General features: G+C 67.2%; 54 protein-coding genes and 1 pseudogene (1 of these 55 cut by a window edge). 32 read left to right on the forward strand and 23 right to left on the reverse strand.

Annotated elements, in window-relative coordinates; genetic code table 11:
* Positions 1–176: 176 nt before the first annotated feature.
* Entirely contained in the window at positions 177–515 is a 339-nt protein-coding gene (locus AC1DQJ_RS18655; protein ID WP_477606055.1) for a P-II family nitrogen regulator, read from the reverse strand.
* 349 nt (positions 516–864) lie between these two features.
* Between AC1DQJ_RS18655 and AC1DQJ_RS18660 the strand changes: the two genes are divergently transcribed.
* The 5 genes from AC1DQJ_RS18660 (at position 865) to ppdK (ending at position 7,763) form a co-directional block, all read left to right on the forward strand.
* Positions 865–1,266: a hypothetical protein gene (locus tag AC1DQJ_RS18660; protein WP_477606057.1), complete on the forward strand. Its 402-nt coding sequence runs from the start codon at positions 865–867 to the stop codon at positions 1,264–1,266.
* Positions 1,267–1,347: 81 nt separating this feature from the next.
* Complete coding sequence (locus AC1DQJ_RS18665) at positions 1,348–2,250, forward strand: glycine--tRNA ligase subunit alpha (RefSeq protein ID WP_477606059.1); 903 nt, start codon at positions 1,348–1,350, stop codon at positions 2,248–2,250.
* On the forward strand, positions 2,247–2,771 hold the full coding sequence (locus tag AC1DQJ_RS18670; RefSeq protein WP_477606061.1) for a DUF2314 domain-containing protein: 525 nt from the start codon (positions 2,247–2,249) through the stop codon (positions 2,769–2,771). The genes AC1DQJ_RS18665 and AC1DQJ_RS18670 overlap by 4 nt, the downstream gene beginning before the upstream one ends.
* Complete coding sequence (glyS, locus tag AC1DQJ_RS18675; protein WP_477606063.1) at positions 2,771–5,053, forward strand: glycine--tRNA ligase subunit beta; 2,283 nt, start codon at positions 2,771–2,773, stop codon at positions 5,051–5,053. Before AC1DQJ_RS18670 ends, glyS begins: the two co-directional genes overlap by 1 nt.
* A 13-nt stretch (positions 5,054–5,066) precedes the next feature.
* On the forward strand, positions 5,067–7,763 hold the full coding sequence (gene ppdK, locus AC1DQJ_RS18680; protein ID WP_477606065.1) for a pyruvate, phosphate dikinase: 2,697 nt from the start codon (positions 5,067–5,069) through the stop codon (positions 7,761–7,763).
* A gap of 72 nt (positions 7,764–7,835) precedes the next feature.
* Here the strand turns inward: ppdK and AC1DQJ_RS18685 are convergent, their stop codons facing one another.
* The 3 genes from AC1DQJ_RS18685 to AC1DQJ_RS18695 all read right to left on the reverse strand — a co-directional run bounded on the left by AC1DQJ_RS18685 (position 7,836) and on the right by AC1DQJ_RS18695 (position 12,153).
* The gene (locus tag AC1DQJ_RS18685; RefSeq protein WP_477606067.1) at positions 7,836–9,506 is read right to left on the reverse strand and encodes a SulP family inorganic anion transporter; all 1,671 of its coding nucleotides are present in this window, start codon (positions 9,504–9,506) and stop codon (positions 7,836–7,838) included.
* 102 nt (positions 9,507–9,608) lie between these two features.
* Positions 9,609–10,757 (reverse strand): hypothetical protein, encoded by a 1,149-nt coding sequence (locus tag AC1DQJ_RS18690; RefSeq protein WP_477606069.1) that lies wholly within the window; start codon positions 10,755–10,757, stop codon positions 9,609–9,611.
* Positions 10,732–12,153, reverse strand: a complete 1,422-nt coding sequence (locus tag AC1DQJ_RS18695) for an MBOAT family O-acyltransferase (protein ID WP_477606071.1) — start codon at positions 12,151–12,153, stop codon at positions 10,732–10,734. Before AC1DQJ_RS18695 ends, AC1DQJ_RS18690 begins: the two co-directional genes overlap by 26 nt.
* A 165-nt stretch (positions 12,154–12,318) precedes the next feature.
* On the opposite strand from AC1DQJ_RS18695, the gene AC1DQJ_RS18700 reads away from it, so the two are divergent.
* From AC1DQJ_RS18700 to AC1DQJ_RS18730, 7 genes are all read left to right on the forward strand, one after another.
* Positions 12,319–12,567: a hypothetical protein gene (locus AC1DQJ_RS18700; protein ID WP_477606073.1), complete on the forward strand. Its 249-nt coding sequence runs from the start codon at positions 12,319–12,321 to the stop codon at positions 12,565–12,567.
* A gap of 41 nt (positions 12,568–12,608) precedes the next feature.
* On the forward strand, positions 12,609–13,292 hold the full coding sequence (locus AC1DQJ_RS18705) for a GNAT family N-acetyltransferase (RefSeq protein WP_477606075.1): 684 nt from the start codon (positions 12,609–12,611) through the stop codon (positions 13,290–13,292).
* A 28-nt stretch (positions 13,293–13,320) separates the two neighbouring features.
* A complete protein-coding gene (locus AC1DQJ_RS18710; RefSeq protein WP_477606077.1) occupies positions 13,321–13,629 on the forward strand; it encodes a hypothetical protein in 309 nt (102 codons plus the stop codon).
* Between the two features lie 51 nt (positions 13,630–13,680).
* Positions 13,681–15,174 carry a dipeptidyl-peptidase 3 family protein gene (locus AC1DQJ_RS18715; protein ID WP_477606079.1) on the forward strand — a complete coding sequence of 498 codons (1,494 nt, stop codon included), beginning with the start codon at positions 13,681–13,683 and terminating at the stop codon, positions 15,172–15,174.
* Position 15,175: 1 nt separating this feature from the next.
* Positions 15,176–16,207 (forward strand): mechanosensitive ion channel family protein, encoded by a 1,032-nt coding sequence (locus AC1DQJ_RS18720; RefSeq protein ID WP_477606081.1) that lies wholly within the window; start codon positions 15,176–15,178, stop codon positions 16,205–16,207.
* Positions 16,204–16,638 carry a DUF488 domain-containing protein gene (locus AC1DQJ_RS18725; RefSeq protein WP_477606083.1) on the forward strand — a complete coding sequence of 145 codons (435 nt, stop codon included), beginning with the start codon at positions 16,204–16,206 and terminating at the stop codon, positions 16,636–16,638. Before AC1DQJ_RS18720 ends, AC1DQJ_RS18725 begins: the two co-directional genes overlap by 4 nt.
* A 74-nt stretch (positions 16,639–16,712) precedes the next feature.
* Entirely contained in the window at positions 16,713–17,906 is a 1,194-nt protein-coding gene (locus tag AC1DQJ_RS18730; RefSeq protein ID WP_477606085.1) for a M48 family metallopeptidase, read from the forward strand.
* Between the two features lie 35 nt (positions 17,907–17,941).
* Here the strand turns inward: AC1DQJ_RS18730 and AC1DQJ_RS18735 are convergent, their stop codons facing one another.
* The gene (locus AC1DQJ_RS18735; RefSeq protein WP_477606087.1) at positions 17,942–18,160 is read right to left on the reverse strand and encodes a hypothetical protein; all 219 of its coding nucleotides are present in this window, start codon (positions 18,158–18,160) and stop codon (positions 17,942–17,944) included.
* A gap of 75 nt (positions 18,161–18,235) precedes the next feature.
* Entirely contained in the window at positions 18,236–19,351 is a 1,116-nt protein-coding gene (locus AC1DQJ_RS18740; RefSeq protein WP_477606089.1) for a beta-ketoacyl-ACP synthase III, read from the reverse strand.
* Positions 19,352–19,739: 388 nt separating this feature from the next.
* On the opposite strand from AC1DQJ_RS18740, the gene AC1DQJ_RS18745 reads away from it, so the two are divergent.
* Both AC1DQJ_RS18745 and AC1DQJ_RS18750 read left to right on the forward strand, forming a co-directional pair.
* Positions 19,740–22,595 (forward strand): TonB-dependent receptor domain-containing protein, encoded by a 2,856-nt coding sequence (locus AC1DQJ_RS18745; protein ID WP_477606091.1) that lies wholly within the window; start codon positions 19,740–19,742, stop codon positions 22,593–22,595.
* Between the two features lie 222 nt (positions 22,596–22,817).
* A complete protein-coding gene (locus tag AC1DQJ_RS18750) occupies positions 22,818–23,336 on the forward strand; it encodes a porin family protein (RefSeq protein WP_477606093.1) in 519 nt (172 codons plus the stop codon).
* A 79-nt stretch (positions 23,337–23,415) separates the two neighbouring features.
* On the opposite strand, the gene AC1DQJ_RS18755 is transcribed toward AC1DQJ_RS18750, so the two are convergent.
* Positions 23,416–26,508, reverse strand: coding sequence for a TonB-dependent receptor (locus AC1DQJ_RS18755; RefSeq protein WP_477606095.1), 3,093 nt, complete (start codon positions 26,506–26,508; stop codon positions 23,416–23,418).
* 325 nt (positions 26,509–26,833) lie between these two features.
* Here AC1DQJ_RS18755 and AC1DQJ_RS18760 point away from each other — a divergent pair, with 325 nt between their 5' ends.
* Positions 26,834–27,670 carry an alpha/beta fold hydrolase gene (locus AC1DQJ_RS18760; protein ID WP_477606097.1) on the forward strand — a complete coding sequence of 279 codons (837 nt, stop codon included), beginning with the start codon at positions 26,834–26,836 and terminating at the stop codon, positions 27,668–27,670.
* Positions 27,671–27,686: 16 nt separating this feature from the next.
* Here the strand turns inward: AC1DQJ_RS18760 and AC1DQJ_RS18765 are convergent, their stop codons facing one another.
* Positions 27,687–27,905: a hypothetical protein gene (locus tag AC1DQJ_RS18765; RefSeq protein WP_477606099.1), complete on the reverse strand. Its 219-nt coding sequence runs from the start codon at positions 27,903–27,905 to the stop codon at positions 27,687–27,689.
* Between the two features lie 255 nt (positions 27,906–28,160).
* Complete coding sequence (locus AC1DQJ_RS18770; RefSeq protein ID WP_477606101.1) at positions 28,161–28,841, reverse strand: terminase small subunit-like protein; 681 nt, start codon at positions 28,839–28,841, stop codon at positions 28,161–28,163.
* Positions 28,842–28,997: 156 nt separating this feature from the next.
* Here AC1DQJ_RS18770 and AC1DQJ_RS18775 point away from each other — a divergent pair, with 156 nt between their 5' ends.
* The 4 genes from AC1DQJ_RS18775 to AC1DQJ_RS18790 all read left to right on the forward strand — a co-directional run bounded on the left by AC1DQJ_RS18775 (position 28,998) and on the right by AC1DQJ_RS18790 (position 32,382).
* The gene (locus tag AC1DQJ_RS18775) at positions 28,998–29,660 is read left to right on the forward strand and encodes a DedA family protein (RefSeq protein ID WP_477606103.1); all 663 of its coding nucleotides are present in this window, start codon (positions 28,998–29,000) and stop codon (positions 29,658–29,660) included.
* 70 nt (positions 29,661–29,730) lie between these two features.
* On the forward strand, positions 29,731–31,047 hold the full coding sequence (locus AC1DQJ_RS18780; RefSeq protein ID WP_477606105.1) for an MFS transporter: 1,317 nt from the start codon (positions 29,731–29,733) through the stop codon (positions 31,045–31,047).
* A gap of 19 nt (positions 31,048–31,066) precedes the next feature.
* On the forward strand, positions 31,067–31,474 hold the full coding sequence (locus AC1DQJ_RS18785) for a hypothetical protein (RefSeq protein ID WP_477606107.1): 408 nt from the start codon (positions 31,067–31,069) through the stop codon (positions 31,472–31,474).
* A complete protein-coding gene (locus AC1DQJ_RS18790; protein WP_477606109.1) occupies positions 31,471–32,382 on the forward strand; it encodes a sterol desaturase family protein in 912 nt (303 codons plus the stop codon). Before AC1DQJ_RS18785 ends, AC1DQJ_RS18790 begins: the two co-directional genes overlap by 4 nt.
* Here the strand turns inward: AC1DQJ_RS18790 and AC1DQJ_RS18795 are convergent.
* Positions 32,379–33,029 carry a glutathione S-transferase family protein gene (locus tag AC1DQJ_RS18795; RefSeq protein WP_477606111.1) on the reverse strand — a complete coding sequence of 217 codons (651 nt, stop codon included), beginning with the start codon at positions 33,027–33,029 and terminating at the stop codon, positions 32,379–32,381. The genes AC1DQJ_RS18790 and AC1DQJ_RS18795 overlap by 4 nt on opposite strands.
* A gap of 219 nt (positions 33,030–33,248) precedes the next feature.
* On the opposite strand from AC1DQJ_RS18795, the gene AC1DQJ_RS18800 reads away from it, so the two are divergent.
* From AC1DQJ_RS18800 to AC1DQJ_RS18810, 3 genes are all read left to right on the forward strand, one after another.
* Complete coding sequence (locus AC1DQJ_RS18800; protein ID WP_477606113.1) at positions 33,249–34,043, forward strand: bestrophin-like domain; 795 nt, start codon at positions 33,249–33,251, stop codon at positions 34,041–34,043.
* 159 nt (positions 34,044–34,202) lie between these two features.
* Positions 34,203–35,099 carry an oxygenase MpaB family protein gene (locus AC1DQJ_RS18805; RefSeq protein WP_477606115.1) on the forward strand — a complete coding sequence of 299 codons (897 nt, stop codon included), beginning with the start codon at positions 34,203–34,205 and terminating at the stop codon, positions 35,097–35,099.
* Positions 35,100–35,171: 72 nt separating this feature from the next.
* Entirely contained in the window at positions 35,172–36,128 is a 957-nt protein-coding gene (locus AC1DQJ_RS18810) for a DUF1254 domain-containing protein (protein WP_477606117.1), read from the forward strand.
* Positions 36,129–36,131: 3 nt separating this feature from the next.
* On the opposite strand, the gene AC1DQJ_RS18815 is transcribed toward AC1DQJ_RS18810, so the two are convergent.
* Positions 36,132–36,929 (reverse strand): SDR family NAD(P)-dependent oxidoreductase, encoded by a 798-nt coding sequence (locus AC1DQJ_RS18815; protein ID WP_477606119.1) that lies wholly within the window; start codon positions 36,927–36,929, stop codon positions 36,132–36,134.
* A 150-nt stretch (positions 36,930–37,079) separates the two neighbouring features.
* On the opposite strand from AC1DQJ_RS18815, the gene AC1DQJ_RS18820 reads away from it, so the two are divergent.
* Positions 37,080–37,610, forward strand: a complete 531-nt coding sequence (locus tag AC1DQJ_RS18820; RefSeq protein WP_477606121.1) for a glycine cleavage system transcriptional repressor — start codon at positions 37,080–37,082, stop codon at positions 37,608–37,610.
* 18 nt (positions 37,611–37,628) lie between these two features.
* Here the strand turns inward: AC1DQJ_RS18820 and AC1DQJ_RS18825 are convergent, their stop codons facing one another.
* The 5 genes from AC1DQJ_RS18825 to AC1DQJ_RS18845 all read right to left on the reverse strand — a co-directional run bounded on the left by AC1DQJ_RS18825 (position 37,629) and on the right by AC1DQJ_RS18845 (position 40,202).
* Positions 37,629–38,315 (reverse strand): aquaporin, encoded by a 687-nt coding sequence (locus AC1DQJ_RS18825; protein WP_477606123.1) that lies wholly within the window; start codon positions 38,313–38,315, stop codon positions 37,629–37,631.
* Positions 38,312–38,821: an arsenate reductase ArsC gene (locus tag AC1DQJ_RS18830; protein ID WP_477606125.1), complete on the reverse strand. Its 510-nt coding sequence runs from the start codon at positions 38,819–38,821 to the stop codon at positions 38,312–38,314. The genes AC1DQJ_RS18825 and AC1DQJ_RS18830 overlap by 4 nt, the downstream gene beginning before the upstream one ends.
* Positions 38,821–39,174: an ArsR/SmtB family transcription factor gene (locus AC1DQJ_RS18835; protein WP_477606127.1), complete on the reverse strand. Its 354-nt coding sequence runs from the start codon at positions 39,172–39,174 to the stop codon at positions 38,821–38,823. The genes AC1DQJ_RS18830 and AC1DQJ_RS18835 overlap by 1 nt, the downstream gene beginning before the upstream one ends.
* A gap of 2 nt (positions 39,175–39,176) precedes the next feature.
* Entirely contained in the window at positions 39,177–39,632 is a 456-nt protein-coding gene (locus AC1DQJ_RS18840) for an ArsI/CadI family heavy metal resistance metalloenzyme (protein WP_477606128.1), read from the reverse strand.
* Between the two features lie 120 nt (positions 39,633–39,752).
* The gene (locus AC1DQJ_RS18845) at positions 39,753–40,202 is read right to left on the reverse strand and encodes a globin domain-containing protein (protein WP_477606129.1); all 450 of its coding nucleotides are present in this window, start codon (positions 40,200–40,202) and stop codon (positions 39,753–39,755) included.
* 84 nt (positions 40,203–40,286) lie between these two features.
* Between AC1DQJ_RS18845 and AC1DQJ_RS18850 the strand changes: the two genes are divergently transcribed.
* Positions 40,287–40,730 (forward strand): RrF2 family transcriptional regulator, encoded by a 444-nt coding sequence (locus tag AC1DQJ_RS18850; RefSeq protein WP_477606132.1) that lies wholly within the window; start codon positions 40,287–40,289, stop codon positions 40,728–40,730.
* A 41-nt stretch (positions 40,731–40,771) separates the two neighbouring features.
* On the opposite strand, the gene AC1DQJ_RS18855 is transcribed toward AC1DQJ_RS18850, so the two are convergent.
* The 3 genes from AC1DQJ_RS18855 to AC1DQJ_RS18865 all read right to left on the reverse strand — a co-directional run bounded on the left by AC1DQJ_RS18855 (position 40,772) and on the right by AC1DQJ_RS18865 (position 43,427).
* Positions 40,772–41,368, reverse strand: a complete 597-nt coding sequence (locus tag AC1DQJ_RS18855; protein WP_477606134.1) for a hypothetical protein — start codon at positions 41,366–41,368, stop codon at positions 40,772–40,774.
* A gap of 140 nt (positions 41,369–41,508) precedes the next feature.
* Positions 41,509–42,048, reverse strand: coding sequence for a TetR/AcrR family transcriptional regulator (locus AC1DQJ_RS18860; protein ID WP_477606136.1), 540 nt, complete (start codon positions 42,046–42,048; stop codon positions 41,509–41,511).
* 92 nt (positions 42,049–42,140) lie between these two features.
* Positions 42,141–43,427 (reverse strand): cytochrome P450, encoded by a 1,287-nt coding sequence (locus AC1DQJ_RS18865; RefSeq protein ID WP_477606138.1) that lies wholly within the window; start codon positions 43,425–43,427, stop codon positions 42,141–42,143.
* Positions 43,428–43,597: 170 nt separating this feature from the next.
* On the opposite strand from AC1DQJ_RS18865, the gene AC1DQJ_RS18870 reads away from it, so the two are divergent.
* On the forward strand, positions 43,598–43,930 hold the full coding sequence (locus tag AC1DQJ_RS18870; RefSeq protein WP_477606140.1) for a DUF2322 family protein: 333 nt from the start codon (positions 43,598–43,600) through the stop codon (positions 43,928–43,930).
* A gap of 13 nt (positions 43,931–43,943) precedes the next feature.
* Positions 43,944–44,318, forward strand: coding sequence for a hypothetical protein (locus AC1DQJ_RS18875; protein WP_477606142.1), 375 nt, complete (start codon positions 43,944–43,946; stop codon positions 44,316–44,318).
* A gap of 37 nt (positions 44,319–44,355) precedes the next feature.
* Here AC1DQJ_RS18875 and AC1DQJ_RS18880 read toward each other — a convergent pair whose 3' ends face one another.
* Positions 44,356–46,641, reverse strand: coding sequence for an Ig-like domain-containing protein (locus tag AC1DQJ_RS18880; RefSeq protein WP_477606144.1), 2,286 nt, complete (start codon positions 46,639–46,641; stop codon positions 44,356–44,358).
* A gap of 67 nt (positions 46,642–46,708) precedes the next feature.
* Positions 46,709–48,319, reverse strand: a complete 1,611-nt coding sequence (locus AC1DQJ_RS18885; RefSeq protein WP_477606146.1) for a hypothetical protein — start codon at positions 48,317–48,319, stop codon at positions 46,709–46,711.
* A 440-nt stretch (positions 48,320–48,759) separates the two neighbouring features.
* Between AC1DQJ_RS18885 and AC1DQJ_RS18890 the strand changes: the two genes are divergently transcribed.
* The 4 genes from AC1DQJ_RS18890 to AC1DQJ_RS18905 all read left to right on the forward strand — a co-directional run bounded on the left by AC1DQJ_RS18890 (position 48,760) and on the right by AC1DQJ_RS18905 (position 53,193).
* Positions 48,760–49,341 carry a hypothetical protein gene (locus AC1DQJ_RS18890; protein ID WP_477606148.1) on the forward strand — a complete coding sequence of 194 codons (582 nt, stop codon included), beginning with the start codon at positions 48,760–48,762 and terminating at the stop codon, positions 49,339–49,341.
* A 230-nt stretch (positions 49,342–49,571) separates the two neighbouring features.
* Complete coding sequence (gene trhO, locus AC1DQJ_RS18895; RefSeq protein ID WP_477606150.1) at positions 49,572–50,525, forward strand: oxygen-dependent tRNA uridine(34) hydroxylase TrhO; 954 nt, start codon at positions 49,572–49,574, stop codon at positions 50,523–50,525.
* 521 nt (positions 50,526–51,046) lie between these two features.
* Positions 51,047–52,192, forward strand: coding sequence for an AraC family transcriptional regulator (locus tag AC1DQJ_RS18900; RefSeq protein ID WP_477606152.1), 1,146 nt, complete (start codon positions 51,047–51,049; stop codon positions 52,190–52,192).
* Positions 52,193–52,278: 86 nt separating this feature from the next.
* Positions 52,279–53,193, forward strand: a complete 915-nt coding sequence (locus AC1DQJ_RS18905; RefSeq protein ID WP_477606154.1) for a CPBP family intramembrane glutamic endopeptidase — start codon at positions 52,279–52,281, stop codon at positions 53,191–53,193.
* Positions 53,194–53,375: 182 nt separating this feature from the next.
* On the opposite strand, the pseudogene AC1DQJ_RS18910 reads toward AC1DQJ_RS18905, so the two are convergent.
* Positions 53,376–53,517 (reverse strand): annotated as a pseudogene (locus AC1DQJ_RS18910) (integrase); the annotation flags it as partial.
* Positions 53,518–53,649: 132 nt separating this feature from the next.
* Between AC1DQJ_RS18910 and AC1DQJ_RS18915 the strand changes: the two are divergent.
* Entirely contained in the window at positions 53,650–54,045 is a 396-nt protein-coding gene (locus AC1DQJ_RS18915) for a VOC family protein (RefSeq protein ID WP_477606156.1), read from the forward strand.
* 215 nt (positions 54,046–54,260) lie between these two features.
* Positions 54,261–54,638, forward strand: coding sequence for a hypothetical protein (locus tag AC1DQJ_RS18920; protein ID WP_477606158.1), 378 nt, complete (start codon positions 54,261–54,263; stop codon positions 54,636–54,638).
* A gap of 543 nt (positions 54,639–55,181) precedes the next feature.
* Here the strand turns inward: AC1DQJ_RS18920 and AC1DQJ_RS18925 are convergent.
* On the reverse strand, positions 55,182–55,252 hold the end of the coding sequence (locus AC1DQJ_RS18925; protein WP_477606160.1) for a TM2 domain-containing protein. It continues 289 nt past the right edge of the window; the window shows 71 of its 360 coding nt (coding positions 290–360); its start codon lies beyond the right edge, outside the window; it ends in the stop codon at positions 55,182–55,184.

The raw sequence follows: 55,252 nt of genomic DNA on the forward strand, positions 1-55,252 counted from the left end.
CGGCCGGGGCTGCGGCTTCGGTGGCCACGGGGGCCGGTGGCGCGGCGTCCTGCGCGAACGCCGCCGGCGCGAGCGCGCCGCCCGCGATCATGGCGGCGAGCGCTAGGCCCGTCAGCTTGTTGAATCCAGTTGTCTTCATTGTCGCTATCCCCTTGTCCCGATGAGTTCGGCGCGCACTACAGCGCCGCCGTGCCGGACTCTCCGGTCCGAATTCGCACTGCGTCCTCGACATTGAGGACGAAGATCTTGCCGTCGCCGATCTTGCCGGTCGCCGCGGCGCTCTTGATGGCCTCGACGGCCTTGCCGGCGGCCGCGTCGTCGACGACAGCCTCCAGCTTCACCTTCGGCACGAAGTTCACCTGGTACTCGGCGCCCCGGTAGATCTCCGTTTGGCCCTTCTGGCGGCCGTACCCTTTGACTTCGGAGACCGTCAGCCCCTCGATGCCGGCGCCCACGAGCGCTTCGCGCACGTCGTCCAGCTTGAAAGGTTTGACGATCGCTATGACCAATTTCATCGCCTGCTCCGACGCGCCCTAAGCCAGGAGCGCGCTAACGAGTTTTCCCGCATCCGCCGGAAGATGCGGCTGGCATCCCCCCTCCGACGGCTAGGGTGACGCTATCGGGGGCCGGGTCGGCGAACGGCGCCCGGTAACCTCTGATCAAGGAAAAGGCGCAACCGGCCCGATTGTTGAGCAGATCAGGGTGTTGGCGCCTAAAATACAGGCGAAACCGCCCTCCAGACGTGGGGAGTCAGGCCCGAGGCGACGGCGCGTATAGGGGAACAAAGCCGCGGCCCACGCGCTAGAAAAGTCACGCGGCCCGGTAGTGGGGGGGCCGGGCCTGCGTCATTCTGGAGACGATGAGATGATGATGAAGACCCTGCTCACCGCCTCGGCGGCGATCGCGTTGCTTGCGGGCGGCGCCCACGCCGGCGAGGGGGCCAAGAAATCCAAGCCAGCCGATGCGGCTGAAACCCAGATGAATGACGAATCCACCAAGGCGATGGACAAGACCGTCGATCAGTCGATGAGCGCCGCCTCGCCGGACACCAGCGTCAATCCGCCGGCGACTGACGCCTACTCGACCACCACGACGACGGCGACGCCGTCCTCGGCGATGGATGCGACCACCGCTGGGACGGACACCGCAGCCGTGGCGCCGGCCAATGTGACCGCCATGCAGCCGGTGGCCGACACCCCCGAGAACCGGGCCAAGTTCAAGCCGCTCTCACGGGCCGGTCGAGCGACGACTCCGCGCGGCAATTAGAGCAAGGCTTTCCGCCTTGAAGCGAAGGTCGGCGGGCCCTATGGTCCGCCGACTTTTTTTGCGCCTGCGAAAACCAGCTCAATGCCAGCCGACAAGCCGCTTTCGTTTCAGGGACTTATCCTGAAATTGCATGACTATTGGAGCCGTCAGGGCTGCGTGATTCTGCAGCCTCACGACGTCGAGGTGGGGGCCGGGACCCTGCATCCGGCCACCGTGCTGCGCGCGTTGGGTCCCAAGCCCTGGCGCGCTGCCTATGTGCAGCCCTCGCGCCGGCCAGGCGACGGCCGCTATGGCGAGAACCCCAACCGGCTGCAGCACTACTACCAGTATCAGGTGATCCTGAAGCCGAACCCGGACAACCTGCAGGAGCTCTATCTGGGCAGCCTGGAGGCGATCGGCCTCGACACCCGCATGCACGACATCCGCTTCGTCGAGGACGACTGGGAAAACCCCACTGTCGGCGCCTGGGGCCTGGGCTGGGAAGTCTGGTGCGACGGGATGGAAGTCACGCAGTACACCTACTTCCAGCAGGTGGGCGGCCTGGACGTGTTCCCGGTGGCCGGCGAGCTGACCTACGGCCTCGAGCGCCTGGCCATGTACCTGCAGAACGTCGACCACTTCACGCAGCTGGCCTTCAACGATCCCGACGGCCCGCTGCCGATGACCTATGGCGACGTCTTCCTTGAGAATGAGCGCCAGCAATCGGAAGCCAATTTCCACCTCTATGATGTCGAGACGCTGAAGCGGCAGTTCGAAGACATGGAACGCCAGGTGCCGCGCATCCTTGAGGGCCGCGGGCCGCAGGGCCAGCGCACCGTGCTGCCGGCCTATGACCACGTGCTGAAGGCCAGCCACCTGTTCAACCTGATGGACGCTCGCGGCGCGATCGCCGTGGCCGAGCGGCAGAGCTATATCGGCCGCATCCGCGACCTGACCAAGATGTGCGCCGAGGCCTGGGTGGCCAACGAAGGGGGCAACGCTTGAAGCGCGCCGTCGTCGCCGCGCTCGCCGGCCTAATCGCGGTGAGCGCCCCTGCCTTGTCAGGATGTGCTCGGGCGCCGGAACGGCCGCCAGAAGAAGAGCTGATTGTTTCGAAAGAACACGACGCTCAAATCCTTGCGGCGATGGCTGAGGCGCGCAAGACCTTGCCGATATTCTGGGCGAAGTTCGATGCGAAGTCGCCCAGCTACAGCGACTTTGCGCTCAAGGTTGGGCTTAAGACCCGCACCGGGGGCGAAGAGCACATCTGGATGAACGTCCTTGGCAGATCCAACGGCAAGGTGACTGGTGAACTCGCCAATGAGCCCTACAACTTGGACGGTCTGAAGATTGGCTCCCGGGTCGAGGTCGACGAGACGGCGATCTCGGATTGGCAATACGCGACCGGCGGAAAGCTCTACGGACATTTTACGACGCGAGCGCTGAGCGCGCGCGCCAACGCGGCCCAACGCGCGCAAGCGGCTGAATTGTTCTCGCCGCAACCGCTTGAGGCCGGAGCCAACTGATGCCCCAGCTTCTGATTGAACTGTTCTCTGAAGAGATTCCCGCCCGCATGCAGGCGCAGGCCGCGCGGGACTTCGACCGCATGGTCCGCGAACGCCTTGCCGAACAGGGCCTGCTGCCCGAGGGCATGAAAACCTTTGGCGGTCCGCGACGCCTGACCCTGGTGGCTGAAGGGCTGCCGGTCGCGCAGGGCGATCGCCACGAAGACCGCAAGGGCCCACGCGTCGGCGCGCCCGACGCGGCCATCGACGGCTTCCTGCGTTCCACGGGTCTGACCCGCGAGCAACTGGTGGAGAAGGACGGCGTCTGGTTCGCCCACATCCATCGCAAGGGCCGTCCGACCGCCGAGATCGTGGCCGAGATCCTCGACCACGTGATCCGCAATTTCCCCTGGCCGAAGTCGATGACCTGGGGGCGCGGCACGCTGCGCTGGGTGCGGCCGCTGAAGCGCATCGTCTTCCTGTTCGACGGCGAGGTCGTGCCGCTGAACGTCGACGGCATCGAAGCCGGCGACGTCACCGAGGGCCACCGCTTCATGGGGTCCGGCAAGCCCTTCAAGGTGAAGGACTTCGACACCTATCGCGACAAGCTCGCCGCGCACTTCGTGATCCTCGACCCTGGGGAGCGCAAGGATCGCATCATGGACGGCGCGCGCACCCTGTGCTTCGCGCGCAACCTCGAACTGGTCGACGACGACGGTTTGCTGGACGAAGTCTCGGGCCTGGCCGAATGGCCGACCCCGGTGCTGGGCGACATGGACCCGGCCTTCCTGGACCTGCCCTCGGAGGTGATCCGCACCTCGATGCGCACGCACCAGAAGTACTTCGCGGTTCGGCCGGGCAATGGCGGCAACGGCAAACTCGCTCCGCACTTCATCACCGTCGCCAATATCGAGGCGGCCGATGGCGGCAAGGAGATCGCCCGCGGCAACGCCAAGGTGCTCTCGGCCCGCCTGAACGACGCGCGCTTCTTCTGGGATGAGGATCGCAAGATCAAGCTGGAGGACCGCCTCCAGAAGCTGACCGGCGTCACCTTCCACGCCAAGCTCGGTACCCTGGCCGAGCGGGTCGAGCGGCTGGAGCTGCTGGCCAAGGCCATCGCCCCGCGGGTCGGCGCCGACGTCTCCAAGGCCGTGCTGGCCGCGCGGCTCTGCAAGGCGGACCTTTCCACCGGCATGGTCGGCGAATTCCCCGAACTGCAGGGCCTGATGGGCGGCTACTACGCGCGCGAGGAGAAGATCAGCCCGGTCGTCGCCGACGCCATCCGCGACCACTACCGTCCGGTCGGCGCCAATGACGAGGCGCCTGACGTGCCGGTGACGATGGCCGTGGCCATCGCCGAGAAGCTCGACACCCTGACCGCCTTCTTCGCCATCGACGAGAAACCGACCGGCTCGCGCGACCCCTACGCGCTGCGCCGCGCCGCGCTCGGCGTGATCCGCATTCTGCTGGGCTCGGAGGCGCGCGCGCCGATCCGCGAACTGGTCGCCGACTGGTACCGCTCGCTGCGCTGCTATGTCGATCCGGGGCGCGCGCTCTACGTCTCGACGCGCCGCACCACCGGCTATCTGGGCCCGGCCTATCGTCAGCCCTCCGAGGTCTTCCAGACCTATGTCGAGGAGTTCGAGGACGCGCTGCTGGAAGGCGTGCCCTACGTGGTCTCCACCGACCAGGACTTCGACATCCGCTTCGACCGCTCCGCGCCGGCCGGCGATCCGCCGGAAGGCGAGGTCCAATACCAGTTCCGCCCCTACGGCGTGGTGGCCGACGAGGTGCTGAGTTTCATGGCCGACCGCCTGAAGGTCGCGCTGCGCGACCAGGGCAAGCGTCACGACCTCGTCGACGCGGTGTTCGCGCTCGGCGACGACGACCTGGTGCGCATCGTCGCCCGCGTTGAGGCCCTCGACGGCTTCCTGACCGGCGCCGACGGCCAGAACCTGCTGGCTGGCTACAAGCGCGCTGGCAACATCCTCAAGGCCGAGGAGAAGAAGGGCGAGCTGCCCGTCGGTCCCGCGGTCGCAATGCCGGCTGCGCCGAAGGAGGAGGGGGCGCTGATCGCCGCCCTCCAGGCCGCCGAAGCGCCGGTGGCTCTGGCGTTGCAGCAGGAAGACTTCGCCGGAGCCATGCGCGCCCTGTCGGGACTGCGCAGCCCTGTCGATGCCTTCTTCGAGGCGGTATTGGTGAATTCTGAAAACGCGGCGGAGCGTGATAACCGCCTGCGTCTTCTGGTGCAGGTGCGCGACCTCATGGAGCGGGTCGCGGACTTTTCGCAAGTGACGGGCTAAGGAGGCCTCTAGGATGTCGACCGATACGCTGACCAAGTCGCGCTGGGTCTATTCCTTCGGCGGTGGCGGCGCCGATGGCGATGCGTCGATGAAGAATCTCCTGGGCGGCAAAGGCGCCAACCTGGCGGAGATGTCGTCCCTGGGCCTTCCGGTGCCCCCCGGCTTCACCATCACCACCGAGGCCTGCGTCCACTACTATTCCAACGACAAGCAGTACCCGGCCGATCTGAAGGATCAGGTCGTGACCGGACTGGCCGCCGTCGAAAAGACCACCGGCAAGTCGTTCGGCGACACCTCCAACCCGCTGCTGGTCTCGGTCCGTTCGGGGGCCCGCGCCTCGATGCCGGGCATGATGGACACCGTCCTCAACCTCGGCCTCAACGACGAGACTGTCGAGGGCCTGGCCAAGCTGTCGGGTGACCGCCGCTTCGCCTTCGACAGCTACCGCCGCTTCATCCAGATGTACTCCAACGTGGTGCTCGACCTCGACCACCACATGTTCGAAGAGATCCTCGACGAGCATAAGGAGCGCCTCGACGTCACCGTCGACACCGGCCTCACCGCCGACGACTGGGAAAAGGTCGTCGCCGACTATAAGGCCGCGGTCCAGCAGGAGCTCGGCCAGCCGTTCCCGCAGGACCCGCACGCCCAGCTGTGGGGCGCCATCGGCGCCGTGTTCGCCAGCTGGATGAACGACCGCGCCAAGTTCTACCGCCGCATGCACGACATCCCGGAAAGCTGGGGCACCGCCGTCAACGTGCAGTCGATGGTGTTCGGCAACATGGGCGACTCGTCGGCCACCGGCGTGGCCTTCACCCGCAATCCGTCCACCGGTGAGGCCCGCCTCTACGGCGAATTCCTGATCAACGCCCAGGGCGAGGACGTGGTGGCCGGCATCCGCACGCCCCAGGCCCTGACCAAGATCGCTCGCGAAGAGATGGGCGAAAAGGCGCTCTCCATGGAGGAGGCGCTTCCGGAGGTCTTCCTGCAGTTCAAGGCCGTCGTCGAGAAGCTCGAGAAGCACTATCGCGACATGCAGGACATCGAGTTCACGGTCGAGCAGGGCCGGCTCTATATGCTGCAGACCCGCAACGGCAAGCGCACCGCCAAGGCGGCGCTGAAGATCGCCGTGGATCTCGCCAGCGAAGGCCTGATCACCCAGCAAGAGGCGATCATGCGGGTCGAACCCGGCAGCCTCGACCAGCTGCTGCACCCGACCATCGACCCGGCCAGCCCGCGCGACATCGTCACCACCGGCCTGCCGGCCTCGCCCGGCGCGGCCACCGGCAAGATCGTCTTCAACTCCGACGAGGCCGAGCGTCTCGGCTCGGCTGGCGAAGCGGTCATCCTGGTCCGCGACGAGACCAGCCCGGAAGACATCCACGGCATGCACGCCGCCCGCGGCATCGTCACCGCCCGCGGCGGTATGACCAGCCACGCGGCGGTGGTCGCCCGCGGCATGGGCCGTCCCTGCGTCTCCGGCGCCGGCGAGCTGCAGATCGATGGCAAGAACGGCGAGCTGCGCGTGCGCGGCCGCACCTTCAAGGCCGGCGAGATCATCACCGTCGACGGCTCCAAGGGCGAAATCCTCGCCGGCACGGTCACGATGATCGAGCCGGAGCTGACCGGCGACTTCGCCACCTTGATGGTTTGGGCCGACAAGACCCGCCGCCTGAAGGTCCGCGCCAACGCCGAAACGCCGCTGGACGCGCGCACCGCCCGCCAGTTCGGCGCTGAAGGCATCGGCCTGTGCCGCACCGAGCACATGTTCTTCGATGAGGACCGCATCGCCGCCGTGCGCGAGATGATCCTCGCCGACGACGAGGCCGGCCGCCGGACCGCCCTGGCCAAGATCCTGCCGATGCAGCGCAACGACTTCGTCGAGCTGTTCACGATCATGGAGGGGCTGCCGGTCACCATCCGTCTGCTCGACCCGCCGCTGCACGAGTTCCTGCCGCACACCGAGGCCGACCTGGTCGCCGTCGCCGAGGCCACCGGCCTCGACGCCGCCAAGCTGATGCGTCGCGCCAAGGAGCTGCACGAGACCAATCCCATGCTCGGCCACCGCGGCTGCCGCCTGGGCGTCTCGTACCCGGAAATCTACGAGATGCAGGTCCGCGCCATCTTCGAGGCCGCCTGCGAGATCGCCGAAAGCGGCAAGGCCGCGCCGATCCCTGAGATCATGCACCCGCTGGTCGCCAAGGGCGAAGAGATGCGCTTCCTGCGCCAGCTGACCGACCGCACCGCCCAGGCGGTGTTGAAGGAGCGCGGCCGCGAGATCGAGTATCAGGTCGGCACCATGATCGAGCTGCCGCGCGCCGCCATCCGCGCCGGCGACCTGGCCGAGAACGCCGAGTTCTTCTCGTTCGGCACCAACGACCTGACCCAGACCACCTTCGGCATCAGCCGCGACGACTCCGGCCGTTTCCTGGGCGCCTATCTTGAGAAGGGCATCTTCGAAAAGGACCCCTTCGTCAGCCTCGACCAGGAAGGCGTCGGCGACCTGATCCGCATCGCCGCCGAGCGCGGCCGCGCCGTCCGCCCGAACGTCAAGCTCGGCATCTGCGGCGAACACGGCGGTGACCCGGCCTCGATCGAGTTCTGCGAGAAGGTCGGCCTGGACTACGTCAGCTGCTCGCCGTTCCGGGTGCCGATCGCTCGCCTGGCCGCCGCCCAGGCCGCCGTCGGCGGGATGGAAAAAGACCGGTAGCACCGCGACAGCGCCCTCCCGCAAGGGCAGGGCGCTGTCCTTGGCTTGGAATCTCCGCCGCTGCGACCGCGGCTAGTTCCGACCTAGCTTGGCGAAGGCGGCGACTGCATCCTCGATCTCCTCGAAGACCATGGCGGGGCCGATCCTGGCCAGCACGCCGGCGCGCTCCAGCGTGGTTCGCGGCTCGCTATGCAGTTCGGCGATGGCGAGTTTCAGCCCCCGCGCCGCGGCCAGGTCGCAGATATCGGCCAGCATGACCACGGCGGTGCTGTCGAGCTGAGTGATCGCGCTGGCGTCGACGACCAGCCATTCTGCATCCGGCGCGGCGTCCTCAATGACCGCCTCGAGCCGGCCTTTGACGTAGTCGACGTTGAGGAACAGCAGGCTGCCCTGCAGCAGGTAGATCGTCAGTCCCAGGATCGGCTGGGCGTCCTGGTGCCGATGCAGCTTGAACAGGCCCTCGCGCCCTGGAATGCGGCCCATCATCGCGTCGCGCGGCTTCATGCCCTTCATCAGAACGTAGAGCAGGGTGGCGCCGACGGCGACGGCCACGCCGTTCAGGACGCCCAGTACGACGACGCCCGCAATGCTCACCAGGGCGAGCACGAACTCGACCCGGCTGATCTTCCAGAGATCGCGCAGGGTGCTCCATTCGATCAGGCTGACGGCGGCCGAGGCCAGGATCGCGCCGAGCGCCGGCGTCGGCAGCAGCGACAGGGCGTCCGATAGGAACAGGATGGTCAGGGCCAGGGCGGCTGCTGAGATCAGGCCGGCCAGCTGCGTCTTGCCGCCCATCAGGTCGTTGGTGGCGGTGCGGGAATCCGACGACGTCACCGCAAAGCCGCCGAGCAGTCCGGAGGCGACGTTCGCCGCCCCGAACCCCACCAGCTCGCGATTGGCGTCGACCGGGTACTTGTTCTTGGCGCCGAAGCTGCGCGCGGTGACGATGCCGGCGCCGAAGCTCACGATCATCACAGCCACGGCGCCGACGGCCAGGTTGCCCAGCGAGACGTCGTGCGGGATCGGCAGCATAGGGGTCGGCAGTTGTGAGGGGATCTCGCCGACGACGCGGATGCCCATCCCGGGAAAATCGAAGACCGCCGACAGCGCGGTGGCCAGCGTCACTGCGACCAGCGGCCCGGGAATGGCCGGAAGCCATGCGCCCAGCACCCGCAGCAGGACGAAGAGTCCGGCGCCGAGCGCTAGGGACGGCCAATGGATCAGGTCGAGCTTCGTGGCGAACTCGTAGAGCGGCCGCAGCAGCCCGTCGCTGTCGAGCTTCACGCCGGTGAGCCGGCCAAGCTGGCCGACCAGGATCGACAGCGAGATGCCGGTCATGAAGCCGGCCAGGATCGGCCGCGACAGGAAGTTGGCGATGAAGCCGAGCCGCAGGAGGCTGGCGACGAAGCACAGCCCGCCGACGATGATCGCGATCGCCGCCGAGACGACGATGCGGTCCTGCGTCGCCGTCACGCCCAGGGACAGGAACACGGCGGCCAGCATCATCACCGTACCGGCGTCTGGCCCTACGATGAGCTGCCGCGACGAGCCGAACAACGCGTATCCGAGGACCGCGGCGATGCTTGCATACAGGCCGATCTCGGGCGGCAGTCCCGCCAGGGCCGGATAGGCGATCGCGCTGGGCAACCCGACGGCCGCGATCCCCAGCCCGGCCGCGATGTCATAGCGGAGCCATTGGAGCCGATAGCCTTTCAGACCGGTCAGCAAAGGCAGGCTTGGCATTGGCGCGTCCCAGGCGGTCCCAGGTGTGGCGATCATCTGTATCGGGACTGATCCACGCCCGGTATGGGGTGATTTCCCAAGCTCAGGCGTGGCGGACCGGAACTATCTCGGAGGTGATCCCGGGCGCTTGCGACCGTCCGCCGCCTCTACCAGCGGCGCCAGCCGGGCGGTGTAGATCTCGGCGTCGCGCGGATGCATGTGCGAGATCTCCGGCATCCGGAAGCCCTGCAGTTGCGGGTGCTCGTCATAGCGGACGCCCTTGGTCTTGGTCCCGGCCAGCAGGCCGTCCCAGAACACCGCGCGCGGGAAGGCCTTGGGCTCCGTCTGCGCCAGGAATCCGGCCTGCGGGTGCATGACGAACACCACATCGCCGCCGCGCGCGCGGATCTTGGCGACATTGGCCGCCACCTCGGCGATCACCTTCGGCGGGTTGAGCGGCGGCGCGCCCGGCTGCGGCTTGAAGATCTCGCCCCAGATCGCGATCGAACGCTCGCGATAGGCCGCGTCGGTCAACTCGCGGCTCCACATCTCGGAATTGCGGTCGGGCTTCGATATGCCGATCTTGTAGGGGTCGACGAAGGCCGGCTGCTGCCCCGGCCGGGTCGGCAGCTCCAGCCGCCGCCACAACTCCTTGGGGCGGGTCTGGTCGTCGATATAGGCGAACACGTACTCCGCCGGGATCGACAGCACGCGGCCCGCCCGCTGCGATAGGGTCTCGTCGCGCGCGTAGGGCAGGGCCTTGGCGCCGCGCCCGGCGAACTCGCCGTAGAACAGCCCGGTCACCACGTCGGCCACCACCAGCCCGTGGAAGTTCGGATCGTTCGCCAGATCGGCCAGCACGAACCGGGGGCTGCTGCCCTCCAACGCCAATTGCACCGGCCGCACGCCGGTGGTCCGTTCCCAGACGTCCAGGTCGACGTCGAACAGATTGCGCGAGGTGCCGATCAGCACGGTGGCGTCTGCGGTCGCCAGCCGCCGCTGCGCTGCCCAGGCGCCGGTCGTGTTCTTGATGTCGCCGGTCTCGTAGCTCTGGCTGCGCCAGTAGGTCTCCCAGCCGACCAGCATCGCCGCGGTCAACGCCAGGGCGGCGAGCGCGATCTTGCCCCATGGCCGGTCCGGGATCTCGCGGCGGGCTTCATCCGGCTCGTCGGCATGGCGCAGGCCGTCGCTCGGCGCCGGGGCCTGGGCGCGGGCGCCTTCAGTCTCGGCCAGTGCGCGCTCGGCGCTAGAACTGGAAATAGATGAAGGCATTGTCGGAGCCTTGGCTGGCGAGGATGAGGAAACCCATGACCGCCCACAACACCGCCAGCGCGCCGGCGTGGGTGCGGGCCACCACCGCCTCCAGCGAGGTCGCGCGCATGCGCCACTGGCAGATCAGCATGGCGCCTAGAATGGCGGCCACCGGCAGGATGTCGTTGAGGTAGAGCAGGGGAGCGGCCTTCGCCGGCGCCGCGACCATCGAGCTCAGCATCCTTGCGGCCTGCGGGAAGTCGGTGGCGCGGAAGAACACCCAGGCGACGCAGACCAGCACGAAGGTCAGGGCCGCTGCAGCCAGCTTGAAGACGCTGGTGTGGAACACGGCCAGCCGTCCAAAGGCCGCGGTCAGCGCTCGCTCGCCGGCCAGATAGAGCCCGTGCAGCCCGCCCCAGACCACGAAGGTCCAACTCGCCCCGTGCCACAGGCCGCCGAGCAGCATGGTGATCATCAGGTTGCCGTAGGTCCGCAGCCGGCCTTTTCGGTTCCCGCCCAGCGAGATGTAGAGGTAGTCGCGCAGCCAGGTGGACAGGGAGATATGCCAGCGCCGCCAGAAGTCGGAGAACCCCACCGCCGCATAGGGCGAGTTGAAGTTCTGCGGCAGGGCGAAGCCTAGGCACAGCGCAGCCCCGATGGCGGTGGTCGTGTAGCCCGAAAAGTCGAAGAAGATCTGGCCGGCGAAGGCCAGCACCCCGGTCCAGGCGTCCAGCGGCAGCAAGCCTTCCTTGGCCTCGAACACCTTGTCCGCAGGCCCGGCCAGGAAGCCGTCGGCCAGCACGATTTTCTCGAACAGGCCCAGGGTCATCAGCGCCAGCCCCCACAGCAGCATCGGCTGGCTGGCGCGCTTGGGGGTGGAGAACTGCGACAGCAGGTCCTTGGGCCGCATGATCGGGCCGGCCACCAGGTGCGGGAAGAAGGTCACGAACAGCGCAAAGTTCAGGAACGATCGGCTGGGCGCGATCCGCCGCTGATAGACGTCCAGCGTGTAGGACAGGGTCTGGAAGGTGTAGAACGAGATGCCCAGGGGCAGGACGATGTTCCACTCCGGCGCCTGATAGGCGACGCCGAACGCGCCCATCAGCCGCGCGAAGTTCTCCTCCAGAAATCCCCCGTACTTGAAGAAGCCCAGCATGCCGAGATTGGCGGTCAGCGAGATAATCAGCGCCAAGCGCCGCGGCGCGGCCCGCTCCTCGCTGGCGATCCAGCGGGCGGCGAAATAGTCGACGAAGGTCGACAGCCACAGCAGGAGCACGAATGGGGGGCTCCAGCTCGCATAGAAGATGTAGCTGGCGATCAGCAGGATCACCCGCCGGGTCGTCCAGCCGAGCGGCAGCGTCCAGATCGCCAGGAACACCGCGAAGAAGACAATGAAAGTGATGGAGTTGAAGATCACGGCGCGCCCCCGGGTCCCTCAACGGTCATATCGCGGAACAGCGTTATTCAAGAATGCTTTCTGCGGTGCAGGGTCGACCCGAGTAATCGACCCACTTCCGTCCGGTCACAGTCTCGCCTATGTTGTGAATGAGAGTGCTAATGACTCGCAGATTTGGGGGCGGCAGTGACGGACGCGGCGCAAGAGCGTTTGGCGGCGGCGGAATACCTGCTGGGCCGGATGGCCGGCTGGCTGGATGACGACGTCCTCGACGACACCGCCGCGACGATCCTCGCTGAACTGCGCACCGAACTGACGCCCGAGCAGCGGCGGGAGCGGGAATTGGCCCTGGAGCTGCTGACCAACGGGTGGCGGCGGCGTGAAGCCTTCGCGATCGGCCCTTGGGTCCGCGACGAGGGACAGTCCCAGGGCTGAGGCGCCTGACACCATCGCCGATCCCAGGCTATGGAGGGCGCATGTCGCATCCTCTGAACCGTCCCATCTGGTCGGCGCTGACCGGGCGCCAGTCGGCCATCGCCCTGGCCCAGGGCTCGGCCCTGCGGTTCTCGCCTGAATACGGCCTGTTCGCCGTCACCCCGGACCATTCCGCGCGGAGCCTCTCGGACCTCACCGACCTGGTGCGCGCGCATGGCGATGTCGCCCTGGTCGAGCCGCAGGCGCCCCCAGAGATCCCCGGCCTGGCCGTTCGCTCGCAGGCGCTCTGCTGGCAGATGGTGGCGGAAGAACCCAATCCCATCGGCGCGCCGGCCTTCGAGATCACGCCGCTCACCGAGGCCGACGCCCCGCAGATGCTGGAACTGGCGACCCTGACCGCGCCCGGGCCGTTCTTCGAACGCACCCACCGGCTCGGCCGCTTCGTCGGCGTCAAGCAGGACGGACGGCTGCTCGCCATGGCCGGCGAGCGCATGCAGCCGCCGGGCTTTACCGAGGTCAGCGGCGTCTGCACCCATCCCGACCATCGCGGCCGCGGCTATGCGGCCGGCCTGATGTTGGAGGTGGCGGCCCGTATCCGCGCCCGCGGCGAAACCCCGTTCCTGCATTCCTACGCCCACAACACTGGGGCCATCGCGCTCTATCAGGCGCTCGGCTTCGAGTTCCGCTGCGAGCAGGTGATGACGACGCTCACTTCGGCGGGCTAGTCTGGCCGCCAGACATAGGGAGCGAACCATGGCCATTGCTTTGCGGACCCGTCAGGCGCCGGTGGTCCGCGTCGAGGCGCCGCCGCGGCGCGGCCGCAGTCATTCGGTGATCGTCGCGCCGCGGGCCACGCCGGCCGGAGCCATCGGCGTGGGCGCCATGGGCAGCGTCGCCATGGGGGCCATCGCCTTCGGGGCCTTCGCGGTCGGCGCCCTGGCCATCGGCCGGCTGGCGATCGGGCGGGTCGGCGTCGGCCGCGCGCGGATTAAGCGACTGGAAATCGACGAACTCACCGTGCGTCGTCTCACCATCCTCGACGACGGGGAACCTCGCAGATAGGGTCCGGCCCAATCGCCGCCAGAAGGCGGCTTCCGGAGCTAAATCACAGACATGCGTAGGTTCGTTGCGCCGCTCGTTGCGGCCCTTTGCCTGCCCACGGCCGTCATGGCCGCCTCGCCCCAGCCCACCGAAGGGCTCGCCAAGATCCAGATGCAGGTCGAGACCGGCTTCCTCAATTCCGAGGAGCGCCAGGTGGTCAATCTGCTGATCCAGGCGGCCAACGAGATGACCGCCATCTACGCCAGGCAGTCGGAAGGTCAGGGGCCGGGCCACGGCTTCTATCCGGCCGGCATGACCAAGGCCGAGCTCGACGCCTACATCGCCGCCAACCCGGGCCAGAAGGCCGCGCTGATGGACGGCTACACCGTGGTCAAGCGCGAGGGCGGCAAGCTGGTCACCACGCCCTACAACGTCGAGTACAAGGCCGAGCTGGACCGCGCCGCGGCGCTGCTGGAGAAGGCCGCCGCGATCACCACCAACCCGAGCTTGAAGAAGTTCCTGACGCTGCGGGCAAAGTCGTTCCGCTCCAACGACTACTTCGAATCCGAGATGGCCTGGATGGACCTGGAGGGCACTCCGATCGAGGTCGCCATCGGTCCCTACGAGACCTACACCGACGAACTCTACGGCCAGAAGACCGCCTTCGAGGCCTTCGTCACCCTGAAGGACCCCAAGGAGAGCAGCGCCCTCGACAAGTACAAGGGCTACCTGCGGGCCATGGAGGCGAACCTGCCGGTGCCGGAGTCCTACAAGAACTTCCAGCGCGGCGGCGCCTCGCCGATCGCCGTGGCCGAGCAGGTGCGCGGCGGCGGCGACAACACTATCGGCCCGCAGACCATCGCCTTCAACCTGCCCAACGATGAGCGGGTGCGCGAAGCCAAGGGCGCCAAGAAGGTCGTGCTGTCCAACGTGCTGGGCGCGAAATACGACCGGATCCTCAAGCCGATGGGGGACCGCGTGCTGGTCGCCGACCAGGCCGCCCTGGTCAGCAAGAAGTACATGACCCTCGAGACCCTGTTCCACGAGCTGTCGCACAGCCTCGGCCCGGGTTCGATCACCGTCGCCGGCCGCCCGACCACCGTCTCGGCCGAACTGAAGGAGATCGGCGGCACCGCCGAAGAGGCCAAGGCCGACGTCATGGGCGTCTACAACATCCTCTACATGATGGAGAAGGGCGAGGTTCCGAAAGCCGAGCGTTCTCAGCTGTTTGCGACCTACATGGCCGGCATCTTCCGCGCGGTTCGCTGGGGCGCCGGAGAGGCCCACGGCCGCGGCGCAGCCCTCCAGTACGGCTACCTGAAGTCCAAGGGCGCCTTCACCTGGGATCCTGTCGCCAAGCGCTACCGGGTCAACGACGACGCCATGCAGGCCGGGCTCACCAGCCTGGTGGCCGATCTGGTCAAGCTGCAGGGCGATGGCGACTATGCGGGCATGAACGCCTTCTTCGACCGCTACGCCAAGCTCGACACGGAAGCCGAAAGCGTGATCGCCACCCTGAAGGACATTCCGGTCGACATCGCTCCGATCTATCCCGACAAGATCTAGGATGGACAGCAAGCTCGCCGCCGACATCCAGGTCCTCGCCACGCATGATCTTGTCCGTCTGGGCAAGACCACGATCACGGTGGGCGGCCTGGGGGCGGCGATCTTGATCATCGCTGCCTCGCTGCTTGCGGGGCAGCTGCTGGCCGGCGTCATCCGCCGGATCCGCCGCCGCGCCGATCCGGCCGCCGCGCCCTCGATCTATATCGTCGAGAAGCTGACCACCTACGGTCTGGCGGTGTTCGGGGTGATCGCCGCCTTCTCAACGCTGGGCCTCGACCTGTCGTCCTTCACGCTGTTCGCCGGCGCCCTGGGCGTCGGCCTCGGCTTCGGGATGCAGAGCGTCGTCAAGGAGTTCATCGCCGGCCTGGTGCTGTTGTTCGACAAGCTCCTGCACATCGGCGACTACATCGAGCTGCAGACTGGCGAGCGCGGGGTGGTCGCCGAGATCGGCCCGCGCGCCACCCGCATCCGCAATAACGACGACCTCGACGTCCTGATCCCCAACTCGCGACTGATCGAGACCCCGGTCGTCAACTGGACCTATCAGAACGGCGCCCGGCGGATGCACATACCGTTCCGCGTCGCCTACGGCGCCGACAAGGCCGCAGTGCGCGAGGCGGTTCTGCGCGCCGCGCACAACGTCCCTTTCACGCTCAAGGACACCTCGGTCCGCAAGACCCAGGTCTGGTTGGTCGGCTTCGGCGAGAGCGCGCTCGCCTTCGAATTGGTGGTCTGGCCGGCCCTGGAGGCGGTCAAGCGGCCCAACGCCACCCACGCAGCCTATACCTGGGCGATCGAGGACGCCCTGCGCGCCGGCGGCTTTGAGATCCCATTCCCGCAGCGCGAGGTGCGCGTCCGCGCCATGTTCGGCGAGGAGGGCGACGAGGCGCGCCAGACCTTGGGCCTGACCGGCCACCACATCGGCGAGAGGCCGAGCATCCGCCGCGACAGCGTCAACGATGCGGCCGAAGACCTCGCCCGCGGCGCCCAGCTGGACGCCGCGTCCGATCTCCAGCCCAAGCCGCGCTCTTGAACCCCCTGGCCACCATCGGCTACGAGGCGACGACCCAGGACGTGGTCATCGCCCGGCTGAAGGCGGCGGGCGTTGAGACCCTGGTGGATGTCCGTGCGATCGCCGCCTCGCGCCGGGCAGGCTTCTCCAAGACCGTGCTGGCCGCCAGCCTGGCTGAAGCCGGCATCGGTTATGTGCATCTGCGCCAGCTCGGCACGCCCAAGCCCGGCCGCGACGCCGCCCGCAAGGGCCGCATCGCCGAGATGACCGTCATCTTCGAGGAGCACCTGGCCGAGCCGGCCGCCCAGCTCGAATTGGCAGCGGCCAAGGAACTGGCCGCCGAGCGCAAGATCGCCTTGCTCTGCTTCGAGGCCGATCACCGCGGCTGCCACCGCAAGATCCTCGCCGACCGCATCTGCGAGGACCTCGGCTGCGCAGTCGAGCACCTCTGACCTGAACCATAATTCACCTGACAAGACCCCCGGTCTCTGGCCTCCTTCCGGCGAATATTGGGGGAGGGGCGAGCATGGCCCAGGGTTTCGATCCGGCCGCGGCGACGGCCGCCTATCTGGCGACCATGTCGCCGGAGGCGCACGCCAAGGCCACGGCCTACACCCAGGGCGGCCACTGGCTGCTGCTGTGGGGTGCGCTTGTCGCCATCGTCGTCGCCTGGCTGGTGCTGCGCTCGGGCGTGCTGGTCGCCACCCGCGCGGCGATCGAGAGCCGCAAGGCCCGGCCCTGGCTGGCCGCCGCCGCAGTGCTGGCGCTCGACGCCCTGATCGAGACCATTCTTGCCCTGCCCTGGACCATCTATTCCGACTGGTGGCGCGAGAAGGTCTATGGCCTGACCAGCCGCGGACTGGGCGGCTACCTCGGCGAGTTCGCCGTCACCGCCCTGATCTCGATCGTCGTCACTGTGATCCTGGTCTCGCTGCTCTATTGGCTGATGCGCAAGGCGCCGCGGACCTGGTGGGCCTGGGGCGGCGGCGTGGTCGCCATCGCCTTCATCGTGCTGCTGGTGCTGGCCCCGGTGTTCGTCGAGCCGCTGTTCAACACCTATAAGTCCGCGCCTGCGGGGCCGGTGCGCGACGCCATCGTCGAGATGGCCGAGGCCAACGGCGTGCCGCACGACAAGATCTACGTCTATGACGGCTCCAAGCAGTCCAACCGCTACACCGCCAATGTCTCGGGCCTGTTCGGCACGGCCCGCATCGCCATGAGCGACGTGATGTTCGCCAAGGGCGCGGACATGGCCGAGGTGAAGGCCGTGGTCGGCCACGAGATGGGGCACTACGTCCGCAAGGATGTCTTCTGGATGGCGGGCGCCTTCGGGCTCATGGCCCTGGTCGGCTTCTTCCTGACCGACCGGCTGTTCGCCCCGGTGCTGCGCCTCACCGGCGCGAAGGGAATTCAGGGCCTTTCCGACCCGGCCGGATTCCCGGTGATCGGCATCATTCTGGCCGTCCTCGGCCTGCTGGCGACGCCGGTCTACTCATGGATCATCCGCCAGGGCGAAGTCGCCGCCGACCGCTTCTCGCTCGAGCACGTCAATGAGCCGGACGGCCTGGCCAAGGCCCTGGTCAAGACCATCGAGTACCGGGCGGCTACGCCCTCGAAGCTCGAGGAGGCGCTGTTCTACGATCATCCGGCGGTGGGCAGCCGCGTGCGGATGGCGATGGGCTGGAAAGCTGCGCAGCAGAAGGTCGACGAGGTCCACTAGCCCGCTTCCCCGGCATGGCGCCGGGCTGGCGAAGCCTAGCCGAAACTGCGCTTCAGCTTCTCCAGCGCCGGCGTGATAGTGTCCCAGTAGGGCCGCGCGCACTCGCCGTGCCAGGGACCGCTCAGGCCCCTGGAACCGTCGGGATCTTCCCGGAAATGCATCTTGGTGGTGGGCTCGCCTTCGCGGATCGGCAGCTTGCACTTGGGGCACCAGGGACCACGCGGATCGCCGCCCGGAACGTCGTCGTACGCCATACTCATCCCCAGAGACTTGTGACGCTGGAACGTAGCGCCACTGTCTCCTGGGGCCGACGCGTCAAGGCGACGCGTCTACCGTTTGCGAACGAACACCGTGCCGGCCGAATAGCCCGCGCCGAACGAGCAGATCAGGCCGGTGTCGCCGCTGACGAAGTCGTCGTTCGCCTTGTGGAAGGCGATGATCGAGCCGGCCGAGGAGGTGTTGGCGTACTCGTCGAGGATGATCACGTTCTCGCCGGGCGCCGGTTCTCGGCCCAGGACGCGCTTCCCGATCAGCTCGTTCATGTTGATGTTGGCCTGGTGCAGCCACATGCGCTTGAGGGCGGTCGGATCGATGCCCAGGTCGCCGGCGTGGGCGACGATCATCTCGGCGACCATCGGCACCACTTCGCGGAACACCTTGCGGCCTTCCTGCACGAACAGCTTGTCGGTCGCGCCGACGCCATCGGGCGCCGCCCGGTTCAGGAAGCCGAAGTTGTTGCGGATGTTGTTCGAGAACTGGGTCTTCAGCCGCGTGCCGAGGATTTCCCAGCCGCCCGTGGCGTCCTCGGCCCGCTCGACGATCACCGCCGTGGCCACGTCGCCGAAGATGAAGTGGCTGTCGCGGTCGCGGAAGTTCAGGTGGCCAGAACAGATCTCCGGATTGACCATCAGCACAGCGCGGGCCGAACCGCCGCCCACGAAATCGGCCGCGGTCTTGATGCCGAAGGTGGCCGACGAGCACGCCACGTTCATGTCGAAGGCGAAGCCCTCGATGCCCAGCGCCTGCTGCACCTCGATGGCCATGGCCGGGTAGGCGCGCTGCATGTTCGAGGCCGCGCAGATCACTGCATCGATCTGGCTGACGTCCTTGCCCCAGCGGGCGATGGCATCCTTGGCCGCCTCGACGGCGATCTCGGCCAGCACCGAAAGCTCTTCGTTCGAGCGCTCAGGGATGTTCGGCCGCATGACCTCCGGATCGACCAGGCCGGTCTTGTCCATCACGAAGCGCGACTTGATGCCCGAGGCCTTCTCGATGAACTCGGCGGAGGAGGGGGTGAGGGCGGTCACTTCGCCGGCCTCGATCGCCGCGGCGTTGGCCGCGTTGAACCGCTCGACATAGGCGTTGAAGGTCTCGACCAGCTCGGCGTTCGAGAGGCTGTGCGGCGGGGTGTAAAGGCCCGTGGCCGCGATCACGGCTTGATGCAAAACGCTGTCTCCGACAACCGCTCCTCTGGCCCGGGAATCCGTCCGGCGGGAGCTTGAGGCGCCAGTGATAGCACGCCCGTCACAGAGCGGTCATGCGGGCCGCGTTGATGCGCTCGCCAGGGTGAGTCGCGCGGCGAGATCACGTTTTCGGCGTGGTGCAGTCGCGATATCGCGCTGATTGCAAGATTGGGAAATCGTGTCCCTGCAAGGGGTCGTGGCGCATTAATCGTGCGCAACGGCGGGGCAACTTGACAGTTTTTCGGCCCAGCCCATCCTCCACGGGTTACCTCGACAGTACGCTTGCAAATGCTCGGCCCATCAAAACGACGGCGCTGCTCGCTAGCTGGTATCCGTTAAGAGCACGCCTCACCGCCCGGGGGAGGGTGATATGAAGCGCCTAACGAGAGGCCTTGCGTCTCTTGCTGTTACAGCCATGGCCGTGGCGCCGGGGGCGGCAGCCGCCCAGGCCCCGGACCAGTCCGTCGAAGAGGTGGTGGTCACCGGTTCGCGCATTCGCACGAGCCCGCTCGAACAGAGCCAGCCCATCGTCCAGATCGATCAGGAAGCGATCGCCAAGAGCGGTCTGACCTCCACGGCCGACGTACTCCAGCGCATCCCCTCGGCGGGCGGCGGCCTGAACGCCAAGTTCAACAACTCCGGCAATTTCGGCAATCCGCCGGACGGCGGCGGCGTCGGCGCCGGCTCGGCCGAGATCGACCTGCGCTACCTGGGCTCGCGTCGGGTGCTGGTGCTGGTCGACGGGCTGCGCTGGGTCAGCGGGGCCTCCGCCTCCGGGGTGCCGGGCGCGGTCGACCTCAACACCATTCCGCCGGCCATGATCTCGCGGATGGAGGTGCTGCAGGAAGGCGCCTCGCCGATCTACGGCTCCGACGCCATCGCCGGCGTGGTCAACATCATCACCAAGCAAAGCCAGGACGGCCTGCAGGCCTCCGCCCAGATCGGCGGCTATGGCGAGGGCGACGGGTTCAGCCAGGACTACAACGTCTCCTGGGGCGTCACCCAGGAAGGCACCCGCGTCGTGCTCGGCGGCGGCTACTACAAGCAGGACCCGGTGCTGTCCGGCGACCGCGACATCTCGCGATACCCCAGCCCCTACGCCACCTCCTGCGTGGAGGGCGGCTGCAGCGGCTTCCCGGTGCTGGGACGGTTCATCGTCACTGATCCCAACACCGGCACGAACTTTGACGCCACCTTGAAGGTGCCGCTGGCCATCGGGCAGCGGCCGATCTACGTGCCCGGCAATCCGACCGGCGCCGCGGGCGACCTTACCGACTTCACCACCGCCGGGCGGTTCAACTTCCAACCCTACAACTACATCCTGACCCCGTCGGAGCGGCTGAGCTTCTTCGGCAACGTCAACCAGGAGATCACCGAGGACATCAATCTGCGGGTCCGCGCCAGTTATGTGGACCGCCGCTCGGCCAACCAGGCCGGACCGCTGCCGCTGATCGTCGGGCCCTCGGCCGGCAACGGGAACCTGCTCGACACCGTCAACATCGACGTCACCAATCCCTACAACCCGTTCGGCTTCACCCTCGAGCCGGGCACCTTCGACCTCGTCGGCCGGCGTATGATCGAGAACGGGCCGCGCCACTACGAGCAGAAGGTCAATACCTGGAACCTGACAGGCGCCCTGGACGGCGACTTCCAGGTGAGCGGGCATGCCTGGTACTGGGACGTCAATGTCGTCTGGTCGCGCAACCACGCCGAACAGACCTTCACCGGAAACATCAACGCCCAGCGGGTGCAGCAGGCGCTCGGCCCGTTGGCTGGGTGCACGGGCTCGTGCGTACCGCTCAACCTGTTCGGCGGCACCGGCACCATCACGCCGGCCATGTTGTCCTTCATCGGCTTCACCCAGCAGGATGTCTCCGAGCAGGAGCTACGCGACTACAGCGCCAACCTGACCGGCGACATCTTCGACCTGCCGGCCGGGGCGCTGGCCTTCGCCGCCGGTTATGAGCATCGCGAGACCGAGGGCTTCTTCCAGCCCGATCCGATCGTCGCCGCGGGCCTGTCGTCGGATATTCCGGCCCAGCCGACCAGCGGCTCGATCACGGTCGACGAGTTCTACGCTGAACTGCGCGCCCCGCTGCTGGCCGACCTGCCGTTCGCCTACAAGCTGGACGTCTCGCTGGCCGGCCGCTGGTTCGACTATTCGACCTCCGGAAAGGACGCGACCTACAAGGCCGGCCTGACCTGGCGGCCGATCGAGGAAGTGCTGGTCCGCGCCTCCTGGGGCGAGGGCTTCCGCGCCCCCACCATTGGCGAGCTCTACGGCAGCGCCTCGCGCTTCGACCAGGAGGTCGTCGACCCCTGCTCGGACATCCTGGGCCTGGCCGGCGGCGCGCCCGCCAACGCCACGGTCCGCGCAAACTGTATCGCCAGCGGCGTGCCGGCCAATGGCAGCTTCACGCAGATCAGCCCGCAGGTCTCGGTGCTCACCAGCGGCAACTCCGCCCTGCAGCCGGAAACCAGCGAGAGCTGGAACTACAGCGTGGTCTGGGAGCCGCAGGCGCTGAAGGAGGCCACCTGGGCCAGCGGCGGCTCGCTCGAACTGGCCTACACCGACATCGAGCTCGACCAGGCGATCCAGGCCCAGAACGGCCAGGCCTTCCTGACCCGCTGTGCGACCACCGCCGACCCGATCGCCTGCGGGGCCATCAGCCGCGCCAGCTCCGGTTCGGTGATCGCGATCTCCAACCCGCTGATCAACATCGGCGGGATCAAGACGCGGGCCGTCGACCTGAACCTGATCTACACCTCGCGCGACTACGACTTCGGCCAGTTCACGGCGCGCTCCTACACGACCTGGCTGCTGGAGTTCACCGAGTTCGTGCCCGCGGCCGACGGTCTGCTAGAGATCAACCGCGAAGGCACCGAGCGCGGCAGCCCTGACCAGGCCTATCCGAAGACCAAGTCGACCTTCATCGTCGACTGGGACAGGGGCGAGTGGGGCGCGACCGGCACCCTGCGCTACATCTCCTCGGTGGATGAGCCGGAGGTGACGGCCAACAAGCTGGACTCCCGGACCTACCTCGACGCCCAGTTGCGCTGGCATCCGGAGTTCATGAACGAGGGCGTGCGCGTCGCAGTCGGCGTCAACAACCTGCTCGACAAGGATCCGCCCGGCTGCATCAGCTGCGGTCTGAACAACTTCGACCCCAACGCCTACGACGCGCCGGGCCGGGTGTTCTACCTGCAGCTCAGCTACCGCCAGTAGAGAGCCCGAGGCCGTCTCAGGACGGAGTGAGACGACGTGCGGCGGCGGGGGCGACCCTGCCGCCGCGCTGCGTTTAGGCCCTGTGGCCGTAATGACACAACGCAGAATGGTCTCGGGATCGTCCGCGAACCGACCCTTTATGGCCGCGTTTGGAGGCGACCTACCCCTGCGGCTGGGGGATGGCCAAGCTTTAGTACGGAGTACCAATCAATGAACAATAAGATGTCTCTCATCGCCGCCGCCGCTCTCGCCGCCGCCATCGTTCCCGCCGCTGCGAACGCGCAGGCCGTCACCGGCTACGGCTCGCTGGGCTACAGCCACCATAGCCTTGAAGACGTCGATCTGGGCGCGATCCAAGGCCGCATCGGCGCCCGCTTCAACCCCTACCTGGGCGTTGAGGGCGAGCTGGGCTTCGGCGTGAAAAAGGACGACGTCACCATCGGCGGCGTCAACGGCAAGACCGAGTTGAAGAACTCCGTCGCCATTTACGGGGTGGGCTTCCTGCCGGTCGCGCCGAACGCCGACCTCTACGCCCGCGTCGGCTACGGCAAGAGCGAGGCCAAGGTCTCGGTCCCCGGTGCCAGCGCTGACGCCGACGGCAACAGCTGGAACTACGGCGTCGGCGGCCAGTACTTCCTGGACGATAAGAACGGCGTCCGCGCCGACTACACCCGTCACGACTTCGAGGACGACGCCGGCGAGGCGGACGTCTGGTCGGTGGGCTACGTCCGCAAGTTCTAAGCCTTAGCGGCTAAGGCAAAAAGAGAGGGCCGCCTCCCGCGAGGGAGGCGGCCCTTTTTGCTTCCGATCGGGGGGACGATCAGAAGCTGTAGCGCAGCGATAGGCGGACGCTGCGGGGGGATTGGTAGCTGCGCGGGTAGCCGTAGACGGGGATCGGCGTACCTTGCTGGTCGCGGGTTTCGCCCTGCTCGACCACCCGGGTGACCGCGCGCTCGTTGAACAGGTTGAACACGTCCAGGGCGGCCGACACCGAACCGAAGCCCTCGCGCTCACGAATGATGTCGTAGGTGAAGTTCAGGTCGGTGTTCGTGACCCAGTCGGTGCGGCCGGCGGAGCCGCGCGGAGTGGAGACGCTGTGGCCGTTGACGGGGCAGAACCACGCCGACGGATCACCGCCCGCCGAGGGATCGTCCTCGTTGTAGCCCAGGCAGCCGTAGGGCCGTCCCGATTGGGCGTAGAAGTTGCCGCCCACGCGCAGCGCCTCGGTCACCTGATAGGTGCCGAACAGCTTGAACGTATGGCGACGATCGTTGGGCAGGTAGCCATCGGCGCCCTGCGCCAGGAACCAGGCGTCGAAGTCCTGGGTGATTGAAGTGTCGGTCTGGGCGATGTCCGACTTCACCGCGCCTTCGTAGTTGCCCTCGGACTTGGCGAGCACATACGAGCCCTGCAGGGCCCAGACGCCGTCGAACGGGCGCTCGAACGTCAGTTCCAGCGCATGATACGTCCGCTCGACTTCCGGCAGCCGCAGGTCCTCGGCCGTGAGGTTGACGGGCGTGAGGTTCGCGCCGCCGGGGCCGTTGGTCAGGTCGAGCATCATGTTCGCCGGCTTGCCCGGATTCAGCATGATGTAGGCGCCGGTGAACAGGTCGTTCGAGCTGGGATCTTCCTCCGTGCCCGCCACGCAGTGAATGTCTCTGGTCCGCGCGCAGTAGCGGTCGATGACGCCGCCGCGACCCAGGTCGGTGTCCTCGATGGTCGACGCCAGATTGCGGTACATATAGCGGGCGCCGGCGCGCCAGCCATCCAGGATTCCGCCCTCGAAATCGTGCTCGTAGCCGAGGATGAACTCTTCCTCGAACATGGCTTCGATGTTGGACGCGACCGCTTCAGCGGGGGCCGGTGCGATGGGCCTGGCGAAGATGGCGTCGGGCCGCAGGCGGGCGCCCAGGATGGGGATACCGTTGGCGTCGCGCGCGATGCTGCCGTCCGCGTTGATCGTCACCGCGCGATACTCTTGGTGATAGTCTTCGCCGGAAACTTCCCGAATGGAGGTGTTGGTGGCGATCGGCAGGTAGTAGCGCCCGAAGGAGCCATAGACCTTGTCGCGCCCTTCGCCCTGCGGGTCCCAGGTGAAGCCCAGGCGCGGCGCGAACTGGTCGTCCAGCTTGATGTAGCTTTCGCCGCCCCGGTTCTTGTAGTCGTACTGGTCCAGGCGCAGGCCGGCCTGGATCGTCAGGTCCGGGGTCACGTCCCAGGAGTCCTGGGCATAGATGGCGGTCTGCTCGGCCGCGTACTCGCCGCCCGAACCCAGCACGGTCTTCAGCGCGTAGGCCTGGGCCGGCAGCGAGGTGCCGGTCGGGACACGGAAGAACACGTCCATCAGGTAGCCGCCGTTGTAGGCGTGCACATCGCTCGAGCTGAGCTCTTCCTTGTCGTATCCGACCCGGATGTGATGGTCGCCGAACAGGTTGCGGACGTAGAAGTCCGCGTCGACGCGATAGGTGATGCGCGTGTCTTCGCCCATCGGCTGCAGCGATACGGCGGTGGTCGCGGGGGTCAGGAAGGTCGTCGTCGTGGTAGAGCGCCGATCGCGAACACGGGGTACGTTCACCAGCGGGCCGACGTCCTCCTGGCTGGACTTCTGCTTGCCGTATAGGGCCGTCAGCGTGAACCAATCGGTGAAGGCGCCGGTGTACTTGTAGATCTGGTTGAAGCCGCCAGCGTTCTCGGTGTAGCCGAGCCCTTGGCCGGTGATGCCGACGCGGGCGTCGCGGCTCAGGAACACCTGGTCGGTCTCGTTCGAGTCGGAGAACAGCGTCGCTTCCAGGCGCTGGGTGTCGGTGATGTTGAGATCGAACTTGGTCAACCAGCGCGGGCTGGTCGACTTGTTGTAGAGTTGAACGCCCGTATAGAGGTTGTTGCCCGCCAAGCCCTGCGAAGTCATGGGGAAGTATTCCTTCGTCGACCTGGGATTGACCAAGGCGAAGAAGAAGAGGCGGTCCTTGAGGATTGGTCCGCTCAGATAGAGCGAGGTGTCAATGGTCTCGAGGCTGGCCATCCGGTTATAGACGGTCGCGCCCGGGACGCCGGTCCCGCCGGGCGAGTAGGCCTGCGGCGCGTGAGTGCGCAGCGACTCCGGCGTGTAGGTGAGGGTGGCGCCGCCGTGCCATTCGTTCGAGCCCGACTTGGTGACCATGTTGATCACCCCGCCCGTGGCGCGGCCGAACTCGGCCTGATAGCCGCCGGTCTTCACGTCGATCGTCGAGATCGCGTCGAACGGCAGGTCGGCGTAACCCAGCAGGTTGCGCAGGTCGGTAACGTTGAGGCCGTTGATGTAGTAGACGCTCTCGGCGGCCGAGGTGCCGCTCACCACCACGGTGCTCTGGTTGCGGCGCGAGCCGGCGTTGATGCCGGGGTCCGGTCGCGAGACGCCCGGAGTGAGCAGCGCGACGCTGGCGATGCTGCGCCCCAGCGGCACGCGCTCGGCCATTTCCTCGACGTTCACGGCCAGGCCGGTGTCGGTGCGGGAGAAGTCCCGGGCTTGCCGGGTGCCGGTGACTACGAACTCGCTGACCGTCCCCTGGGTCAGGGTGAAGATGAACGACGAACCGCCAGCCGCGACGCTGATCTTCTGGTCCGAGATGCTGTTGAATTCGCCGGCGGCGACGTCAGCGGTATAGGCGCCGACCGGCAGGGCGTTGACCTGATAACGACCGCTGGCGTCCGTGGCCGCGGCGCGCACGACCCCCTGGCCGGAGCGCACCGTCACGGTCGCGCCGCTGATCGGCGAGCCGTCTTCCTTTACGACCCGGCCGGTGAGGTTGCCGGACGTATAGTCCTGCGCGACCGCCAGGGTCGGCACGGAGACAACCGCAATCGCGCCGAACGCGGCCGCGCTGGCGAGGAGGGTCGAGGCGAGAAGCCGCCCTCTCATCGTGGTGATTTTCACGTGTGTAGGCTCCAGTTTCAGGAGCGGACCCCCGGCCCGCCGTACGCGTCGTCAGACACGCCAGTGGGGAAAAAGGTCAGGGCGCCGGAGTCGGCGAAACGGCGTTGCGATCAATCGTGACAGACGCACGACAAATCGACGAAGCGACGAATGCGCCGCGCGTCCCAGGCGGATAACGTGAACTTGGCCTGATCGGCGCCGGGCAAACTGCTAGAAGCGCCCCTGTCGTCGCGATCAGTCCGGATCCTTTGACAGCCCGGCTTCGGCCCATCACCAGGCAACAGCGCCGGTCCTGCCGGCCGGCGAGTTGGCGAGGGATTTCGCCATGACCGACATCACCACAAAAGACGGCGCCCGCATCTTCTACAAGGATTGGGGGCCCAAAGACGCGCAGCCGATCGTGTTCCACCACGGCTGGCCGCTGAGCGCCGACGACTGGGACAACCAGATGATGTTCTTCTTGGCGGAGGGATATCGCGTCATTGCCCACGATCGCCGCGGCCACGGGCGGTCGGAGCAAACCGACGGCGGCAACGACATGGACACCTATGCCGCCGACGTGGCCGCGCTGGTCACCGAGCTCGACCTCAAGAATGCGATCCATATTGGCCATTCGACGGGCGGCGGCGAAGTCGCGCACTACGTGGCGCGCGCGGAGCCGGGGCGCGTGGCGATGGCGGTGTTGATCGACGCCGTGCCGCCGGTGATGGTCAAGAAGGACTCGAACCCGGGCGGGACGCCGATCGAGGTGTTCGATGGATTCCGGGCGGCGCTCGCCGCCAACCGCGCCCAGCTTTACCTCGATATCCCGACCGGTCCCTTCTACGGCTTCAACCGTCCGGGCGCGAAGGCGTCGGAAGGCCTAATCCGCAACTGGTGGCGGCAGGGAATGATGGGCAGCGTGAAGGCCGGCTATGAGTGCATCAAGGCCTTCTCCGAAACCGACTTCACCGAAGACCTGAAGGCGATCGAGGCCCCGGTGCTGGTGATCCACAGCGAGGACGATCAAATTGTGCCCTATGCCGACTCCGCGCCATTGACGGTGAAGCTGCTGAAGAACGGCACGCTGAAGACCTTCAAGGATCTGCCGCACGGCTGCTGTCAGACGCATCCCGAGATCATCAATCCGCTGATCCTTGCCTTCCTTCGCGGCGAGGGCTGATCAGCCACCGCCGCCGTCAGGCGGCGGTGGAATGCATGAAGCGCCCGGCGAGGTCGCCGTTGCGCAGGAAGATGCTGACCTCGGCGGCCGCGCCCGAGCGGGCGTAACGGTCGGCGAGGGCGCGCGCGGCAGCTTCCGCCCGGCCGCCGGCTTCAAAGATCAGTTCGTTGTCGAAGGCTTCTGAACGAACGGCCCAACCGTCGCCGGCAGGCGCAACTAGAATCTGCAGAGCCATGAAAAGCTCCTTTTCACTCGGTACTAAATTCGGGGTGCGACGCGCCTGGCTTGGAGCGTCACGATCGAGAATGCGGACGGCCATCGCATGGCCTCCGCAGGGCGATGTCAGGACCGCATTCGGCCGCGTTTATGGAGACATCGACACATTGGCGTCGCTCGCTCAGCTTTCTCTCGATGCATGCACAGATAGGCGCAGCTTACGCTTTCGCCACCCCAGAAACGCACAAACTCGTTGCAAGTTTCTCTGACAGGCTCAGCGGCCGGGGCCGCTCCACATCGGACCCGCAAGGACGGCGCCGTTGGTGAAGTCCTGAAGGTAGACCTCGAAGCCGCCGGGCCCTTCGTCGTCCTCGCGATAGGCCTTGGGCGCCACCCGGGCGGCGCGCCAGCGGATGACGTCGAACTGCAGCCGCGCCAACTTCACGTCCTCGGCCGTCGCGGTCTGCGCGATCTCCCAGGCCTGGTCGGCCAGCAGGTCGGCCTGCATCCGCCGGGCCTGGCGATACATCCGTGCGAAGTCGTCGTGATTGCGCAGCCACTCATAGACCGTGCCCGTCACCGGCATGCCGGCCTGGGCGCAGACCTCGACCAGGCTCATGCCGCCGGCCAGCGCCCGGCAGATCGTCTCGCCGACCTCCGGGCGATAGGCGTCCGGCCGCGCCCAAGGCCGCTGGCGCTTCCAGGCGCGGTCCGCGCGCGATCGGCGGTGGAGGTCCTGCCGGGCGGCGTGGGCGAGGCGTTGGGCGCGGCGCAGGTTGTGCTGGAAATCGGGCCGCACCGCCGCCCACCGATGCACCGTTGCAGCCCCCGGCATCTCGCGCGGCTTGCATATCGCCCGCAGGCTCTCGCCGGCCTCGACCCGCGCGCAAATCTGCCGCGCCAGGTCTTCGTCATAGGGGATGAGAGGGCGGGGCGTGTCGATCGCTGAGGTCACGGCTTCACCCTATGGTAAGGGGGCGAACAAAGCAAGAACAAATGACGCCGCATCCATGTTCTGATGCATCCCGGCCACAGGGCGAGATTCATACTCGCTGCGGCCTTGCGCCCCCTCGCGCAAGTGGGCGGCTGGGCCCATATCGGGGCTCTCCCCATGGACGCTTTCCTACAAAGTCTCGCCGAGTTCATCGCCCGCCACAGCGCCTGGGCGGGCGTCGTGCTGGGCGTCGTGACTCTGCTTGAGTCCCTGGTGCTGATCGGCGCTTTCATCCCGGCCACCGCCCTGATGGTGATGGCTGGCGGTCTGATCGCCGCGGGGGTGCTCGACCCGGTGCAGGTGGTGTTCTGGTGCGTCGCCGGCGCGATCATCGGCGATGCGGTTTCGTTCGAACTGGGCCGCCGCCTGGGTCCGCGCACCCTACGCCATCCGGCCTTCCGCGCTCACCGCCGCAAGGTTGCCCGCACCCGGCTGTTCAACCGCCGCTACGGCGCCGCTTCGATCTTCATCGGCCGCTTCTTCGGCCCGCTGCGCGCCTTCGTGCCGCTGGTCGCCGGCCTGCTGCAGATGCGTCGGCGGACCTTCCAGCTGGCCAACGCCGTCTCGGCCGCCGTCTGGGTTCTGGTCATCCTGGCTCCCGGCTACTTCGCCGCCCGCGGCCTGGCCGAGCTTGAGGCCCTGGGCGAAGCGCATCTGGCCACCATCGCCGCCATCACCCTCGGCGGCCTGATCCTCTCGGCCCTGGGGCTGCGTGAGGTCCTGCGCCGCCGCGCCCGCGCGGCCGCGGCCTTGGCCCTGCTGGTGGAGCCGCGCGCCTAGGGCTTGACGTAGGGTCGGCCTTGACGGCCCTTCGGGCGACAGCAAACTATCCCCGCCAGGGGGAAATTGCGTGACAACTCAAGCTGCTGACGCGGCCGCCTCGCCCGAGAGCCCCGGCACAGGCTTTCCCGCCTATCTGTTCGCGCACGCCGCCTGGTTCCTGGCCTTCGGGGTCCAGGTAGTGTTGTTTCCCTATCTGGTGCGGGTGGTCCTGCAGGAGAGCGAGGCCCGTTTCGGTCTGGCCCAGATGGCGCTGCAACTTCCCACCACCCTGCTGATCCTGATCGGCGGCGCCGTGGCCGACCGGACCGCCGTCAAACGCACCGTCGTCGTCGCCTGTCTGCTGGCGGTGCTGACCTTCGTCACCCTCGGCTACCTCGTCACCTTCGGACGGCTGACCTACGGCCTGGTCATCGCATATGCGCTGACCGTCGGGACGATCGGCGCCTTCGCCACCCCGGCCCGCGACTCACTGCTCAGCCTGGTTGCGCCGGCCAAGGGCGGCGTGCAGGGCGCGGTGGCCTTCGCCTCGCTCGCCCAGTTCGGCGGGCAGATCCTGGGCATGATCGCCGCCGCCGCTGCGCCGCTGCTCGGCGTCGGGCCGCTGCTGCTTGGACAGGCCGGCCTGATGGTGGCCGCAGCGCTCGCAGCCCTTCGCATCCGTCCGCGCCCCGCCGCCTTGCGGCCGCGCGAGCAAGGGGCAGGGATGCTGACCAGCCTACGGCGCGACATCGCCGCCGGTTTCGCCGCCGTGCTCGCGTCTCCGGTCATCGCCCCGGTGATGGTTTGCAGCATCGCCATCGGGGTCTGCTTCATGGGCAGTTTCTTCGTGCTGCTGCCGCTGATCGTCGAGAGCTATTTCGATGGCCAGACCCTGAGCCCCGAACGGACCGAGATCGCCTCGGCGCTGGGTCTGTTCAGTCTCTGCTTCTGGACCGGGACCATGATCTCGGCCATGGCCCTGGTCCGGGCCGGGCCGCTGCGTCGCAAGGGGGTTGTCTATCTGTCGGCGCTGACCGCCGGCGGCGTGATCCTGATGCTCTGTGCGATCCCGGCCCCGTTCTGGGTGCTCTGCGTCCTCAACTTCGCCTGGGGCCTCGGCGGCGGCGTCGCCATGACCCTGGGGCGCAGCCTGGTGCAGCAGCATGCGCCCGAGGCGGTTCGCGCCCGGGTGCTGTCGATCTTCACGCTCGGCTTCATGGGCGGGGGGCCGCTCGGCGCGGTGGTCTACGGCTTCCTGGCCCAGGCGGTCGGGCCGCGCACCGCGATCCTTCTGCCGGGCGGCCTGATGCTGGTCATCGTCGCAGTGATGTTCGCGCGCTCGCGGGTGCCGCAGCTCAGCGATTATCCGCCCCTTGACGCCCCCCTGCAGGAGGCGGACGCTTGATCGGGGGAGGATGGTTCACGTGTCACAGGGTTTCCTAGTTCAGTTCGCCGCGTCGCTGGCCGCCGTCGCCGTGCTGGTGGCGCTGGCCGCGTGGGCGAAGATCGCCAAGCCGCTGACGCCGCTGACCGATGATCGCGCCCGCCGCCTGCTGGCGGTGGAGTTCCCCGGCCGGCCGCTCGACCGCATCTGGGTGGCGGTGGACGGGCGCGGCGCGTTGGCCAAGTCCGGCGCTGCGGCCCTGGTCATCTGCGAGGTCGGCGACGGCTATGTCGCCCGCCACATCCCCTGGACCCAGGCGGTGGCCTCCAGCTTCCGCGATGGCGTGGTCAGGCTCGACCTCTCCGACGTCGCCGCCCCGCTGGCGCGTCTGGCGCTGCAGAACTGGCCGCCGTCTCCTGAACCTGGCGAAGACCAGAAGGCGGCATGAAGTTCGATCCCGTCACCTTGGCCACGCCGTTCTTCATCCTGGCCGTGATCCTGGAGATCGTGCTCGGCCGCACCAGGCGGGCCAAGGCCAACTATGAGGCGCGCGACACCGCCGCCTCGCTGCTGATGGGCCTGGGCAGCACGGCGGCCGGCCTGCTGACGGGCGGCGCCGCCGCGGTCGCCGCGATCTTCGCCTACCAGCACCGGCTGTTCGACATCCCGATGACCGCCGTCTGGGCCTGGGTGGTGATATTCCTGGCCGAGGACCTGACCTACTACTGGTTCCACCGGCTCAGCCACGAGCGGCGCTTCTGGTGGGCGGCCCACGTCAATCACCACTCCTCGCAGCACTACAACCTCTCGACTGCCTTGCGTCAGACCTGGACCGGCGGCGTCGCCGGAACCTGGGCGCTGTGGCTGCCGCTGGCCTTCCTCGGCTTCCCGCCGGCCATGATCGCCATCCAGAAGGGGATCAGCCTCGTCTATCAGTTCTGGATCCACACCGAGACCATCGGCCGGATGCCGCGCTGGTTCGAGGCGGTGTTCAACACCCCTTCGCACCACCGGGTCCATCACGCCCGCAACCCGCGCTACCTCGACCGCAACTACGCCGGCGTCCTGATCGTCTGGGACAAGCTGTTCGGCACCTTCCAGCCGGAGCTGGACGAGGAGGAGTGCCGCTACGGGATCGTCAAGAATCTCGGCGATTTCAATCTGCTGCGCGTGGCTTTTCATGAATGGGCGGCGATGGCCATGGACGTCCTGCGCCACCCGCGCCACGCGCTCGGCTATGTGTTCGGCCCGCCCGGCTGGAGCCACGACGGCAGCCGCGAAACCAGTCGCACCCTGCGCGCCCAGTGGCAGGCCGAGCAGGGCGCCGAGCCGGAGTCGCCCTCGAAGGCGGCCTAGCGCGGCGCTGAGTTCGTGAACACCGCCAACTGGTCGGCGAAGGCCCGCTTGTAGGCCGGCCGCGCTTCGCCGCGGGCGATATAGGCGCAGAGGTTTGCGTAGTCCTCCAGGATCCCCGATCCGCCCAGTCTGCGCAGCACCGTCACCATCAGCAGGTCGCCGGCGCTGAATTCACCGTCGAGCCAGTCGGCCTGGTCCAGCCGGCTGGAAAGCTGGTCTAGCTGGCCTCGCACGCGCCCGTCGAGCATCGGCAGGCGCGCCTCGAACCAGGGCTTGTCGCGCTCCACGAGCATGGCCATCGAGCGTTCCACGATCGGCGGCTCCACCGTGCTGAGCGCGGCGAACATCCAGGCGGCCGCGCGCGCCCGGGGGTTGGCGTCGCCTGGCAGCAGCCCGGCATAACGCTGGGCGATGTGCAGCACGATCGCCCCGGACTCGAACAGCGCCAGGTCGCCTTCCTCATAGGTCGGGATCTGCCCGAACGGATGCAGCCGGCGATGCGCCGGTTGCTTCATCGCCTCGAACGAAACCAGGCGAACCTCGTAAGGCTGGCCCACCTCTTCCAGCGCCCAGCGGACACGCATGTCCCGCGCCAAACCCCGGCCGCGATCAGGCGAGCGTTCAAAGGCGGTGAGGGTGATGGCCATCGGCGCGCTAGTCCTGCAACTGGAGAGGCGGCGTCTGCCGCGTCCGCATGCGGGCATCACATCATCAGGGCGCGTCCGTCCGCAACAGCGTCGTGGGCGAGGGTTGTGGCGCTGATTAGGGACTTACCCGATGGCGGCCGGGCCGCCGGACATCCAGGCTCTGGTGTTCTGGCGCGACCGCGCGAGGCTTTGGGGGGCCAGTGACGGGAGACCGGCGTCATGGGTTGGGTGGACCAGACCCCGCTATGGATTGTGGCGCTCGCTTGCCTCGCCGGCCTGATCGCGGCGCATGAACTGGGCTATCGCGCTGGTCGGTTTCTCGACCGTCGGCGCAGCCACGCCGCCGGCAAGGACCATCTGGTCGCATCCGTCCTTTCGCTGGTCGGGCTGATGATGGCCTTCACCTTCGCGTCCGCGCAGACGGAGTTTCGTCAGCGGCAGGAACTGGTCGTCGCCGAGGCGAACGCCCTGGGGTCCGCCTATCGGTGGATCCAGGCCCTGCCTCAGCCATGGCGCGGCTCGCTCAGTCGGCAGATGGTTCGATATGCGGACGTGCGCGGAGCATTTTACGACTCCACCAACAGCCCGGCCTCGCTGTCACGCAACAGCGCTAACACCGCCGCCGAACAGGCGAAGATCTGGGACACGGCCGGTGACGCCGTGCGGGCCGATGTCGTGCCTGCGCTGATCCAGCACCTGGTGCAGTCGCTCAACGAGGCCTTCGCCGTCGCCGCATCGCGCCGCGCGGCCGAGGACATCCGAACGCCGATAGCCGTCCTGGCGACGCTGGTGATATCCGGGCTGGTGACCACCGCGGTCGTGGGCTTCGCGGGCGGCTCTCACCGGCGCTACCCGTACGTGACGATCGCCATCCTCTCGGTCCAGGTCCTGGCGCTCTGCCTGATCCTCGGCCTCGACCGTCCGGGCACGAGGACGGTGCGGATCAACCAGACGCCCATGGACCGCGCCATCGCGGCGATCCAGCAGAGCGAAGCGGTCAAGCCGGCTGATTGACCGGCTCGGCTCCGCCCTGCCGAACCGCAATGCGACAGCGGTCGAAGGCCTCGCGCGCGGCCGCTTCGTGCGCCGCCTGCACGGGCCACCTGTCAGAACCGATAGCTTGCCGGCCCGTTCTGCTCGGCGCAGCCTACGCTGAACTGGGAGAAGATCGCGATGACCGACGCCGCCCCAAGATCCGCGCTGGAAGCGCCTGTCGATGCGCTGGCCGGCGCCGTCGGGCGGCGGGTGTTCGGCCCCTCCAAGATCGATTACGCCAGTCCGGAGGGCGATCCTGGCCTCTACGGCCCCGACAGCGTCGCCTGGCGGGTTCACGCCAACCCCGTCGCGCTGGCGGTCGGCGGCGTGGCGGCGGTGATCCTCGAACTGGCCGAGCCGCGGGTGCGCACCGGCGTCTGGGAGCACTCGATCTTCGCCAAGGATCCGCTGACCCGCATGCAGCGCACCGGCGAGGCGGCGATGATCACCACCTATGGCTCCACCGCCGACGCGCTCAAGCGCGTCGCCATGGTCACTCGCATGCACGAAAAGGTCGGCGGGGTGACGCCCGAGGGCCAGCGCTATCACGCGCTGGAGGGCGAGCTGATGACCTGGGTTCATTCCACCGCCGGCTTCGGCTTCCTGAACGCCTACCTTCGCCATGTCGGGCCGCTGAGCCTGGCCGACCAGGACCGCTACTACGCAGAGGGCGCGGCGCTCGGCCGGGCGTTCGGCGCGCCGGAGCCGCCCGCCTCGGTGCAGGAGACCCAGGCCCTGTTCGCCAAGATGACCCCGAAGCTGGTCCCGCACCCGATCATCGGCGAGTTCCTCGACATCGTCCGGCGCACCTCGCCGATCGGGCTGCTGGGGCGGGCGCTCCAGCCGCTGGTCGTCGAGGCGGCCATCGACCTGACGCCGCCGGAGATCCGCACGCGGCTGGGCCTCGCCGCCAATCCGCTCAAGCTGGCGGTGGCCAAGGCGACGCTGGGCGCCATGGCCGCCGCCGCGCGCCTCGCCCCAAGCGAGATCCCACGCCAAGCCCACGCCCGCATGGGCCGAAGGCTGGGAGACTAGGCCGGGTTTCGCCCGATGGTCGGGCTTTTGGCCTAGCCCGAAGCTGCGCGTCCCGTTGAACGGAGGCGCGCCTTGACCAGTCCGACAATCGTGAACGCCGACAATTTCGTCCGCGCGGAGACCGACAACTACTTTGCAGGCTTCGTGAAGAACGGAGCCCTGGGCAAGTTCGTGCACGCCCGCGAGCCCGCCACAGTCGAGAAGCAGGACGTGGTCCGCATGAACCGGGACACGCTCTACAGCATGGCGGTCTTCGATCTTGAGGTCGGGGACGCGACGATCACTCTGCCGGACGCCGGGCCGCGTTACATGGCGTTGCAGGTGATCGACGAGGATCACTACACCCACGGCGTCGAACACGCGCCCGCCCGCCGGGTCCTGACCAAGGCGGATCTGGGAACGCGCTACGCCATCGCCATCCTCAGGACCCTCGTTGATCCCGAGGACACGGCCGATTTAGCGCAGGTGCACGCGCTTCAAGACGCGGTGGTCATCACCCAGGCCGGGCAGGGGACCTTCGAAGCCCCGGACTGGGACGAGGCAAGCCTCGGCAAGGTGCGCGACGCGCTCAAGGTGCTCGGCGACGATCTCCCTGATTTCGCCCGCGCCTTCGGGGCGAAGGGCGAGGTCGACCCGATCCGCCGGCTGATCGGCACGGCGGCGGGCTGGGGCGGCAATCCGGATTCCGAAGCGGTCTATGTCGGCGGCTCTCCCGAGCGCAACGACGGCAAGACTGTCCATCGCCTGACCGTCAAGGACGTGCCCGTCGACGGCTTCTGGTCGATCAGCATCTACAACGAGGCCGGCTTCTTCGAGCCAAATAGCCAGGGCGCCTATTCGATCAACAGCGTCACCGCCGCCCGGGACGCCGATCGCGGCGTCACCATTCAGTTCGGGGGCTGCGACGGAAACGTCCCGAACTGCCTGCCGACGCCGGCTGGCTGGAACTACACGATCAGGCTCTATCGCCCCCGCGCGGAGATTCGCGACGGCAAGTGGACGTTTCCCGTGCCCCAGCCGGTGGCGTGAAGCCTAGAGCGCGAACGAGAACCCGCCGTTGACCGGATAGACTTGGCCGGTGATCCAGCTCGAGGCGTCCGAGGCCAGGAACTGCACCATGTTGGCGATGTCGTCCGGACGGCCTGGCCGGCGGATGATGTACTTCTCCAGCTGCCGCTTCAGCCGCTCCGGATCGCCGTTCAGGGTGCGCTCCACCGCCGGCGTGGCGGTCAGGGCGATGGCCACCGAATTGGCGGTGATCCCGTAGCGGCCCAGCGAACGCGCCACCGAGCGCATGAAGCCCGCGGCTCCGGCCTTGGCCCCGGCGTAAATCTCCAGCCCCGCGTCGCCCCAGCGGCTGGCGTCGGAGATCACGGTGACGATCCGCCCGGGCGCCTGGCGCTCCAGCATGCCGGGGATCACCGCGGCGGTGCAGTTCATCACTCCGTAGAGGTTGACGCCGATGAAGCTGTTCCAGACCTCCGGATTGGTCTCCCAGAACGGCTTGCCGAGCTCGGCCGAGGGATTGGCCCCGGCATTGCCGGCGTTGTTGACCAGGATGCCGACCGCGCCGAGGTCGGCCGCGGCCTTGGCTACCATGTCGCGCACCGCCGCGTGGTCGGAGACGTCGCACTGCAGGGCCAGCGCCTTGCCGCCGGTCGCGCGGATCTCTTCGGCCACGCCTTCCGCCCGCTCCAGCACGTAGTCGTTGACGATCACGCCGCCGCTGCCCTTGGCGTCCGCCAACTGCAGGGCGATCTGCCGCCCGACGCCCTGGCCGGCGCCGGTGACAAGGGCGACGCGCCCGCCCAGATCGAGGATATCGGTCATTGGCTTTCCCTCCCGAATGGGCGCCAGGCGCGCCCCGGCGAAAGCCTATTTCGGCTGACGTGGGGGAGGCCTAGGGCCGCGCCGCCCCTGGCGCCGAACCCGTCCGCCCCATAGAGTTCGCCGCTCCTTCGACCTAGCTGAGAGTTCCCCATGGCCACCCTGATCCTGAGCATTGTCGGCAGCGACCGGCCCGGCCTGACCCAGGCCCTGGCCGCTGCGGTCCTCTCGGCTGGCGGCAACTGGCTGGAGAGCCATCTGAGCCGGCTCGGCGGCCTCTATGTCGGCTCGGTGCTGGTCGAGCTGGCCGATGGCGGCGTCGAAGCCTTGCGCGCCGCGGTCAAGGAAGTCGACGCCCAGGGCCTGGAGGTGCGGATCTCTCCGGCGCTCGAACAAGCCGGCGCCGCGGGCGGCGAGAGCGTCCAGTTCAGCCTGGTCGGCCAGGACCGCACGGGCATCGTCCACCAGGTCACCGCGATCCTCAGCCGCCTGGAAGCCAATATCGAAGCCTTCGACACCTCGATCAGCGTCGAGCCGCACTCCGGCGCGCCGCTGTTCCACATGGACGCCCGCCTGCGGCTGCCGCCGACCTTGAGCGCCGAGGCGGTTCAGGCCGCGCTGGAGGACATCTCGGCCGAGATCATGGTCGACATCACGCTCACCCCGGCCGAACCGTCGCGCTGACGTCCAGCCGCGCGCCAGCTACGAAGGCCGCTTGCGGCCGCCCAGCAGCCAGGTGAGGACCGCGACCGCCGCCAGCGCGCCGGCCAGCTGGCCGAGCCAGAAGCCGGGAACGCTCGCCGGCGCGATCCCCGCGAAGGTGTCCGACAGGCTGCGGGCCAGGGTCACGGCGGGGTTGGCGAACGAGGTGGAGGCCGTGAACCAGTAGGCCGCGGTGATGTAGAGGCCTACGGCGGCGGCGGTGAAGTCGGGCCTCAGCCGCGCCGTGCCCAGGATCGTCGCCAGCAGGCCGAAGGTGGCGACGAACTCCGAGAACGCCAGCGCCGGTCCGCTGCGCAGCTTGCTCGAGACCTGCAGGATCGGCTCGGCGAACATGGCGTGGGCCGCGAACACGCCGATCACGGCGGCGGCGACCTGAACGGCCGCGTAGGCGCAGGCCAGCCGCCAGCCCAGGTCCTTGCGAAGCGCGAACGCCAGGGTGACGACCGGATTGAAATGGGCGCCGGAGATCGGCCCGAACACGCTGATCAACACCACCAGCCCCGCCCCGGTCGCAAGGGTGTTGCCCAGCAGCGCCAGGGCCTGGTTCCCGCCGGCCAGGCGCTCGCCCATGATCCCCGAGCCCACGACCACCGCCAGCAGCAGGGCCGTCCCCAGCGCCTCGCCGGCAAGGCGGCGTGGGACGTCGTACGCGGGCGGCTCGCTCATGCGTTCTCGTCGCCCGCCGCCGCGTGGATCTCGCGCATCCGACGCTGAAGCGACAGGTGATCGAGCGCGGTAACGGGCAGGGCGACCAGCAGTTCGATGCGCCGGCGCAACTGGCGGGCCGCCTCGGCGAAGGCCACGGCGATCTGGGCCTCCGTCCCGTCGGCCGCCGCCGGGTCGGGGACGCCCCAATGGGCCGTCACCGGCTGCCCCGGCCACACCGGACAGACCTCGCCCGCAGCGTTGTCGCAGACGGTGATCACGAAATCGAGCTTGGGCGCGCCAGGCGCGGCGAACTCGTCCCACGGCTTGGAGCGGAAGTCGCCGTCGCTGAAACCGAGCGTGCGCACCAGCGGCAGGACGTGCGGGTTGACCTCGCCCTTGGGCATGGAGCCGGCCGAGAACGCCCGGAAGCGGCCTTCGCCCAACCGGTTCATCAAGGCCTCGGCCAGGATCGAGCGCGCCGAGTTGCCGGTGCACAGGAACAATATGTTCAACGGCTCGCCCATCAGCAGCTCCTGCCTTCGGCCGAGCAGGCCTGGCTCGCCATCGCAGCCATCGGCGCGCAGATCTCGGGCTTGCCCGCGCAGCAGTCCTCCATCAGGAAGCCCAGCAGGTCGCGCATCTGGTCGTAGGCCGCGGTGTAGATGATCGACCGGCCGTCCCGTCGCGCGGCGATCAGGCCGGCCCGCGTCAGCACGCTGAGATTGGCCGACAACGTGCTCTGGATGGCGCCGGTGGCGCGGGCGATGTCCCCGGCCGCCATCCCCTCGGGCCCAGCCCGCACCAGCAGGCGAAACACGTCCAGCCGGCCTTCATGGGCCAGGGCGCCCAGCGCCGAAATCGCGCTCTGCGTCTCCATGATCAGCAGCAGGCCGAGGCCGGCGACGGCGCTGGCCCGCAGCAGGCGGAGCCGGTCGAGGCTTCGAGCGCCGCCTGCGCGTGATCCTCGCCGTAGGTGGTCGCCTCGCCATGGGTGAAGAAGGTTTCCCAGCGCAGGCCCGCCGGATCGCTCACCCAGCTCTTGTCGGACTTGGCGTAGCAGCAGGTGGCGCTCGCCTCGTCGAAGGTCTGCGCCCCGGCCGCCTTCAGCCGGTCGGACAGCTCGCCGAGCTCGGCGGCGCTGTCGACCTGGATGCCGACGTGGTCCAGGCCCGGCGCGCGATGTGTCGAGATGGCCAGGTTCACCTTCGGATCATCCAGCATCCACTTGGCGTAGTCGTCCTTCACCACGCTCGGCGCGGCGCCGAACAGGGTCTGGTAGAACTGGATGGACTGGGCGAGGTCGGGCACGCTGACGTGCAGATGTAGGCGCTTCACGGCTGGGCTCCATGCGCTGAACTCACCCATCGATACTTCTGGAAATATCGATGAGTCAAGCGTCAGGGCAATGGCCGCCCGAAGCGGCCGCGACGCGGTGGTCGGCTATGGAACCGACCGTTAGGCCGCCTCGGCATCCTCATAGGCCTGGGCTTCAGCGGCGATGAGGATGTCGGCCAGCATCCAATAGGCTTCGCCCCAGGCCGACAGCACCTCGTCCGTCGCTACGTCCGCGCCCAGCACCTCGCGGATCGCCGGCAGCAGGGCTTCGGCGACGTGCGGGTAATGCTCCGGCTTCACGCCGGTGTCCACGTGACGGGCGACCATGCTCTGCACCGCCGCCCCCAGGTTCTCGAGCTTATCGATGTTCTTGGCGTAGGCCAGGATCGCGCCGGCCAGACGGCGCGGTTGCTCGCCGCTTTCCTGGGCGGCGCGATCGAACATCGCGGCAATCTCCGCATCCTTGAACAGGCGCGCATACATCGCCGTCGTGATCTCAAGGCCGTGCTTCTGGATTGCGGGTGCGGTCGACTTGACGATGGCGATGGCCTGAGCGGAAGCGGTGCGCATATCTACTCCTTAAAAGAGGTAATTAAAAAGCCGGTATTATATGTGCTTGATTAGAGCAAGCGCATTTTCCACATTGGCCCACGCATGCAACTCACCCAGCATACCGACTTTGGCCTGCGTCTCCTGATCGTCCTGACCCGGCAGGGCGGCGGTCCGATCGCTCTGCCCAGCTTCGCGGCCGAGCAGCGATTGTCCTACAACCACGTGTCCAAGGTCGCCCAGGCGCTGGCGCGGGCGGGCTTCATCAAGAGCCTGCGTGGCCGGAACGGGGGAGTGGAGCTCGCCCGGCCGCCTTCGGAATTCACCGTCGGCGATGTCGTGCGCGCGCTGGAGCCGGGAATGCGGATGGCCGACTGCGGCCATTGCGAATTGCGGCTGGGCTGCGAGACCAGCAGCGTTCTCGCCCAAGCGGTCGCGGCGTTCTTCGCCGTCCTCGACCAGACCTCGTTGGCCGTTGCAGCCCAATCGGCGCGCCCGGCCCACTCGCCCTGGACCCTGGGCAAGCCGGGCGCGGCCTCGGGGGCCTGAGCAGGCCGCCCGAGGCCGCCCGCTTCGACCCCCGCTTCGTCTTAGGCTTCCGGCGGCGGCGGAAGCGGCATGTCGATCTCCGCGTCCTGGTCCACGTACGCGGTCAGGGTCTGGCCCGGTTTGATCTCGATGTCGTGGCCGCGCTTGAGCAGGCCCAGCGGACCGAACAGCACGGTAAGCGCGATGGTCGCGCCGATGGCGCCCTTGCCTTCACCGCCCTTGCTGGCGCGCAGGCGCACGCGGGTGTCGCCGACACGGATATAGTTGAGGCGCACGTTCAGTTCGCCCGCCTGGCCCATGAAGCCCTTCTTCTTGGCGTCGGTAACCTCGCCGCGCCCCCGATAGCCGGCGCGGATCACGGTGCCGTCGGCCAGCTTCATGTCCTCTTCGAGCGCTATCGAGAACTGGTCGCCGGCGGTGTTGGTCCCCGAGGACAGCCGGTCCTCGAACCGGATCACCACCTCCTCGCCCTCGCGCAGCTTCACCTTTGAAGGCGCTGAGGCGGTCCTGGCTGGAACCGCCGCGGTCGCCGGAGCCAGAGCCGAAGTCGCACCGCTCTGCGCCAGCGCCAGCTGCGGCGCTGCGACGAGAGCAAACGCCAGCACGCTGACCACGCAGCGCGAACCGTTGAAAGTCATAGATATTCCCCCCGGGCGCGAGCCTGCGCCGCGCCGAACTTGTGGCGCAACGGCGGCTGGATGGCAATCTAGGCGACGGCGCTCGCATAGAGGGCAGGGAAGCCCTAGGCGCCTTCATGGTCGTGCGGCGTGCGCGCCGGTCAGCCCGCAGACCGCGGGGCCAGAAGGAAGGCCAGCCCGCGCAACACCGCCTGCTCCAGGCGTTCGGCCGAGTCGATGTCCTGCTGCATGTGGACGCTCGAGGCGATGCCGCGCCCCAGAACCCAGAACACCCGTGCGATGTCCTCGACCCGATCGGGCGGGGCCCTATCGTCGCCGAGCAAAGAGCTCTGGAACACCTCGAACGCCCGCTGCTCGGCCTCCCGCACCGCCAGGTTCGGCTCCATCTGCATCAGCGCGTAGAGGTGCGGCCATCGTCGGATGAAGCTGAGCAACGCGGCCGAGGCGGCGTCGATCTGGCGCGGGGACCTGCCGCTCGCCATGGCCCGCTCGATCATCTGGGCGAGTTCCCTCCAGCCTTCGACCGCCACCGCCGCCAGCAGGGCGTCCTTGTTGGCGAAATGGTAGTAGAGGCTCGCGACCCCGCTGCCGACCTCCGCGGCGATGAGCCTCAACTGCAAGGCGTCCGCCCCGCCGCTGTCGACCAGGCGGCGCGCCGCCTCCAAGGCTCGGCGGCGCAACGTTCCGGGGCTTTCTATCGCGAAGCGCGTCATCTCATGCCGTCCCTAGCAGACGGCAGCGACCATGAACGATGACCCGCGCCGCAGCCAGCCTAGAGCTTGGACGGCAGGACGACCTTCATGTCTTCGTAGCCCTTCACGAAGGTCGAGTAGCTGCGCTTCGGCTCTTCCAGCAGCTGGATATCGGGGAAGCGCTTGAGGATCTCTTCCCAGATAATCGTCAGCTGTAGCTCGGCCAGGCGGTTGCCCACGCAGCGGTGGATGCCGAAGCCGAACGACATGTGTTGGCGCGGGCGGGCGCGGTCGATGATGTAGCTGTTCGGGTTCTCGATCACCCGCTCGTCGCGATTGCCCGAGACGTACCACATGACCACCTTGTCGCCTTCGCGGATGGTCTTGCCGCCCATTTCGAAGTCCTGGGTGGCGGTGCGGGACATGTGGGCCAGCGGCGTCTGCCAGCGGATGGTCTCCGAGACCATCGAAGAGATCAGGCCCTGATCGGCTCGCAGCTTGGCGTACTGGTCGGGGTTCCGGTTGAGGGCGTAGACCGATCCGCTGATTGTGTTCCGGGTCGTGTCGTTGCCGCCGATGATCAGCAGGCCGACATTGGCGTGGAACTCCGCCATCGTCATGTTCCGGGTCTCCTCGCCGTGGGCCAGCATGGAGATCAGGTCGCCCGCCGGCTCGGCGTTCACCCGCTGGTTCCACAGCTCGGTGAAGTAGCCGAAACACTCGGCCATGGTTTCCCGCAGCTCCTGCAAACTGGCTGCCCCGCCGCCGAAGCCGGGCGGCGTGGTCATGGCGTCGGACCAGCGGGTCAGCTTGCGGCGCTCCTCGAACGGGAAGTCGAACAGTGTCGCCAGGGTCATGGTGGTGAGCTCCTTCGACACCAGGTCGACCCAATCGAAGGCCTCGCCGACCGGCAGCGAGTCGAGGATCAGCCCGGCTCGTTCGCGGATCTGCGGAGCCATGATGGTCAGGGCGTGGGGCGACAGCGCCGGGCTGACCGTCTTGCGCTGCACGTCGTGGCGCGGCGGGTCCATGGCGATGAAGTTGGTGGCGGTGTTGTTGGGGTCGCGGAACCCCTGGGCGGCCTTCGGCGTGAGCGAGATGCCCTTGGCAGAGGAGAACACCTGGTGGTTGGAATCCACCGCCATGATGTCGTTGTAGCGGGTGATCGACCAGTAGGGGCCGTAGTTGCTGTCGGGCGTGAAGTGGACTGGGGATTCGTCGCGCAGGCGCTCGAAGATCGGCCACATTGCATCGTCGCGGAACAGTGAGGCTCGGGCCGGATTGAGCGATTCCAAGGGGTCGGCGTAGGCGGCCTTGCGCGCGGCCTCACGCTTGTCCTTCAGGATATCCAGAGTTCCGTCAGCCATCGCAGCGCCCTCGTTGCATACGCCCCTAGGCTGGGCGTGGGCTCATCGAGACCTTTCGAACAAGGTTCCACAAGGTCTTCGCACCAGGGCGAGCGTCTCTCATGGCCGAGGTTTGATGTCGGTGTTACATGCCCCCCGCGATCAACTTAGGAACCCGAGACAGGCTGGCGATGATTCAACCCGGTGCGACGTTCAAGGAAAATCTCCAGCAATTGCCTCCGGTTGACGGGGTGCAACGCATCGACCTCGTGGACGGGAACGGAGACGTGGTTGCAAGCATCGAAAATCAGCCGGGCAAACAAGGCTCGCTGGCCGTCTACCAGTACCTGCAGCGCTCCTTTGGCGTCCTGGATAAGGACGCCGCCGAGCATGGCCTGGCGGTGTTCGCCGAGCATACGGCGGATGCTCGAAGCCGCCCGGGCGCGCATCCGAATGTCGACCGCCTCCTTGAGATCGCCGATGGCGGCGGCCCGCTGCAAGTCGAAGTCATCGCGGCGAGCTAGGTTCGGGAGCCGGTTGGCGCCCGCTCATCGCGGCAAAACGTCCGAGCGTCTCAAAATGGGGATGTGCGGGTTGCATGACGGCCGGCTCGGTCGCATTGGCCTGGCGATGTCGATGCTACCAGCCTTTGAGCCGGCGACCCGGCCGTGCCGTTCGTTCGCCGCCCGCTCGATCTTCACCCTGCTCAGGGCCCGGCTCTATGGACGCATAGGGGAGGTCGATGGGCAGGACCACGACCTGATCGACAGGCTGGAGGGCATGGCCGCCCGGCTCCTCGAATTCGAACAGTACATCGTCGCGCGAGCAGAGCTCCTCGAAAGCGCGATCGCCAGGTGGTCCCCGCTCGTCGATGACGAGGCCGCGTTCTGGAAGGCCGTTCTGGCCGATTGAGGCGGGCGCCGCGGCCGCGGGCCGTACGCTTGCCCCTTTAGGAGAACAAGAAGTCGCCGGCGGTGAGGCTGCTCATCGATATCCCGGCGAGCACGATCGTCTGACTGCCCAGCGTGATGATGGTGTCCACGCCGACCATGACCATCTTGCCGGACAGGCTCTGGAAATCCGCCGCCTGGGTTACCGACAGCAGGATGCGATCGCCCTCTGCGTGGCTGAAGTCCCGAATGACATCGCGGCCCGCGCCGCCAACGAAGCTGAAGATGTCCGCGCGAGCGCCTCCAGTCAGGGTGTCGTCGCCTAGGTCGCCGGAGAGGCGGTCAGCGCCGTCGCCGCCCCAGAGGACGTCATTGTCCTGGCCGCCGAAAAGCACGTCGTCGCCGAGGTCGCCCAGAAGCACATCATCGCCCTGATTGCCCTGGACGAAGTCGTCGCCCTGGCCGCCGGCGACACTGTCGTTCCCAAGGTCGCCGAATAGCAGGTCGTTCCCCTGGTTGCCGTTGATGAAATCGTTTCCTTGGCCGCCACGCGCGATGTCGGCGCCGAGGCCGGCCGAGATGGTGTCGGCCCCGCTATTGCCCTGCAGGACGTCGTTGTTCGGTCCGCCGTTCAGCTGGTCGTTGCCGCCTCCGGCCGAGATCGAGTCAGCGCCGGCGCCGCTCCAGTTGATGACGTTGTCGGTGCTGTCGCCGGTGACCACCGAGCCGTCCGGCGTCACGACGCTGACCACCGGCGGCGGCGGGGGCGGCGGGGGCGGAGGCGGGGCGGGCTGGATCGTGATCGTCAGGCTGGCGCTTACTGCCGAGGTGTTCCCCGCCAGATCCGTCGCCTTGACTGAAAGGGTGTGTTGGCCGATCGCCAGCGCGCTTGAGGTGATCGACCAGTTTCCTGACCCGTCGGCGGTCGCGGTCCCTAGCACAGTGGTCCCGTCGGTGTCGTACAGCGAGACGGCCGTGTTCGCCTGGCTCGTGCCCCTGAAAGTGGGGGTCGCGTCGCTGGTGAGATTGTCGGTGTTGGACGTTCCGGTGTCAGACGCGGGATCCAGGTCCGGGGCGGAAGGCGCCAAGGGGGGCGTCGTGTCGAGGACGTAGGCCCTGGCGAAGGTCGCGCTTTCATTGCCCGCCAGATCGACGACCCGCACTTTCAGCGTGTCGGATTGGGCGAGGGTCGCCCCGGCTAGGGACCAGGCGTTGGAGCCCACCGTGGCGGAGGCCGCAATCCAGGTCGCGCCATTATCGGTCGAGACGTGAACCGTGTCGCCGGCCGCGAGATTGCTGGCCAGGGAGCCGCTGATGGTCTGCGCCGTGATCTTCGTGATCAAGTCGCTCGCGGAGGCGCCGGTGTCGGCAGACAGGCTGATGCTGCTGGCCCCGGTCGGCGCAACCGTGTCGAGGACATAGGCCTGGGTGTAGGTCGCACCTGCATTGCCCACCGGATCGACGACCCGCACTTTCAGTGTGTCGGATTGGGTAAGAGACGCCCCGGCCGCGGACCAGGTGCTGGAGCCCACCGAGGCGGAGGCCGCAATCCAGGTCGCGCCATTATCGGTCGAGACCTGAACCGCGTCGCCGGCCGCAAGATTGCTTGCTAGCGTGCCGGAGATGGTCTGGGCGGCGGTCTTCGTGATGAAGTCGGAGCCGGAAGTCCCGGTGTCCGCAGAAAAGGCCGCTGAGGCGATGACGTTCGTGGGCGGGGTGTTGTCGACGACGTACGCCGGCCCACTCGTGTAGCTGGTCGCAATGGCGTTGCCCGCGCCGTCCACGATTCCTGGGCCGCCAGCCACGTCGAGCCGGACAGAGCCGTCTCCACCTGTGACGCCTACAACTACGGTCCAGGTCGCGCCGGACCCGGATACAGATGATATCGATAGGAAGCCGCCGACGTTGCCCGTCGTCGCCAGAACGAAATCCGACGTGTCGACACCCGTCACCGCTTCGCTGAATGTGACGACATACGACAGCGTGGGACTTGTGGTCGGCGAAGCGCCGCCGGTCACGATCGAACTCACGGTCGGACGTAGGGTGTCGATCGCGTAGTTGTTGGAGTCCGTGCTTCCGACGCCCGGACCCCCGACGCCGGAGACCCCGGTGTTGGCGAGGGTGATGAGATTGGTCGCGTCTTGCACACCGAGCGTCGGCGTAAACGTCGCCGTCCAGGTGACGCCGCCGTCGCCGGAAGCAACCGCGCTGAGCGTTCCGTTTGCAACCGTCAGGTCTGCATTGTCGAAGCCCGATACGGCTTCCGTGAAGCTGAACGTGACGAGTGACGTTTCGCCTACAGCGAGGCTCGTGTCGGCGACGTTGATTGCAGAGCTGAGGGCCATGAGCCCGACGCTAGCTGATTGCTGCAAAGCTTGACAGCACGCGTTTCAGTTGAGCTGCCCAGGGGTATCAGAACGCGAGGACGCCCTGGATCATCGGCACCCAGGCCGTCAGGCCGGCGGTATAGGGGGTGAAGACGCCGCCATAGGGCACGTCGACTACGCGCATCAACTCTGCGGTCAGCCACATGCGCTCGGTCGGGACGAAATACCACTTCACGCCTACGCCCGCCTCCCAGGAGTCGCGGAACTCTCCGAACACCATCGAGCCGCGCCCGTACGCCATCAGCTCCCGAGGCAGGATGAAGGCGGCTGCCGACAGCTCAAAGCCGTGATCGAACGTGTCGTCGACGGGAATCGGGCCGTCGGCCTTGAAGTCGTCCAGCCAGCGCAAAAAGTACTGCCCGTTGACCGACCACCCGTACTTCTTCAGGCCCCAGTCGATCGCCCACATTCGGTAGGTGGCGTTGTCCACCGTCACGCCCGGCGCAAAGGCGCCGGTGGCGAAGGTCAGCACGCCGTCCGAGTTGTGCATCGAGGTGTTCTCGGGGCTCGACTGGTCGAGGTCTGAGAAGCGGTCCTCCCTCGCCCACGTGAACGACGTGCCCAAGCGAATGCGCAGATCTGGCGAGGCGTAGTAGTCGTCGTACATGTTGCGCGACTTGCCGGGCGGGCCGTAGTCGCCGAGCGGCTCCCACCAGACGCTGCCGGACGCCATCAGGTTTTCGTCGATCTTGGCCGCCGAGATGTTGAGCGTGTTCAGGCCGTTGCCGACGAACGCGAGGTAATGCAGATCTTTGGTGAGGTCCCCATTGGCCCAGATCCCCTGCGTGAACCCGGGACGGAAGAAGTTGTCCGCCATGGTGCGGTCGGTCGATTGGAAGAACGGAAACGTAGCCACAAGCGACCGGCTGCCGGGGACACCGGTGTAGCCTCCGGTAAGCGTGAAGGCCTTGTTGAATTGCCAGCCGATGTTCCCTGCAATGACGATCGAGTTCGACCCCGCGGACGTCCACACGGTGGTGCTGTAGCGCAGCCGCGGATCGAAGATGTAACCGCCCAGGATGAACATCGTGCGGTTGACCGTGATGTCGTTGCGCAGATTGACGCTGCGAACGGCGCCCAGGTGGTCGGTGAAGGTCTCGTCACCGGATTCGGTGTTGAGGTACCGGACCTGCGAGTTGATGTTGTACTTCAGCAGGAAAGGGACCTTGGCGTCGTCGGAGGTCTGCCAGATGACGATGCCGTCCTGGTACCGCTCGACAACTTTCTGCGTGATCGAGTCATCCGATCCTGTCGCGAGGGGCGGCGCTGCAGCCAGCACCTGCGGAGCTGGCGCTGCCGCAGCAGGCGGCGGCGGGGCGGGTTGCGGGGCGACGGCCGCGGCCTGACTGCCTAGCTGTCGTTCCAACCGGTTCAGCGTCTCGGTCAGCCCCTTTTGCTGTTCCTGCATGGTGCGAAGCTGCTCTCGCAGCGCCGTGACCTGCTGTTCCAGTTCGGCGGGCGTCGCCGGCCGCGTGGGAGCCTGCGCATGGGCGGCTGTCGCGATCGTCGTCGTCAGGGCGCAAGCCGCAATCGAGAGCCTGATGCGCGCGGCAAGCCGCCCGCTGTCCAACCCCTTCTCGCCGGTCTGGTCCTCCGGCGCCGCTTCAGCAGTGGATGATGGAATCCGCCAGCCCACCTTAGGAGGCTTCCTTGTATCTGAGCGCACCAGGAGCGGAGATGGTCGCAGTTTGAGCTTGGGCGTCACATAGGGTGAAGTACGGAGGCCAGCTTCGCGTTCAATCCAGGCGAGCTGCTGGTTCGCAACGCGATACTTGCCGCGGCGGCGCGCCGGCTCCTCAGGTCCTGGCTCTATGGACGCATAGGGGAGGGCAGGACCACGACCCGATCGACGGGTTGCCAGGCATGGCCCGGCTCCTCGAATTCGAACAGTGCATCGTCGCGCGCGCAGGCCCGCTAGCGGCCCGTTGACGTTCGACTGCCTGCGACCCGTCTCGGTCATTCGCAAGGTCCGCTCTCAGGTGGACCACCGCCCAGGCTCAGGTGTCGGCACGAGTGACTTTGCAATTGCCGAGGAGTGTAACGCGGGTCGGGAACACAACCTCTGAGGAGACCTCCATGCGTGCCCTTCTGCTTGCGCTCGCCACCGTCAGCAGCTTGGCCGCTGCAGCACCCTCTCTCGCCCAGACCTTGAAGGTGAACCAAGACATCAGCATCGACGTCACCGGCTTTAGCGGCGATCCGAAGATCCTGTCCGACATGGTGACCAAGATCGAGTCCCTCAACGGCGGACGAGTGGCTGCGATAGCCTTTAACAACGTCGCCGGCACGCCGGGCTACGCCGCCATCGTGTTGAAGGGATCGGACGTCAGGTTTTGGCGGCTCGACAATCCGACCAGTGACGCGGTTGAGCTTACTGGTGCGTCCGTTCCGTCGTGGATGTTGAACTGGAAGGCCCAACGGCGCGCGACTGCCGTGAAGGTCGCCAAGGTTTCGCTCGCCGACGCGATCCGTACGGCCGAAGCTTCACGGAAGGGCGCACCGGCGGTCGTGGCCGGCATTGCGAGAAGCGCCTCTAACCCCACCTCGGACGTCCAGGCCTACATGGTCGGGATCCTGAAAAACGGCCGCCTGGAGCGCGTCGCAGTGAATTCGCAGTCGGGATCGCCGATCGAGAACCCCGAGGCGCTGGAATGGTGAGCCAAAGGGAGTAGTCGGAAAGAGGCGTCCGCGCCTCCCTGGACAGGCGACGGCGCCTCCGGTTCCGGGCAGGGCGACAACCTGGGCCTCCACCCCCTGACGTCCGGCCCCGAAAGCGGACCTTCACGGCTCCACGAGGCGAGGTGACGCGCTTCGCAGCTTGCCAAGGCGTAGCTATGGATGGGAGTTGCTTCCCCTTAAACCGCCGCCCTGACTACGCTGTCGCGAAAATGACCGAGCACCACCTGCCTATATGTGTCGCCGCCCTTTACCGGTTCTCGCCGTTCGGCGACTGCGAGCGGCTGCGCGATGGGCTGGCGGTCGTCTGTGCCAATCACGGGATCAAAGGCACGCTGCTGCTGGCGCCAGAGGGCATCAACGGCACTATCGCGGGCGCCCCAGACGGGATCGATTCGGCGCTGGCCTATATCCGCGCGCTGCCCGGCTGCGAGCACCTATCGGTAAAGATCTCCCGCGCTGCGGTCATGCCATTCTACAGAATGAAGGTCCGCATCAAGCGCGAGATCGTCACCATGGGGCAGCCGCACATCGATCCCCTGGAGGCCGGGCACTATTTGTCGGCCGACGACTGGAACTCCCTGATCAGCGAGCCGGACACGCTCGTCATCGATACACGGAATGACTACGAAGTCAGGATCGGCACCTTCGCAGGCGCCGTGAACCCAGGGACGAGTAGTTTTCGAGAGTTTCCAGACTGGTTCCGCGCCAACCGCGAGGCCCTGCTGGGTCAGCGAGCGTCGCCGAAGATCGCAATGTTCTGCACCGGTGGAATCCGCTGCGAGAAGGCGACGGCCTTCCTGAAGTCGGAAGGGTTGGAAGCCGTCTATCATCTCGAAGGCGGCATCTTGAAATACCTGGAGACCGCGAGCGAGCCGACCAGCCTTTGGCGGGGCGAATGCTTCGTCTTTGACGAGCGCGTGGCGCTCGGCCCTGGGCTTGCGCCAGGAAGCCATGTGCTGTGTCGCGCCTGCCGCATGCCTGTAACGCCGGAGGAACGCTCCTCTCCGCTCTTCGAAGACGGCGTCAGCTGCCCAGCCTGCCATGGCGAGCGGGACGTGCAACAACGGGCGGGCTACGCGGAGCGGCAGCGCCAGGTCGCTCTGGCCGCTTCACGTGGGATCGACCACTTCGCCAGCGGGCCACCGGCCAAGCCGGAGCGCTGACTTCCACCTAGCGCCAGTTGCGGACCTTGGCGGCAGGGCTGAAAGCAGACTCTTTTAAGGTCCGCTACAGGAACGTCGCGATCGACCGGATCCGACCCATTGCGGACCTTTCCTAGCCCGGGTGCGCCCGGGCTAGCCGCGGCGGCGCGACGTTGCGCCAGGCCATCCAAAGCGCGCTCAGTGCGGTCGCCTCATCAGTGTTCGCCACGACCATGCGCGTCCAGCCTCGCGAGGCTCCCATCCCTTCCACCGGATGGAAGACTGTCGGCTCAGCCGTGCAAAGCATCTCTCGCTGATCAAGCGTCAGCTTGATCACAGCCGTCCCCCCGGGCCGATCTGCCGGCGACGCAAATATCTTTCCAACGACGCGGATGTCCGCGCCGCTTTGGTGATGACCGAGTGACGTTTCGGGAAGAGCGAGCGCGGCGGCAAGGAAAGCCTCAGGCGTCATGGCTAGGACCTTGCCCAGGTCTGCGCCGCATTGGAAGCGGCAGTCCGTCTCCCCGTCATTGGCTAGCCGGATGGCCATCCCCGAGCTGGACGCCAAGAGGGCTGGCCTATGTCGTCAGCCGGCCGCAACATGCTCGGCAGTTACGGAGGCGCAGATGCATGGATCCACCGCACCATTATGGTCGGGCATCGCGGTTGGCGCGTTCTGCGTCACGGCGCTGAGCGTCTGGCGAAGCGAACTGGGCCGCGACGCGAAGCTCACCACGGTGCTCACCTGCCTAAGCGCGGCCGCCTGGATACTCACCGAGTCCGATCAATCCTCGATTACGCCCGGCTTGCGTAATCTGCTGCTGCTGCCGGCGTTTCCGGCCGCTGGCTTCTTCTGGGCGTTCGTCTCCGGTGTGTTCCAGGACCGCCCCTTCCGCTGGTTCGCCTTCGCGCCCGCGGTGCTGTTCGTCCTGCTGGGCATGGCGATGACCCTCGCGCCTCCAGGCCTGGATCAGGTGCTGGTCTCAACCTTCAACTTCGCCGCAGCCGCCATTTGTCTGCACGCGGTGTTTCTGATCGTTCGCAGCTGGCGTGGCGACCTGGTCGATAGCCGACGGACGTCGCGACTGGTCATTCTGGGGATCATCGCCCTCTTCGCGGCGGCTCAGGGCGCCGCCGGTGCGCTCCACGAGCTCGGTCGCGGCGGCGCCTTGGCGTCCTTCGCCATCAGGGGAACCTTTGGCGCCGTCACCAGTGCGGCGCTGGGTCTGGCGATGGGCGCCCTGCTCCTGCAGGCGCGGGCTCCGCTGTTCGCAACGCGCACCGCTCAAGCCGCGGCGGCGGATCCGAAACTGATCGCGGCTGACCGGATATTGCTCGGGAAGCTGGACGCGTTCATGGGCGCCAGCGGGTGGCGCCGGGATGGTCTGAGCATCGGCGCCCTGGCCAGGGAACTCGGAGTTCCGGCGCACCGGCTGCGCCGGCTCATCAACGCGAAGCTGGGGCACCGCAATTTCGCGGACTTCGTGAACGGCTACCGCATCCAGGCGGCCAAGGCGCGATTGGCCGACCCGATGCAGGCTGACGCCACAATCGCGAGCATAGCCTTTGACCTGGGATTCGGCTCACTAAGCCCGTTCAACCGGGCGTTCCGCGCCAGCACCGGATCGACGCCCACGGCGTGGAGACGCGTGGCGTTGGAGGCCGCGATCCCGCCGGACGCCAATTAAGTTCGGATTCGACCAGGCTTTTCCATTGTCGCCGAGACGGCGCGCCGCTGAGGCAGCTCCCTGTGTCTCTTTTCAGGGAACTTCTCATGCACATGCACGAACAATCGGCCGTCGAAGTTGCGGCGGAACCACAGGTCCATAGGGGGAGAGAGAGCGGTCGGCCACGCACCCTCCGCAAGGCGGGCGGCCTCCTGGTATTTTGCGTCCTGGTCTTCGCGTGGGCCTGGGGGGTAGGCCTGCTGTACGTTGTGGCGAGCGAGCCGATGGTCCGGGTCTTTGGGCCGGTCACCTTATGGAACCCCCTCATCTTCCTGACTGTATGGTCGCCCACGCTCCTGGCGTTCGGGGTGACGGCCGCCTACGGGGGTCGAGCTGGTCTGGGCGCTCTCCTTGGCCGGATATTCCGGTGGCGCTTCCCGCTGCGTTGGTATCTGGCGGCCACTGTGGGGATCGCGGCGGTGGCCTTGAGCGCCCGGTTCCTCCACTCTCTTCTCTCGCATAGCCCGCCGCCGCCGCTGTTCGACTTCGTGCGGTGGCCACAGTTCGCCAGCGCGGGCGTGGCGCTGCTCGTGCTCGATCCTGGCCCCATTGGGGAGGATCCCGGCTGGCGCGGGTTTGCCCTGCCAAGGTTGCTCGAACGGTTCAATCCCACGACGGCGGCCTTGCTGCTGGGCGTGATTTGGACGGTCTGGCATCTGCCCGCGTTCCTCTTCTCCGGCATGCCGCAGTCGAGCCTGCCCATCGGCTGGTTCTGCCTTTCCATGGTGTCGGTCACGGTCTTGATGGCCTGGGGGACGATCAACGCAGGCGGAGCGGTGATCCCGGCCATTCTCATGCACTGGGCCTTCAACCGGTTCAGCGACCTCAGCTATGACGGCGCGATGTACACCGCGCTGGCCTACACGGCCGCCGCCCTGGCGATCATAGTCGCCACCAGAGGATCGCTTGGTCTGGCGGGAGCCGCATTGCCAAGTCGGTGGCGGCCCGGGAGGGTGCGCTGAAAGCTAGGTAGCGCAAGGGCCTAGGCTGTCAAACCGGCCGCAGCCAGAACCAAACGCTTCAATGGCTTGGTCAGGAGTGTCAAACCGGAATGTTCCTTTCGGGCGGGGGGGGGGGGGCTAACTTCCGCCTTCGACCCTTCCCTGACGTAGGGCGGGTCCGCTCGCCGGACCCGCCAAGCCGCTCAGAGCTCGACCTGCTCAGAGATCGAGAGTGCGTCGTCCACCTCGATGCCCAGGTATCTGACCGTACTCTCAAGCTTGCGGAAGCAGCTGGCAGGCCCTGAGGTTGCCAGTCTTCTTGTAGAGCAGCGCTACTTGGGTGCGCGAATGCTATGCGGCAAGAGCGGAAGCTGGGGCGCGCCTGGGAAGCGTACCCATCGATGGTCCGCTGGTGCAAGTCTGGCTCAGCCGCGCCGACCCATTGCCCCGGCGGTCACCTGTGCCTAGCCTCAAGTGATGAAAGGGATTCCCCAGCTACGTGTTGCGCGCCCAAGCGACGACCTCGACGCGCTTGTCCCATTCTATCGAGATGGCCTCGGCTTGAGCGTTCTTGCCCACTTTGAGGACCATGATGGCTTCGATGGGATCATGTTCGGCCTACCGGGCGCACCATTCCATTTCGAATTCACGCGAGCACACGGGCATAGCGTGGGGCGCGCGCCGACCCAGGACAACCTTGTCGTCTTCTATCTCCCCGAACGGGAGGCCTGGAGGGACGCCGTAGAGCGCATGCGGAACGCGGGGTTTGAGCCGACCACTTCCTTCAACCCTTACTGGGACGTTCAAGGCGTGACGTTCGAAGACCCCGACGGATACCGCCTGGTGTTACAAAATGCAGCTTGGGGGAGCTAACGGCAGCATGCTCCAGGGCGGCGTGGGCCGAAGGTTCCAGAGGCCCGCTCGAACGTCGCGATCGAACGCTCACGACCCGTTGCGGACCATCAGCCCCGAAATGGCGGTCCCGCGCCCCGGTGAAAGAGAATTTCCTGGCGGGCAGCGGCCGTAAAATCAGAGATGTCGGCGGGCGCATCGAGTAGGGGAGGTCGCCACTGCCCAGAGAAGTTCAAATGATCACTTCACCCACGGCCGGCTATATCTATTTGGTCTCGGCCGCCGCGCTCACGTTGCTCGCGCTTGCGGCAACGATCTCACCTGGTTGCACCGGCCCTGTGAGCCGCGTGCCATGCGACTACCTCGCCAAATTCAAGGAAGGCGCGGCCACAAAGCGCGGCTACTCGCGAGCCGCAGGCATTGAGGTGGTGGATCTCGGCTCATCCGTTTACGTGCAGCAGTTCACTGACGACCCCGGCGTCGTTCTCCACACCCCCGGCGTTCTGATCGACAAGCGAAGCTGTCGGGTTTGCGAGGTGAACGGCCGTAACTCCGCTGGCCACGAGCCTGAGCGCGTGCTGCTTGCTGCGTACCCGGCGGAGAGGTCCCGCTAAGGTCCCACCGCTCATCCCGGTGAAGGTCGGAACCCAATCTCGAAGCGGCCCTTGCTGGGATGACCGGAGCGGAAGTCGGCCGCCGCCGCCCGCTCGATCTGCGTTGCTGAAAATCAGATGCCGGTTGTTGGCATGAATGCGTTCAATCTCAATGCAATGATCGACCAGCTTGTTGGCCTTTTCACGCTCCAGCGCGAGACGGTCGCCTGCTGGCATTGAAGCGATCTGCTCGTATCGCCCTCAGGTGCCAGCTCGACCGCGCCACGCCCTCGACCGGACGCACCCGGCATCTCCTTAACGGTCGCGGCGATGCGAATGTAGAGCTTTTGCCGCAAGTCATCCGATGTGAGCAAACTGCCGAGAATGTGCCATCCGGCCGCATCCTCTCCACTATCTCGTGGAGACTGATCCCATCCCCAATGGCTGCGCATCCGCCGGAATGGTCTCTGACACCCGCTCAGAGCAAGGGCGGAAGTCGCGGACCCATCATGATGTAGCAGGACATCGTCCTTTGGTCCGAAGAAGCACAATGCCGACGTAGCGCTAGCCGTGCGCGGCGACCATCAGCGGCGAGTCGCTCGAGGCCAGCTTGGCTAGCAGCAAATTATTGTGGC

It is taken from the genome of Phenylobacterium sp. P4_E10, from assembly GCF_056401675.1.

Excerpts from the sequence above, each read along its gene's own strand:
- AC1DQJ_RS18655 (WP_477606055.1), bottom strand. The coding sequence starts at position 515 with ATGAAATTGGTCATAGCGATCGTCAAACCTTTCAAGCTGGACGACGTG.
- AC1DQJ_RS18660 (WP_477606057.1), top strand. The coding sequence starts at position 865 with ATGATGATGAAGACCCTGCTCACCGCCTCGGCGGCGATCGCGTTGCTT.
- AC1DQJ_RS18665 (WP_477606059.1), top strand. The coding sequence starts at position 1,348 with ATGCCAGCCGACAAGCCGCTTTCGTTTCAGGGACTTATCCTGAAATTG.
- glyS (WP_477606063.1), top strand. The coding sequence starts at position 2,771 with ATGCCCCAGCTTCTGATTGAACTGTTCTCTGAAGAGATTCCCGCCCGC.
- ppdK (WP_477606065.1), top strand. The coding sequence starts at position 5,067 with ATGTCGACCGATACGCTGACCAAGTCGCGCTGGGTCTATTCCTTCGGC.
- AC1DQJ_RS18685 (WP_477606067.1), bottom strand. The coding sequence starts at position 9,506 with ATGCCAAGCCTGCCTTTGCTGACCGGTCTGAAAGGCTATCGGCTCCAA.
- AC1DQJ_RS18690 (WP_477606069.1), bottom strand. The coding sequence starts at position 10,757 with ATGCCTTCATCTATTTCCAGTTCTAGCGCCGAGCGCGCACTGGCCGAG.
- AC1DQJ_RS18705 (WP_477606075.1), top strand. The coding sequence starts at position 12,609 with ATGTCGCATCCTCTGAACCGTCCCATCTGGTCGGCGCTGACCGGGCGC.
- AC1DQJ_RS18710 (WP_477606077.1), top strand. The coding sequence starts at position 13,321 with ATGGCCATTGCTTTGCGGACCCGTCAGGCGCCGGTGGTCCGCGTCGAG.
- AC1DQJ_RS18715 (WP_477606079.1), top strand. The coding sequence starts at position 13,681 with ATGCGTAGGTTCGTTGCGCCGCTCGTTGCGGCCCTTTGCCTGCCCACG.
- AC1DQJ_RS18720 (WP_477606081.1), top strand. The coding sequence starts at position 15,176 with ATGGACAGCAAGCTCGCCGCCGACATCCAGGTCCTCGCCACGCATGAT.
- AC1DQJ_RS18730 (WP_477606085.1), top strand. The coding sequence starts at position 16,713 with ATGGCCCAGGGTTTCGATCCGGCCGCGGCGACGGCCGCCTATCTGGCG.
- AC1DQJ_RS18735 (WP_477606087.1), bottom strand. The coding sequence starts at position 18,160 with ATGGCGTACGACGACGTTCCGGGCGGCGATCCGCGTGGTCCCTGGTGC.
- AC1DQJ_RS18745 (WP_477606091.1), top strand. The coding sequence starts at position 19,740 with ATGAAGCGCCTAACGAGAGGCCTTGCGTCTCTTGCTGTTACAGCCATG.
- AC1DQJ_RS18750 (WP_477606093.1), top strand. The coding sequence starts at position 22,818 with ATGTCTCTCATCGCCGCCGCCGCTCTCGCCGCCGCCATCGTTCCCGCC.
- AC1DQJ_RS18760 (WP_477606097.1), top strand. The coding sequence starts at position 26,834 with ATGACCGACATCACCACAAAAGACGGCGCCCGCATCTTCTACAAGGAT.
- AC1DQJ_RS18765 (WP_477606099.1), bottom strand. The coding sequence starts at position 27,905 with ATGGCTCTGCAGATTCTAGTTGCGCCTGCCGGCGACGGTTGGGCCGTT.
- AC1DQJ_RS18775 (WP_477606103.1), top strand. The coding sequence starts at position 28,998 with ATGGACGCTTTCCTACAAAGTCTCGCCGAGTTCATCGCCCGCCACAGC.
- AC1DQJ_RS18790 (WP_477606109.1), top strand. The coding sequence starts at position 31,471 with ATGAAGTTCGATCCCGTCACCTTGGCCACGCCGTTCTTCATCCTGGCC.
- AC1DQJ_RS18795 (WP_477606111.1), bottom strand. The coding sequence starts at position 33,029 with ATGGCCATCACCCTCACCGCCTTTGAACGCTCGCCTGATCGCGGCCGG.
- AC1DQJ_RS18800 (WP_477606113.1), top strand. The coding sequence starts at position 33,249 with ATGGGTTGGGTGGACCAGACCCCGCTATGGATTGTGGCGCTCGCTTGC.
- AC1DQJ_RS18805 (WP_477606115.1), top strand. The coding sequence starts at position 34,203 with ATGACCGACGCCGCCCCAAGATCCGCGCTGGAAGCGCCTGTCGATGCG.
- AC1DQJ_RS18815 (WP_477606119.1), bottom strand. The coding sequence starts at position 36,929 with ATGACCGATATCCTCGATCTGGGCGGGCGCGTCGCCCTTGTCACCGGC.
- AC1DQJ_RS18820 (WP_477606121.1), top strand. The coding sequence starts at position 37,080 with ATGGCCACCCTGATCCTGAGCATTGTCGGCAGCGACCGGCCCGGCCTG.
- AC1DQJ_RS18825 (WP_477606123.1), bottom strand. The coding sequence starts at position 38,315 with ATGAGCGAGCCGCCCGCGTACGACGTCCCACGCCGCCTTGCCGGCGAG.
- AC1DQJ_RS18830 (WP_477606125.1), bottom strand. The coding sequence starts at position 38,821 with ATGGGCGAGCCGTTGAACATATTGTTCCTGTGCACCGGCAACTCGGCG.
- AC1DQJ_RS18835 (WP_477606127.1), bottom strand. The coding sequence starts at position 39,174 with ATGGAGACGCAGAGCGCGATTTCGGCGCTGGGCGCCCTGGCCCATGAA.
- AC1DQJ_RS18845 (WP_477606129.1), bottom strand. The coding sequence starts at position 40,202 with ATGCGCACCGCTTCCGCTCAGGCCATCGCCATCGTCAAGTCGACCGCA.
- AC1DQJ_RS18850 (WP_477606132.1), top strand. The coding sequence starts at position 40,287 with ATGCAACTCACCCAGCATACCGACTTTGGCCTGCGTCTCCTGATCGTC.
- AC1DQJ_RS18855 (WP_477606134.1), bottom strand. The coding sequence starts at position 41,368 with ATGACTTTCAACGGTTCGCGCTGCGTGGTCAGCGTGCTGGCGTTTGCT.
- AC1DQJ_RS18865 (WP_477606138.1), bottom strand. The coding sequence starts at position 43,427 with ATGGCTGACGGAACTCTGGATATCCTGAAGGACAAGCGTGAGGCCGCG.
- AC1DQJ_RS18870 (WP_477606140.1), top strand. The coding sequence starts at position 43,598 with ATGATTCAACCCGGTGCGACGTTCAAGGAAAATCTCCAGCAATTGCCT.
- AC1DQJ_RS18880 (WP_477606144.1), bottom strand. The coding sequence starts at position 46,641 with ATGGCCCTCAGCTCTGCAATCAACGTCGCCGACACGAGCCTCGCTGTA.
- AC1DQJ_RS18890 (WP_477606148.1), top strand. The coding sequence starts at position 48,760 with ATGCGTGCCCTTCTGCTTGCGCTCGCCACCGTCAGCAGCTTGGCCGCT.
- trhO (WP_477606150.1), top strand. The coding sequence starts at position 49,572 with ATGACCGAGCACCACCTGCCTATATGTGTCGCCGCCCTTTACCGGTTC.
- AC1DQJ_RS18900 (WP_477606152.1), top strand. The coding sequence starts at position 51,047 with ATGGCCATCCCCGAGCTGGACGCCAAGAGGGCTGGCCTATGTCGTCAG.
- AC1DQJ_RS18905 (WP_477606154.1), top strand. The coding sequence starts at position 52,279 with ATGCACATGCACGAACAATCGGCCGTCGAAGTTGCGGCGGAACCACAG.
- AC1DQJ_RS18915 (WP_477606156.1), top strand. The coding sequence starts at position 53,650 with ATGAAAGGGATTCCCCAGCTACGTGTTGCGCGCCCAAGCGACGACCTC.
- AC1DQJ_RS18920 (WP_477606158.1), top strand. The coding sequence starts at position 54,261 with ATGATCACTTCACCCACGGCCGGCTATATCTATTTGGTCTCGGCCGCC.